Origin of the sequence: Sulfurimonas sp. (assembly GCF_028694605.1) — a bacterium.
Lineage (GTDB): Bacteria > Campylobacterota > Campylobacteria > Campylobacterales > Sulfurimonadaceae > Sulfurimonas.
In genome coordinates this window covers 57,672-98,408 of sequence record NZ_JAQVKP010000010.1, presented here as the reverse complement: position 1 = coordinate 98,408, position 40,737 = coordinate 57,672, and the positions used below count along the sequence as shown (strand labels likewise).

Below are 40,737 nucleotides of genomic sequence, written 5' to 3'. Positions count from 1 at the left end.
AGTCTGTTTACTTGCTTAGTTTTCAATGATCTCAAACTACCCTGAAACTTCGTTACAAAGCCTCTTGAAACCTAAACTTTAGGTCTCTGTGTTTGTGGATGGGAATTATAGGGAAATGATTCTTAGATGTCAATAGTTTTGTGCATAAATTTTGAAATTTCTTTTAACATGTTTATATTTTATATTTCTCAAATTTCAAAACGCCCTGTATGTTGCTGTTTATTAACTCTTTATATATAAAATTCTTATGCATACAAATATGTATCGTATATATAAGGAAGAAATATGGGACTATATGACCGTGATTACGCAAGAGGAAATGCTTCTACTTACAGCAACAGTTATGCTAAAAGTGAGGCACAAATTGTCTCTTTTGTAAAAGAGACATATAAACTATTCGCAGCCTCTATGATGGCTGGAGCTGTTGGGGCTTATGTTGGTGTTCCTATGGCCGGAACAGTTCAATCATTTTTTTGGCCTCTGTTTTTTGTAGAAATAGGTTTATTGATTGGTTTGCATTTTGTAAAACATAAACCCGGTATTAACTTAATGGTAATGTTTGGTTTTGTGTTTATGACAGGGCTCATGCTTGCACCTCTATTATCAAGAACACTTGGTATGAGCGGTGGCGCTACTATAATAGGAAATGCATTTGCAATGACCTCTGTAGTGTTTGGTGCAATGAGTTTTTATGCAATTAAAACTACAAAAGATTTTACAGGGTATGGAAAACCGCTTATGATTGCTATGCTTGTAATCATTGGTTTTTCTATTCTTAATATCTTTCTTGGAAATCCAATATTACACGTAGCTATCTCAGGTGTAGTTGTTATTCTCTTTAGCATAATGGTGATTTATGATACACAAAATATTATGCAGGGTGGCTATGAAACTCCGATTGATGGTGCAATCGCTCTTTATTTGGATTTTTTAAATATCTTTACTGCATTATTGCAGTTGTTTGGCATATTTGGAAATGACGAATAATCAACTCTCGCCCGAGCTTTATCGGGTGATTGATGCAAACCTAAACCGCCTAAAAGAAGGTATTCGAGTTGTTGAAGATATCATGCGATATAAAAACAACGACAAAACACTCTCTCACAAACTAAAAAATCTACGACATATTGCAAATGTTCAAGAGAGTTTAGAGCTTCTAAAATATCGTGATAGTATAAATGATGTTCTTCGTCAAACAATAAAAAGTGAAATGAATCGTACAGATTTGACTGACATTATTCTTGCCAACTTCAAAAGAGCTCAGGAGTCTGCTAGAGTTTTAGAAGAGCTTTATAAGCTTTATAGCGCCGAATACAGCGAGAATTTTAAGTACATACGGTATGAACTCTATACACTTGAAAAAGAGATTCTCGGTTAAATCTCATCTGTTTTATATGCTCTAAGCTTCTTTGAATTGTTTCTCTTGAAATGCGTAAAGTTAGTTTTATTACTAGTGAAATTTGGCTATACGAGAGATGAATCTAATCATTTTAAAAATGTATTGGAATTTTATGCAGAAGAAACAGAGAAGAAAATAGTTCAGCAAAGCTGCCGAACTATTTTATGGTGTAATTAGTCTAACCCGATATCGTATTCTTGGAATGCTCTAGCAACATTTCCTGAATTTAAGAGATCATAAAGGGCTTTATCTTTGAACTCCTCAAGAGGTACTTTTTCAACGATTCCGGTGCTATCTATGCCATCATCAATTGCTTTAAGAATTCTCTCTTTAGTTAGAGTAAAGTATTGTACCGACTCATCTGTTGCTGTTTTATCGATAATAAATCCATGCCCAGGAACAAGAGCAGTCCACTCTTTTGCATTCATTGCTTCTAGTGCTTTGAGCTGTCCTTCAACAGATCCGTCTCTGTTGGATGTGATTCTTCCGTTCATTACAAGGTCACCCGCAAGAATAACTTTTTGCGCCGGCATATAAAGGAAATAATCCTCTTCTGAATGCCCGTTACCAACCGGAACATACTCAAAATTCACACCGCCGATAGCAAATTTAATTGCTTCTTTATCTTGATAAGACTTATCGACCGGAACGATTTTAGTACCTCTGATAGCATTTTCTGTCAAAGTTACAAACATTCTACTTGTTGTTTCACCCGGGTGGTAGTTTTTGTTAACCGAATTTGGTCCAACAATCTCTGCACCATGAACTTCTTTATAATAGTTGTTTCCTAACCAGTGGTCATCATGCTCATGGCTCATCAAAACAGTAGTTACAGGATGCTTTCCTACGAGTTTGCTCATAGCTTCATATGCCTGTTTTGCATAGATATATGTAGGACCTGTATCCCAAAGCGTATATCCTGTTTCAGTTTTAATATAGCAAGTATTTACCATATTGCCGCCGTTCTCTTTTGTTGGAATCTCAAGTGCTCCAAAGAAACACCACACATTATCACTTACCTGTTTTGGCTCAAGTTTATACTGCCACTCATCGCTTACTTTAGCAACCGGAGCCGGAGTTGAAGCAGGCTTTTGAGCAGTTTCTTCATTTTTTTTGGAGTCTGAAGAACAAGCACTCATAAATGGAAGCATAGCAATAGCAGTAACAACCAAAGGGTTCATCATTTTTTTTAACATAAAATTCCTTCTCTTTATTTTCTATTCTTGGAAGAATATAACTCGTGTGTAAAATACAAACCAATTATACTCTCTAAAAAGTAAAATTCCCCTCGGAGGAGGGGAAAATCATTACTTGATAACGTCTTTATCGCTATCTTTAGCACCTTTGTCATCGATAGTCTCAACGACAATCTCATCACCTGCTTTTGCACCTTTGAAGTTGAACATAAAGTAAGGGTCTTTTGATAAGAATGGACCAGTTGATGCTTCCCAAACAACTTTACCGCCAACTTTTGCCGTTACGTGCGTAAGATAACTTACCGGCACTTTTTTTGTTTCTGACTCTTCTTTACCAACCATAGGGCTAGAGAGGAGAAGTTTTACTTCTGTAACACCATCTTTCATTTTAGCTTTAATTTTCATACCCATAATAATTTCCTTTTATTTTATTTTATTTTTTGTACTGATACGCTTACTGATTGCGGGGTCAAATCAACCTCCACAACCACCGATAGAAACTTCTACTCTTTGTACAACTGAATACAACTTGCCGTCTTTGCCTTTTCCTACAACAGTAACGTTTGCAGTTTTTCTCATCTTTATTTTTGTCATCATATCTACAACGCCATTATCACCCAACTCAAATACCGCAACAGCACTTCTTGGGTTAGCATCTTGGAAAAGAGCTATAGTTGTAAGTTCTACGCTTGATTTGATACCAATTGGCACCGCACCACCGTTTTCAGCAAGCTTAGGAGCTTTAATCTCAATTTTTCCTTCAGTTGCAGCAGCAGAACCAAATAGTGCTTCAATAGCCTCTTTACTCGTTGGAGCTTCCCATGCTTTTGGAGCAGTTGCTCTGAAATCTGTAGCACTTAGGCTAGCAGGTATAACAGTTGCTGCAGCAGCTACAGCACCTAAACTTAAAAACTTTCTTCTTTTCATTTCTTGTCCTTTATCTTGATGTTAAGCAGATCTAGAAGTTACTACTTGCTAGATTCTACCATAAATTTCACAATATCTTTGATTTGTGCGTCACTTAAATCCATAGCGCCACCTTTTGGAGGCATGCCGCCTACACCGTTGATAGCATTATGATTTACCTTGTCTATACCTTTACCCATAACTTTTGCCCAAGCACCCTTATCTCCGACTGCAGGTGCACCCATAGCATCAGTTTTATGACAAACTGCGCATGATTTCTCATAAAGCTTTTGAGCTTCAGAGACTGCGCCTTTTGCCTCTACTTTTGGGAGATCTCTTAGAGTCGAGTATGCCGGCACAACCGCTGTAATCTCGTTTCCAATTTTTACAACAGTCTCTTTGCCGCAGTTGCTCATACAACGAGTACCGACTGCACCAAAGTTTTTAGGATTTTTGTAAAACGCTCTTACGTTTTCAACACCTTTTGGTCCATCGATATTTGGATAGAAGCCTTTTTCATTTGGCATAACAATCTTTTTGAAGTTATCTTGATTGAGCTCTTCAATATCTTTTCCGTCAATCTGTACACCGTTTTCTCTCAAGAGATATGCAGTCATAGCATACATTTGATCCGGCGAGTAACTCTTTGGGTGTGCGTATGGCATAGCATCACGGATATACCAGATAAGTGTACTTGCTTTTGGCCAGTAAGAACCGATAGTTCTGTTTGGAGCATCTTTGCCAGGGCATGTTCTTTGGTTTGTAAGTGACTCTAGTGACCCGCCTGTTAAAGTAGGGTAACCTTTTCCGCCTGCACCAAACTCACCGTGGCAAACAGCACAATCTTTATCATACAGTGATTCACCGTCATCAGCAGTACCGCTTCCTACAGGCAAACCTGTACCATCGGGCATAATATCCGCATCCCAAGCTTTTAGCTCGTTTGCAGTCGGCGCTCTACCAAAGCTAACACCTTTTGTAGATTGGTCATTTACGCGATATGCAGTGTAAGAGCCTTTTTCTCTTTTGTATGTCACACCACCGTCAAGAGCATCTTTTTTTGCATTATAGATGTTTTTTGGTAGCGGTGCCACTTTACCTTCTGCAGCAAACACAGTTGTTGCCAACAATGTACTTGCAGCTATAGCAATTAATTTATTGTTTAATTTCATCATAATCTACCCCTCTCTACTTTGGACAGTTGTCTGTTCTAACTTGAACATTATGAACTGAGCCGTCTTGTCTAACTTCCCAAGTACAAATTGAGTTTCTATGATAAACACCCTCTAATCCCATAATAGCCTTTTCTTGAGTAACTGACGGCTGTACATATCCTGCATCATCAATTGCACGAGACTGAATCAATAAAGGTTTCCCTTCATACTTGTACATATATGAGAATCTTGTCCATGATTTTGGAAGAACAAGTCCTTTGAGTTTTGCTTCAACATAGTTGTCTCCGCCGTCAAAAGAGATATCAACTCCTGTAATTGTTCCATGACCGCTCCATGCAATACCTTCAACCTCTACTAAATCACCTTTTTTAAGGTCTGTCCATGGTTTTTCAGGACATGGAGTAGTAATGATAGAGTTAACTTCTAACGGGTAGTAATGCTGAATCGCTTTACCGCTTGCCATTAGTGCTGTATATTTTGAAGTCTCTTCTTTACAGTACCATGGCTCTGCACCGAACTCAAGACGTTTTAGCCACTTCACACACAAGTTTGCTTCCCAGCCCGGCAACATAAGACGAACAGGATACCCTTGCTCAGGTCTGATTGCTTCGCCGTTTTGTGCCCAAACAATCATTGCATCATCAAGTACTTTTTCAACAGGAATAGTTCTGCTCATCTCTGAACCGTCAGACCCCTCAGCCAACATCCACTTTGCAGTAGGTTTTAGACCGATTTCATCAAGGATAGTTTTAAGACGAACGCCTGTCCATTCAGCGTTACTTAACATACCTTTTACGAATTGTAAAGAGTTGAACTGTGGACCTTTCCACTCGGCAGCGCCATTTGCAGGACACTCCAAGAAAAGAAGTCTGCTCTCAGCCGGGTACTTTTTCAACTGCTCAAGAGTTAAAACGATAGGTTTTTCAACAAGACCGTGAATCATAAGTCTGTACTTATTTGGGTCTATATGAGCAACACCGTTATGTGTTCTTGTAAAGTGCAAGCCGTTTGGAGTAATGATACCCTCTAGCTCATGCAACGGCGTCATAGAAACAGCGGCATGCATATCTCCGGCTGAAGAGAGAAGACTTGAAGTTCTTCTTACAACGTTGTGCTCGTATGCAGACGGGACACCGTATGGATACTTGTTAAGTTCATCACCCAATGTTGTTCCCCACTCAACATGGTGAACGATATTTTCATCATCTGCAGACAATTTCACAGGTGCTAAAAGATTAGCAGCAGCAATTGCACTTACAGAATAAGCAGCAGTTCTTTTGAAGAAATCTCTTCTACTCGATTGCTCTTTATTTGTAGTAGTTTCTAAATTATTTTCAGAAATATTACTCATTTATTACCTACCTCCCTCTTTTAATCTTGTAGATTTCATAGCATCTAAAAAGTACACAAAATGCGAACTTTTAGCACTTTTATGAAATGCAAGGAGACCATTATATAGGAAATAAATTGTAATTGTCAAGATAAAATGTGATAAATGTGAGAAAATTATTACATTTTTTTGAATGTGTTCATTTGGTAACACTCCCCATAAATTTTATTAATACGCCATATTAATAAAATTTATATTAATACCTTTTTTGGCTTTGAGACCATTCACACATAAAAATATGCTACCATTTCGCATCAATATTCTTACAAAATACTATGAAGTTTTATAATTGTATTTTGTTATAAAGGCATATCACAAATGTCAAACGAAAAAGTTGGACAGGTTTTAAATCTTTTTGTATCGCATAGTGGGGTTTCTCAAAGAGTAGAAAAAGATATTCTCTCTTTTGATACACTTGGAGTAGTTGAGGATAAATTTTATAATAAGAACATAGAGCGCTCTGTTTTAATCTCTTCGATAGACAGCTATAATCTTATCAAAAACTATGGGATTGAGATGCCTTTTGGTTATCTTGGCGAAAATATCTTGCTTGACTATAATCCTTATGCGCTTGAAGTGGGGAGCCGTTTGCAGATCGGAAACGCTTTACTGGAAATCACACAGCACTGTACTATCTGCAATCATCTCGCCGTTATCGATGTTAAACTTCCTACACTTTTAAAAAATGACAGGGGTATCTTTGCAAAAGTTATTACAAGTGGAGATATCAGAGTTGCAGACGATGTTTACTTGCTTGGCGAGTAGATAAAAGCGACTTCAAACTCCAGATAGGAGAGCGGATACTCTTCTAAGAGCTTCTTACTCTCTTTATAGCTTAGTATTTTCCTTGAGCCGCTTACACCGCTTTTTTTAATATAGCGAAACATATCCCTTGTTGATTCAAACTCAAGTTTATAGTTAACTACCTCAAACTTGGCATCAAAATAATTTTTTGCAAGATTTTTTATCTCATCGGCACTTCTTAGTATAGAACTGATTGAGGCTGTTTCGTTGAGTGTTTTAAAGGTACCGGATGTAAAAATTGCCAAAGCAACAGGCGCATTTAATTTTTGAATGCAATAAAAAACTTTTTCCAAATCATGAGCCCACTGTAGGGCAGATGCTGAAAAAATAAAATCCCATTTATATGTAAGCAGATTTTCAAAAAGTTTATTTTGATTAAAATCTGCATAAAGAAGCTCAATCTTTGAAGATTTTGGATGTAGCTCTAGCATTCCCTGCGCGAAATCAACACCGCAAAAATGCTCATACTCCCAGTCTATGGCTCTTAAGAGAGCACCGCTCCCGCATCCGATATCTAAAATACGCTTAGGTTTATGCGCTACATGAGTGAGCAGTTTTTCTATTACTATGTTTTGTATGATGTTGTAATTTCCGTACTCTAAGGCACGTCTTGAAAATTCAGAGCTTACATTCATCTTTTATTGATTGCCAAAGAGAGGATAAAAACAAAAAGAACACACAACACTATCGTAGCACCTGATGGAAGTGAAAAGTGAAAAGAGAGCGTCATGCCGACAAAAACACTCACGAGTGCAATGGCAAGGGAGATAAGAACTGTTTTTACAAATCCGACTCTAAAGCGTAGTGCTGCAACAGTCGGGATAATCATAAGTGCACTGATAAGAAGGCTTCCTACAACTCTAATGGAGAGTGCTATGATGATAGCTACGACACTCACTAACAAAAAGTTAAGTATATCTACTTTTACGCCGCTTGTCTTAGCCACCTCTTCATCATAGGCGATAAAGTAAAACTCTTTGGAAAAAAGCAGAAGCAAAAAGAGAGAAACAGCCCCAAAAACCGAGATAACCAAGATATCTTCACTGCTTACGGCAAGGATAGAGCCAAAGAGGTAGGAAATAAGCGAGTTGTTAAAAGCCCCGCCGAGAGAGACGATAATAACAGCTAAAGCAAGTGAGCCTGATAGTAAAATCGCAAGAACTGCATCACTATATAGCGAAAATGCGCTTCTTAGGTACTCAATCAACCACGCCGCAAAGAGTGCAAAGAGTACGGCAGACCAAAGAGGGTTAAACTCTGCGACAATCCCTACCGCCACCCCAAGAAGTGCTGAATGCGCCAATGTCTCGCCAATCAAAGAGTAGCGTCTCAGGACAACGAATGTACCGCTGATAGAGGCTAAGACAGCTATAATTATTCCTGCGACAAAAGCTCTTTGCATAAAATCGTATTCAAACATCTCTAACATTTTAGTGCTCGTGTCTGTGGTTGTGAAGAAGATGTGCATCGATACCATAAAGCGAACTCATCTCTTCACAGCTTAGTGTCTGTTTCGGGTTGTTGCAGATAATAGCTTTTTGGTTGATAGTAAAGAGACGTGCGATATCATCTGCAATAACACCGATATCGTGCGTGATAAATACAATGGTAATACCATCTTTTTTGTTAAGCTCTCTTAAAAGTGTATAGAACTTTTTTTGTGATGCTATGTCAACACCGGTATTTGGCTCATCTAAGATGAGTATCTTTGGGTTTGAAGCAAGCGCACGCGCTATCATGACCCTTTGTCTCTGTCCGCCCGAGAGTGTTCCCACCATTTTATCTGCCAAATCCAAGATATCCATCTTTTGCATTGCATCATGAACAAATTTTTTATCGCTTTTGCTTAAGGTGCTAAAGAGTGTTCTTTGTGATGTTCTTCCCATATTAACGATATCTAAAACTGTTGCCGGAAAAGAGCTATCGACAAGAGAGGCACGTTGCGGAACATAGCCGATTTTATACCACTCTTTAAAATGCGAGAGCTTTTTGCCGTAAATCTTCACTTCTCCGTTTGTGGGTTTTTCAAGCCCTAAAAGCATCCGCACAAGCGTTGTTTTACCGCCGCCGTTTGGACCGATGACGGCAATGTACTCTGATGGGAAAATCTCCAAAGAGATGTTGGAGAGGATTGCATGCTCTTTGACAACAAAGCTTAAGTTTTTGACATCAAAAATCGGAACACTAAATTTCATCGACACTGAAGCGCTTTGGAGATTTTGTCTAAATTTGTTCGCATAATAGCATCGTAACCAAGCCCTGCTTTTGCTTCATCGGCGGTTATGTTGCCAAGCGGCTGCAAAACATCGGCGGCGACATTTGCCTCTTTTGCGATACTTTTTATCGCTTTTTCGTTAGCGAATTTCTCGAAAAAGATAACTTCTGCTTTATGCTCTTTGATAAATTTGATAAGTTTTATCATGTTTTTTGCGTTTGGCTGGGCTTCGGGAGAGATACCACTAAGTGGCTCGGTATGAAAACCGTATCTCAGTGAAAGATAAGAAAATGCGTTATGATTGACGATAATAGTATCTAGTTTGCATTCTTTAAGCCCCGTTTTATATGCGGTATCAAGATTTTGGAGCATCGTTATATATGTGTCTCTGTTTTTTTCATACAACGCTCTGTTTTTTGGAAAAAGTACAATAAGCTCTTTTGCAATCTGCTCCGCTGCCAGTATCATATTGGTCGGGTCTTGCCAGTAGTGCGGGTCAAAACCGCTCTCCCCATGGCTATGCCCCTTGTGCACATCTTCATGATGTTCGTGGTCTGCACTAAGCTCTCTTAGTTTTACAAATGTACTTATATCAACCGCTCTTTTTTTAAATGAAAACCCCTTAATCCAAGGCTCTAAACCGGCTCCGTTATAAAGAACCAAATCGCTTTGTGCTATTTTTGCCATTTGTTTTGGTGTAAGTTCATAGCTATGTGCATCCACACCAAAAGGAAGAATCATAAAAGTTTGCGCACTCTCACCCGCTATACTTTTGGCGATATCATAAAGAGAAAATGTACTTGCTGCGATGGTAGGTTTTTGTTGCGATTCTTGCGCATGCAGAGCAAAACAAGAGATAAAAACCGATAAAAAGGGTACCACAATCAAATTTTTTAAGCCCACACATGCCCCTCAAATATTTTTGAAATTATAGTTTATTACCACACCGACAAATAAACTTAACTTTTGAAAGTACGAGAAGAGGTGATATACTTTTGCCCATACTCTGCGTTAAATTTTTTCGCCTTAGCCTTGGCTAGGGCTTCAAAAATTTGCCTTGATTATGGACAAAATTATATCATCAAAAGTTAAGTTTATTTGTCGGTGCGGTAATTTTTTACAAAATTAGTTTTTTTGGGTATAATTCGCCACTTTTTACATAGGCTATTGCCTTCAAGGATAGAGAATGACAGCTAGTTTTTTACTTATTGTCCAAATAGTTTTAGTAGTAATGCTTGTTATAGCGGTACTTCTACAGAAAAGCTCAAGCATAGGTCTTGGCGCATACAGCGGCTCAAATGAGTCTGTTTTTGGAGCAAAAGGACCTGCTAGTTTTTTAGCAAAAACAACTTTTACAATAGGTTTTTTATTTGTAATCAACACTTTGGCACTTGGATATATATACGCTTCCAATGCATCTGAATCTGTTGTAGATAATATTGTTGAAAAAACAAACATCACGGCACCTGCAACACCGCTTCCTGCTGCAACAAAAGTAGAAGCACCTGCGGCAGCGGTTCCAAATGCACAAGAGCAAAACAGCTCTACAGGGGCAAACTCTACAACACAAAAGTAGTTGCATTTTTTTGCGGCTACCTTCTCCTCTCAATTTTTCTTTTAAATATTTTCTCGCTACAATACGCCACTATTTTTTTACTATAGCAAAGGAACGATATGCTAAACGAACTATTTAATGAATGTGAAGCAAAGATGAGAACAAGTGTGAACCACATGCTGCGAGATTTTAAAACACTTAGAACAGGGAAAGTGACGACATCTGTTTTGGATAATGTCAAAATCGACTATTACGGAACAATGACTGCACTTGATCAGGTTGGTTCTATCATAGCCTCAGATGCAACAACAATCGTTGTCAATCCTTGGGAAAAAAATCTCTTAAACGCTATCGAGAGTGCTATCGCAAAAGCAAATGTAGGCGCAAATCCGAACAATGACGGCGTACAAATCAAACTCTTTTTTCCTGCTATGACGGTTGAACAGAGACAAGAGTCCGTGAAGCAGATGAAAGGGATGGGAGAGCATGCAAAAGTTGCCGTAAGAAACGATAGAAAAAATGCAAACGACAAAGTAAAAAAGATGGAAAAAGACAAAGAGATTACCATCGATGAGTCAAAATCTGCACAAGACAACATCCAAAAAATAACTGACAAATTTATTGCAGAGATTGACTCTATCTTAAAGAGCAAAGAAGCTGAAATACTAAAGGTTTAATATGGATGTCAAAAAAATATATATGGACGCAGATGCTCTTTTAGGGGGGCATTTTAAACTTAGCAGCGGCAATCACTCACAGTTTTATCTTCAGTCTGCTAAAGTTTTGGAAGATCCAAAAACTGCAAAACTTCTTGCCGATGCTCTTGCAAAACAGATAAAAAATAGCGGTTTGGAAGTGGACACCGTCTGCGCACCTGCTCTTGGCGGTCTGATAGCCGGTTTTGCTCTGGCAACCGCACTTGATGTACGTTCCATCTTTGCAGAGAGAGTCAACGGAGAGATGACGATTCGCCGAGGCTTTGAAGTAAAAAAAGGCGAAAGAGTTTTGATGTGTGAAGACATCATTACAACGGGCGGCTCTGCCATGGAAGCGGCTGAAGTTGTAAAAAGTCTTGGCGGAGAGATAGTAGGTGTTGCAGCCCTTGCGAACCGTGGTTTTTGTAAACGCCAACATAGTGATGTAGTCACTAAACCTAACTGTAAATTACCGCAGGATATCCCGTTTTTTGCACTTGCAGACTTTACGTTTGAGATGTACGCACCTGAGGATTGTCCTATGTGCAAAGCAGGCAGCGAGGCAGTGAAACCTGGCTCTCGAGGGAACTAAGCAGCTATTTTGAGAGTACGTTTGTTGAAACTGTTGCTTCTTTTTTCTATCTTTGTATCTTCTCTCTTTGGAAGTGAAGATGTGCAGCTCCAAAAAATGGTCGGCAGAATGCTTCTTGTCGGGTTTGCCAATGAAACTGTCAATGAAAAAAGCAAGATTGTAGAGCAGATACAAAAGTACGACCTTGGCGGCGTTATCCTCTTTGACCGATTTTATGATGACAGAACAAAAACAAAAAACATAAGTTCTCCCGAACAACTCCAAAAACTGACCGCATCACTCAAATCATTTTCAAAAAAACCGCTTATTATATCTGTAGATCAAGAAGGCGGCAAAGTTGCACGACTAAGTCCAAAATACGGCTTTGAAGCCACACCATCTGCTTCAAGAGTTGCTCAACTTGACGCTTATATGGCGACGCATGTTTACAATGCGCTTGCAAGAACACTTGTTCATAACGGTATCAACTGTGACTTTGCTCCCGTTGTGGACTTAGGAGTAAACCCCGACAATAAAGTTATATCCGGACTTGGGCGCTCTTATGGAAGTTCAAGCAAAGAGGTTACCATGTATGCAAAAATAATGATGACTTCTCTTAAAAACAACAATATCATCAGCGTTTTGAAACATTTTCCGGGGCATGGCTCTTCACTTGGAGACTCTCATGAAGGGTTTGTAGATATCAGCAACACTTGGAGCAAAGAGGAACTTGAACCATACAAAGAGCTTATCGGCTCCGGTGATGCCGCTATGATTATGAGTGCGCATGTTTTTAACTCAAACCTTGATGCCGCCTACCCTGCCACACTCTCGTACAATGTCAACACAAAACTGCTTAGAGAAGAGCTTGGATTTGATGGTGTTTTGGTTAGCGATGATTTGCAGATGGGGGCACTTGCAAACCGCTATACGCTTGAAGAGATTGTGACGCTCTCCATCAACTCGGGCGTTGATATGCTGCTCTTTGGCAATCAACTCGCTTCACAAGACATAGATGAACTTGTAGCCGTTATCGTCTCTGGAGTTAAAAAAGGAAGCATCTCTTTTGAGAGAATCAAAGAGTCAAACAAACGCATAGAAAAATTGATGCAAAGATATAAGCTCTAACAATGCAGAGTGCTTTTTCTACGCTTGATTGGGTTGTGTTTGGCGCATACTTTTTACTTCTGGCACTTAGCTCTTTTTTTCTTAGCCGCACACAAATAACCTCTTCACGGGACTATTTTCTCTCGCCGACTGCACTGCCCATCTCTGCCGTTGCACTCTCTGTTCTTGCCACATCACAATCCGCCGCCACTTTTTTGGGTGTTCCGGAGTACTCCTACAAAGGCGATTTTACTTTTATAGGATTTTACTTCTCAACTATTCTGGCATCCATTTTTATAGCTTATGTGCTTCTGCCAAGATACTACGAAATGCGTGCGATTACCGTATATGAACTCCTGGAGAAGCGCTATGGAGCAAGTGCGAAAAAGCAAGCGGGTGTTATGTTTCTTGTGGGAAGAGTGCTGGCAAGCGGTGCAAGGCTCTACATAGGCGCACTTGCCGTCTCAATGATTTTATTTAGCGATATCGCTTTTGCGCATGTGGCACTCTCCATTGTTATCTTAATGACGGGTGCGCTTGCCTACACTTTTGTCGGAGGAGTTCGCTCTATCATTTTGAGCGATGTGATTCAAGCTTTTACCTATATCTTGGCAGCCGTTGCCGTGGTTGTATATCTTAGTATTTCGCTGCAAGATGTTGCTATCTTTCAAACATTAAACGAACACAACAAACTCAACTTTATTGATACCTCTTGGAGCGGAGATTTTAACATCTTTACACTTCTAAGCGGATGGCTGCTTCTCAACATCGCCGCTTTTGGGCTTGATCAAGATATGACCCAAAGGGTGCTTGGCTGCAAAGATAAAAACGCAGCAGCCAAATCGCTTCTTGTCTCAGCCCTACTTACTATTCCCGTAGTGCTTCTTTTTTTAACTATCGGCACTCTTTTATACCTCTTTTACCTACAAGGGGGAGCACAGCAGAGCTTTGAGGGTGAAAAGATTACCGTTTTTATGGTTTATATACTCCATGAGATGCCTGATGGGCTTCGAGGTTTGGTAACAGTCGGGGCGATTGCAGCGGCACTCTCAAGCGCAAACTCTGTTCTTGGCGCAATGGCTTCTGTTGCGGTTGAGGATTTGTACAGACCATGGAAGCAAAAGCTTGGCACAACGGATGAAAAACACTTTCTCAAAGCTTCAAGAGTTGCGGTGCTCTTTTTTACGGTTTTGCTCTCTGTCATGGCGATGGTTAGCTACTTTTGGCAGCGTTACAGCGACCTTTCCTTGATAAATTTTGCGCTTGGTGTGATGTCTTTTGCTTATACGGGGCTTTTGGGCGTCTATTTTGCCGCAATCTTTACCTCTCGTGGAAACAGAACAACCGTTCTTATGGCACTCATCGGTGGATTTGTCACAGTTTTGGCACTGCAACCCTACACTTTTGGTATAACTATAGGCTTTGCTTGGCAGATGCTCATCGGCACTGCCGTCTCTTTTTTCATTATGTTGCTAGGAGCCAAAGATGAGTGAATTTTATATCGGCGTGATGTCGGGAACAAGCTTGGATGGGATAGATATTGCTCTTTGCGAAATCAAGGAGTATAGTTTTGAACTGCTCCATGAAGCATCCTACCCTTTTGATGCAGAAGCAAAAGAGACTGTTCTTTATGCTATAAACAATCCGGTTACACTTAAAGAGATAGGTGAACTTGATACACGCTTAGGCGAGATGTATGCGAATGCGCTGGAGCGATTTTTGCTCAATAAAAAGATTCAAAAAGAGAGCATCAAAGCTATCGGTCTGCATGGGCAGACGGTATGGCATGAACCAAACGGAGCCTATCCTTTTTCGATACAGCTTGGAAATGCCAATGTAGTCACAGCACGCACGGGCATAAGAGTGGTAAGCGATTTTAGAGGCAAAGATATTGCGCATGGGGGTCAGGGCGCTCCTTTTGCTCCAGCTTTTCACCACTACCTCTTTTCAAGGCTTGAGGGCAACATCGCCGTGCTCAACATAGGCGGCATGGCAAATCTTAGTATTCTTGGAGATGAACTAAGAGGGTACGACACCGGATGCGGCAATGTGCTTATGGACTACTGGATAGCAAAACACAGCAATACTCCATACGATGAAGAAGGTGCATGGGCAAAGTCCGGCACTCCAAACAAAGAGCTGCTCAAAGAGCTGCTCAAAGAGCCGTACTTTTCCAAAGAGGCTCCAAAAAGTACGGGGCGAGAGCTATTTAACGGTGCGTGGCTTCAAAAACAGCTTGAAAACTTTGCATGGAAAAACCAAAATACCTTCTATACAAAAGCAAGAGATATTCAAGCAACCCTTTTGGAACTCACCGTCATCAGCATTGCAAACGAGGTCAAAAAAACTCCGACCACACTGCTTATCACCTGTGGCGGCGGAGCGCAAAACGGCTATCTTATGCAACGCCTGCAAGAGGAGCTAAGCGGAGTTGAAATCGTCTCAAGCGATGAGTGCGGCGTAAGCAGCAAGTATATGGAGGCTATGGCGTTTGCATGGCTTGCTCACGAGAGAATCCATAAAAAATGTGTTAAAATTTCGTCCGTTACAGGTGCGTTAAAAGATTCGATTTTAGGTGCGATTTATGAATAGAGTGCAAGAGTGGGTAAAAACAACCTCTTTTAAACATTATACGGTTGAAGCTGCTTTGGCGGATGCAAGTTTTAGAAAATACTATAGGCTTAGAGACGGTCAGAAAACAGCTATTTTGATGGACTCTTCACTGGAGAAAAACTCTCTTAGTGCGTTTTTACATGTGACTTCAAAACTCTGTGGCGCAGAGGTTTGCGCTCCAAAGATTTTTGAACAAAACCCGGATGAGGGTTATCTTATCTTGGAAGATTTCGGCACAACACACTATCTGGACATCTTGAACAAAGAGAACTTCAAAGCTTTTTACACAAAAGCAATCAACACTATTTTAAAAATACAAAAAGCCGATGCCTCCGCCCTGCCTCTCTACGATAAAGCGTTTTTGCACAAAGAGATGGATTTGATGCAGGAGTGGTACCTAGAAAAGCTGCTGCACCTCAAACTCAGCGATGCACAAAAAGGGCTTATCGCCAAAACACTTGATCGCATAAGCGATGTCGTACTTGAACAGCCTCAAGGCATCTTTGTTCATCGTGACTTTCATTCAAGAAATATTATGCTCAAAGACGATAAAAAAATCGGTATCATCGACTATCAAGATGCTATGAACGGGGCTATTACCTATGATTTGGTGTCACTTTTAAAAGATTGCTATGTTGCTTACGACAGGTCGGAGATAAAAAAACTTGCCCTAGAGTTTCGTGATAAAAAAGGGCTTAAGGTAAGCGATGCGACATTTATCAAGTGGTTTGATTTTATGGGGATGCAAAGACACATAAAAGTTCTCGGCATCTTTGCAAGGCTCTCCATCCGTGACAAAAAAAACGGTTACCTCAAAGATATACCGCTCACACTTAAGTATGTTATCGATGCCGCAAACAGATATGAAGAGACAAAAGAGCTGGGTGCTTTTCTTAGCAGCATAAAATGAAAGCGATGATTTTAGCAGCGGGACGAGGGGAGAGGATGCGTCCGCTTACAGACAAGATACCAAAACCGCTTATCAAAATTCACGCAAAACCGCTTATTGTCTGGCATATTGAAAAACTCGCTTCGCTTGGATTTAGCGAGATTGTTATCAACATCGCACACCTTGGAGAAAAAATCGTAGAGTCTCTCGGGGATGGTTCGATGTGGGGCGTAAGTCTGCTCTTCTCGGATGAACGAGATAGCGGTGCGCTAGAGAGTGCAGGCGGCATTATCAATGCGCTTCCTCTCTTGGAAGATGAGACTTTTTTAGTCGTCAATGGTGATATCTGGTGTGATTACGAGTTTGAGAGAGATTTTGTATTAGGTGAAGATTTGGCGCACCTTGTTTTAGTGCCAAATCCGCCGCACAACCCAAGCGGAGATTTTGGGCTTCACAAAAACAGAATTGTTAATGACGATATCAAAAAATTCACATTTTCAGGTATCGGTTACTACTCTGCAAAGCTTTTTAACGCTCTTGAATGTACAAAACTTCCGCTTGCACCGCTTCTTCGTCAAGCATCACTGCAAAACAGAGTAAGCGGTCAGCTTTATGAGGGAAAATGGCATGACATCGGCACACCGCAAAGGTTGAGCGAAGCAGAGGCTACTTCTGTATAAACTGCCCGCATCCTTTTACTTCTGTACCTTTAAATGTTTTGTAGTCCTGATTTCCGTCTAGGTAAGATTGAAATCTTGCGCACTCTTTGCTTTTCATGCAAATCTCATTGTTGCACGCCTTATCTACTTCCATGGTTTGCTCCTGCATTAAAATCTGGTATTATACTAAAAAGATAAAAAATGAAAGGTCGCGTGTATCATGGGTAGGCTCTTTTTTCCTCTTTTTCTAGCAACGCTCCTTTTTGCAAAGTACGACAACTGCAATTTAAAAAATAAAATCTATCAGGAAGTATGTCAAAAAGCCGTGCAAAAAGGGGTCTCCTATGACTATGCCAACGCTTTTTTACTCTCCTCTTTAAAAACAAAAAAATTTGATGAAAAGAGCTATGAGTATCTCCAGCCAAAATACATCAAAATACATAGAAAAAATGAGAAAAAAGCCAATAATACACTTGTCAAATATATCTCGGAGATGGTTGCACACCTCAAAGAACATGTCGAAGTTTACGACTTTGTAGAGGCAGAGTATGGCGTAAACCGTGAAATCATTGCTGCCATTCTTATCAAAGAGACACGCCTTGGCAAAATCAAACCCACACATGATGCTTTTATCGTTTTTAACACGCTTGCCTTAAGAACAAAACCAAATAGCCAAAGAGAGAAATGGCTGCTCAATATGGGCAAAGCAAATATGGTATCCATCATCGTGCATTGCTATAAAAGAGGCGTTGCACCGGAGGCATGCAATCTTCCAAGCTCTTATGCGGGAGCCGTAGGTATCCCCCAGTTTATGCCCTCAAGTTTTGTTTATGCTAAAGGGTATAAAACAAAAGTCGGAGATTTGACAAAAATGGAAGATGCCATAGTCTCTACAGCAAACTACCTACACCAAAAAGGCGAATTTAAAACGCTTCTGGAATGGGATAAAGCCGGAGATGTTGCTCAAATCGAAACAGAGTGGTATGACTTTGAATTTAATAATGAAGATGCTTCATTTGTCTATTCCCAGAGCAAAAAAAATGATGCAAAATACCAATGTTTTACTTGCGACAAAGAAGAACTGGCGCATCTAAGAGAGTATGCCATCAAAATCATGAGCTACAACAACTCGTCAAACTATGCGGTGGGTGTTATGCGTCTGGCGTATGAAGCACATAGGCTCTTACAAGAAGAGCTAGTCGATAACCGCCCCTAAGACATGCACCTCATGCGGTTTTAAAACTCTTGCGTCATCAAATGCGTTTGCAGATTCGATACAGACCATGCTCTCATAAGCATTAGGTTTCATAGCGCTCATTCTTAAAGTTTTTTCTATCCACGGATTCCATACAACCACAGAAGATGAACCGCTGTTTTTGATGTAAATCTCTCTTTTTTTATCGCTTAAAACTATCTCGCCATCAACATTTTGATAAACTCTGTCAACCTCTTGATGGAAGCTTATATCGCCCTCTTGCAGCTCATTTTTCCATGTCAGAGCATCAAGATAGGGCTTTTTATCTAACCCTTTGATAGCTACCTCTGAAATATGCGAAACACTAAAGTAAGTATGAAGTGCTTGTGAGATTTTAAAAGATTTATCATCCGTATTTGTGGTTTTTAGCTCTAGCGTCAACTTATCTGAGATAGTGATTTTCAGTTCCAAAAGAAACTTATAGTGCCATATTTGAACTGTTTTTTCGTCATTCGTGAGCCTAAAAGTCAAAACTGTTGTTCGTGCATCCACCTCATCGCCGCCCACAAATTCCCACATCATGACTCTTGCAAAACCGTGCTGCGGCAAGGATTTGTCTTCATTAAACCCAAACCACGGCCAACAGAGAGGAACACCGCCACGGATTGCCTTGCCAAGTTCAAAATCACTCGTCTCGCTCAACCACAAAATCGGCTCTTCCCCTGCTTTTACGTAGTGAAACAGATGCGCACCCTGCAAAGCAACTTTTGCCTCTGCAGCACTATTTTTGACCTCTATATACTCAAAGCCGTCGGCTAATCTCTTATGCGTTATCATCTATTCGTAATGTGTCCACATTCTATAAATTTTTATTATCTTCTCTTCTTCAAAAATCTCATACACTAGTCTATGCTGTTTGTTGATTCTTCTTGAGATTTTTCCTGCTAAATCCGCTTCAAGATACTCATATTTTGGCGGGTAGCGTAAAGGCTCTTCTTGCACCATGACTAAGAGTTCTTGCACTTTTGGCTTCAGTCCGCTTGATGCTATCTTTTTCGCATCCTTTTTTGCCTGAGGTGAAAATAGCAGTTGGTACATTTTACCAATCTAGCTTATCGGCAGTTACATAATTTTCCATCGGTTCGTTTGAAGCCTCGATTATGCTCTCTCGCATACCTTTTATGCTTCTTAGATACTCATCATCACTCTTATATGCCGTCTTATCTAATATTTCAACTTCATTTTTTGAAAAATGGCTCAAAAGCCACAAAAATTTATCGTTGATGCTATCTTCGATTTTTAATGTAACTGTCTGCATCACAATCCCCCTTAAGCATTTTTTCTTATAGCATTATACATTAGAGTTTCTCCAAGACACAATTTTATGTCCCCTAAGCGCATAAAAAAGGATAAAAAGATAACACCCTATGCCCAAAAGATACGCCCCCTGCATAGTCGCAAAAGAGGCGATTTTACCAAAGAGAAGCGGGAGAAGTGCGCCCCCCGCTATGGATGTGATAAGCAGTGCGCTTGCTTTTGCACTGTATGCTCCTATGCCCTCAAGCGCGAGCGGCCAGATGGTTGGCCAAACCAGAGCGTTTGCAAAACCAAGAAGTGCTACAAAAAGAACCGTGTCCGGAAGCGGTGTAAAAAAAGTATGGTTTGTTCCGCTTAGAACAATACCGAGTATAAAAAGTATCCCAAAGAGTGCGGAGAAAAGAAGCGCCTTTTGCTGCGATAGATATTTGGGTATGCAAAAAATACCGACTATGTAGCCAAGCACCATAAAAACCATCGTGTAGGATGTAAGTGCGGTAGCATTTTCTACTCCGAGACTCTGTGCATAAAGCCCTATGGTATCTCCGGCGATAACCTCAATACCCACATAAAAAAAGAGAGCAACTGCACCCAAAACCACACGAGGAAATGCAAAAATGCTCTTTTGCGTATCATCACTGCTTTGTTCAAGTTCAAGTTCGGGAAGAGGCGAAAAACGAACCAATGCCACAAGAGCGAGAAGCATAAGCGCCATATACATGTAAGGGGCTATGAGTTTGGACGCCATAAGCTCCTTATCCGCCGATGCTATCGTAGTAACAGAGGGCATATCGGAAAAGACCAGCAGCGTAAAGAGAAGCGGAGCCAAAACCCCTGCACTTTTGTTGATAACGCCCATAACGGAGATGCGCATCGCCGCACTTTTTATATCTCCAAGATGCACAACATAAGGGTTGGATGCAGTCTGCAAAAGAGTAAGACCGCTTCCAAGTACAAAAAGAGCCGACAGAAAAAACATAAAACTCGCACTCTGCGCTGAAGGTATGAACATCAAAGCGCCCACTGCCATTATAAAAAGCCCTAATATCATGCCGTTTTTATACCCTACTCTCTCAAGCACAAAAGCCATAGGAAACGCCATAACCGTGTAGGCGATGTAAAATGCAAAAGTTACAAAAAGAGCTTCAAATTCGCTTAGTTCACAGATAATTTTTAAAAATGGGATAAGCGAGCCGTTTAGCCAAGTCACAAATCCAAATATGAAAAACAAACCCCCGATGATAAACATCGGTACAAACGACTTACCTGCTGCCATGGCTTAAACTCTCCAAATATTTAGCAACCGCATCCTCATCGTTTGTATGCGGCAAAACAACTTTTGCGCTCTTTTTGACACCATCTTGCGCATTGGCAACCGCCACGGAAACTCCAGCTAGTTCAAACATACCGACATCATTGAAGTTATCCCCAAAAACTGTCAGTTTGCCAAGGTCAAACCCTACATATTCACTCACACTTCTTATGCCGTGTGACTTGTCCGCATCTTTATGCAAAATGGTTAAAAAGTAGCACCCCACATACGCCTCAGGGGCTAAGATATATTTGAGCGTATCGCCAAAAAGTTCTTGCAGATGCGCAGCCAAAGGACGCAACAGCTCCTCATCTCCAAAATAGACTATCTTAAAGTTGTCATCCATTGCACGCAGATTTGTCTGCCTGTTGTGGTGGTCATCATTTTTATAATTTTTAAGCACCTCTTGTTGATGCGCATTTAGCGTAGTGGAGTAGGAGAAGATTTCACGCAAAGAAGCATCTGCCAAAGAGAGGATAAAGGGGTAAATCCCAAACCTTGCCCCCTCGTCTATGATAGCATCCCCAATCTCTTTGCCGACAAACTTTGTCTGTATGATTTTTTTCTCAACTGTTGCAATGAGCGCACCGTCAAGCAGAATCATAGGCGCATTTATCTCTATATCTTTGATAAACTGAAGCGTTTTTTTGTAGGTTCTAGCAGTTGCCACACTCATGATGGAGTATTTTGCCACCCTGTTCCAACTCTCTTTTGTGTAGTCGCTCAGCGATAGGTCGGTTCGCAAAAATGTATGATCCAAATCCGTTATAAAAATCTTTTTCATCGTCTCTTCCCTCCGATTTGGCATGTCATCATTCTCTCAACCAAGATACGCCCAACCTCTACTTTGTCATCCACAACAGAGGTAATCGGCAAATCTTGCAGGTTCTCTTTATCTTCAAGGGTAGATACTTTAACGACAAGATTTACATCTTTTGTATGTTTTAACACCGCTTCGCAGATAGCTCTTTTCTTCTCAACATTGTCAAGCGTAACGATGACGGCAGCTGAACTCTCGGTATGAAGCGCCTCAAGCAAAGAGAGTTTTGACATATCGCCGAGATAGGCTTCTTTACCATCTTTTATAGCCTCTTGAACATGTTTTGGGTTGTTGTCGATAATGACATAGTGCGCATCTATGGCATCAAGATGTTTTGCAACAAATTTACCAGTGATGCTGTATCCGCATATGACAACATGGTTCTTGCGTGAAACAAAAGCAGAAGTATCCAACCCTAAGTATTGGTAATTGCTGATATGGCTCACAAATCTATTTATTTTAGAGATAAAAAACGGTGTAATAACCATCGAGAGTATAACAACCAAAACAAAGAGAGATTCAAGCTCTTTGTCTAAAAGCCCGCCTACACTCGCTACTGCAAAAATGACAAATGAAAACTCCCCGACCTGAGAGAGTGCGAGTGCCGTCTTTAGTGAACGTGTATGTGATGAAGTAAGACGCAAAATTGCATAGGTAATAGCCGTTTTAAAAAGAAAAATAAGTGCAAAAATAGAAATGATTTGCGCAAAGTGCCCAAGAAGAAAAGCCACATCTATCTTCATCCCGACAACTATAAAAAATGTTCCAAGAAGTATGTCTTTAAAAGGCGCGATATCAGATTCAACTTTATGATGGTACTTTGTCTCCGCTATAATCATTCCTGCGGTAAAAGCTCCAAGAGAGTAAGTAAACCCCGCAAAGGAAGCTAAAAGAGCAGCACTTACAACTATAAAAAGAACCGAACCCATAAAAAGTTCATCAACCTCGCTTGAAGCGGAGAAGTGCAAAAGCCAAGTCATAACTCTTTTTCCAACGATAAACATAAACCCGATAATTAAAACCGCACTTATAAAAGTATCTCTAAGTATCGCCGAAATCGGTTCTCCACCGGAATTTGCCAAAAATCCCAAAAGAATCAATATAGGAATAACTGCGATATCCTGAAAGATAAGTATCCCCGTTGCACGCTGTCCGTAAGGGCTGTTTATCTCTTTTGAGCTTTTAAGGTAGCTAAGAACCACTGCCGTTGAAGAGAGGGCAAATGCCAAAGAGACGATAAGTGCAGGAGTGGATGCAAGTAAAAAAACATAGTGGCTGATGACATAAAAAATGAGTGCAGTAAAAGCAACCTGCATAGACCCGTTAAAAAAAATATCTATCCGCATGCTGTTCATTTTTGCCAAAGAGATTTCAAGCCCGATACTAAACATTAAAAAGACTATACCAAATTCAGCGATGTGTTCTAAAGTGAGCGAATCGTTCATATGCTTCAAATCAAAAGCATAAACGATGATAGTACCAGTGAGTATATAGCCTATGATTTGCGAAACACCGAGCCGTTTTAGAAATAAGTTGAGTACGGTTGAGAGACCCAAAGCCGCCACTATATATAAAAGTATAAAATCCATTCAAATCTTTCTCTCTTGAGTTAATGCTATTTTAGCAAAATATTCTTATAGCCTACTATTTTAGAGAGTATTGATGTATGCAATTTTAAGAGATGCTTCACTATAATTGCTTTTTTAATTGACATTTTGGAGCTATCTTATGACAAAATATATCTTTGTTACGGGCGGTGTTTTAAGTTCTCTTGGAAAAGGGATTACGGCAGCGAGCATCGGTACACTGCTCAAGCACTCGGGCAAACAAGTCGGTATGCTCAAAATAGACCCATACATAAATGTCGATCCCGGAACCATGAGTCCATTAGAGCATGGAGAGGTTTTTGTTACAAAAGATGGAGCCGAAACCGATCTTGATATCGGAAACTATGAGAGATTTTTGGACACCTCTTACCTTAAAACCAGCAACTTCACTACAGGACAAATTTACTCAACGGTTATTGAACGTGAGCGTGCAGGCGGATACCTTGGACAGACTATTCAGGTTATCCCGCACATTGTAGGCGAAATTGTCAAGCGTATCAAAGAAGCAGGCGAGGGACATGAGATACTTATCGTCGAGCTTGGCGGAACAGTCGGAGACATCGAGGGACTTCCGTTTATGGAGGCGATTCGCCAGATGAAACATGATGAGGAGGTTGAGGGGACATTTTTTGTTCATGTAACACTTATCCCTTTCATCAAAGCAGCTGGCGAGCTTAAAAGCAAACCTACACAACACTCCGTTCAAGAGCTTCGCCGTATCGGTATCACACCTCAGATGATAATCGCCAGAAGCGAAAACGCACTCCCAAAAACTTTCAAGAAAAAACTTGCCATGAGTTGTGATGTTTCAGCAGACAGCGTCATAGAGGCACTTGATGCGGCTTCCATCTATGATGTCCCGATGTCATTTCTAAGACAAAACATCCTTAAGCCTATCGCAAAAGAGTTGGAGCTTGGCGAACTGAACCCAAACATGGAAAACTGGGACTCTCTGGTCAAAAAAATAGTTCAGCCTAAAAACCGCATTGTGCTTGGATTTGTAGGAAAGTATCTTGAACTCAAAGAGTCTTACAAATCACTTACGGAATCTCTTATTCACGCAGGCGCACATCTCGATACTCGTGTCGATATTCACTGGGTGGATAGCGAAAAGATAGAAGAGAGGGGTGCAGAAGCACTTCTTAGTGATTGTGACTCTGTTTTGGTTGCAGGCGGCTTTGGCAACCGCGGCGTTGAGGGCAAAATCAAAGCCATTGAGTACGCAAGAGTAAACAAAATCCCATATCTTGGTATCTGCCTTGGCATGCAGCTTACACTTGTAGAGTATGCGAGAAACGTACTTGGATATGAAGGTGCAAATTCTGTTGAGTTTGATGAAAATACACCGTATCCGATGATTTATCTTATCGACAACTTTATGGACCAAAGCGGCAACACACAGCTGCGCACACACAAATCCCCAATGGGCGGAACACTCCGTCTTGGAGAGTACCCGTGCGACACAAAAGAGGGTTCACTTATCCGCAAAGCTTACGGCGGGGCAAAAACCATCTATGAGAGACACCGCCACAGATATGAAGCAAACCCGACATATCGCAAAGCGCTTGAAGATGCAGGCATGATTGTAACCGGCGAATCAAACGGACTGATTGAAGCGGTAGAGATCAAAAATCATCCATGGTTCTTAGGCGTTCAGTTTCACCCGGAGTTTACATCAAGACTACAAACTCCAAACCCGTCCATCCTAGCATTTGTTGAGGCAACACTCGCTATTGCACAACAGGAGTAACACCTCTTTTATGGATATCTTTGAGAACATTCCCACTCTTAGCAAAGTTTCACTCGAAGCGATGCTTCGCTCAAGAGTTACCAATGAGAAAAAGCTCTCTGAGATACCAAACCCCGAACTTCTCCATGATGCGCCAAAAGCCGCAAAAAAGATAGCAGAGGCAATAAGAGAAGGTAAAAAAATCGCCCTTGTCGGTGATTATGATGTCGATGGCGTAAGTGCAACCGCAATAATGGTTGATTTTTTTGCACAAATCCCCTATCCGCTTGAGCCTTTTATCCCAAACCGCTTTCATGACGGCTATGGTGTCAGCCCTACCATTTTAGAACGTATTGATGCAGATATTATCATCACGGTTGACAACGGCATAACAGCCATAGAAGCAGCAGACATCTGTAAGGCAAGGGGTATAGAGCTTATCATCACAGACCACCATACCCCCCTTGAAATACTTCCGCAAGCGTATGCCATAGTCAACCCAAAACTCTCAAAATGTACCTACCCCTTTGCAGAGATATGCGGTGCACAGGTAGCATGGCTACTTTTGGCACTTCTAAAAAAAGAACTCAACCTCTCCATCGATATGCGCTCTTTTTTAGATATCCTCTGTATCGCCATTATCGCCGACATCATGCCTCTTACCGACATCAACAGAGCACTTGTCAAAGAGGGATTGAAGATGCTTATGACTTCCCAGCGTCCCTCTTCCATTATCATTAGAGATTTTTTAGGTAAAAAAGCGATTGCTTCAGAGGATATTGCTTTTCAAATAGCCCCTCGCATCAACTCAGCGGGAAGACTCGAAGATGCAGTTATCGCACTTGATTTTTTTAGAGCCAAAAACACCAATGAAGCCTATATAGCTTTTGAGATACTCAACTCACTTAACGAACAAAGACGTGAGCTTGAAGCAGAAGCGACAAAAGAAGCATTGGAAATTGCAAATCCGGATGATTTGGTTATTGTCGTTGCCAAGGAGGAGTGGCATGAGGGTGTTGTGGGTATCGTTGCGGCAAGGCTGGTAGAGCATTTCTCAAAGCCCGTTATTGCACTCAGCATTGAAGAGGGCATAGCAAAAGGGAGCGCCAGAAGCATAGGCAATGTCAATATCCACAACCTTATCAAAGAGAACAGCCACTTTCTGACAAAGTTTGGCGGACACAAAATGGCAGCAGGGCTTGGGCTTTGCAAGGAGAACATAGCACCCTTTAGAGATGCACTCAACAAAAGCGCCTCAAAGCTAAACGAAGAGGATTTTTTACCTCTTGAAGAGGTTATAGGCACGCTTCCAAGCAGTGAAATCGACCATGAGCTGTTAGACCTTCTTGAGAGTTTTGAACCATACGGCGAAGCAAATACCCGTCCGCTCTTTTTACTTAAAGATGCACAGATTTTAGAGACAAAAACATTTGGCAAAGACGAGTCACACTCAAAAGTCAGAGCCAAGCAACCCCAAGACACAACATCTCTTGAACTGCTGCAATTTAAAAAAGTACTCCGTTTTCCACCGCAAAAAAGGCTAACATGCAGCTACAGAGTTGTCAAAAATGAGTTCAACTCAAAAGTAACGGCACAACTCATTATCAATAAGATTTATTAATCTCTTCAACTTCTTTCAGCTTTTTTGTGATAAAATCCCACCACACAAAATGGAAAAAAGGAAAGAAAATGAGAAAAATCGTAACACTTTCAGCTGTTGCTTTTTTGAGTACAATGGCTTTTGCAGACGCTGATACGCAAAAACAGATTGACGAACTCAAAAAAAAGATAGAGCAGTTAGAAAAAGCAAACAAAGCGCAAGATGTAAAAATCTCTAAAGTAAATGCTCAATCAGCGATGGATAACATCAAATTTGATGTTGACTTTAGAACTTCGTATGACAACCTACGCTACGAAACGGCAAACGGAGCACACTACTCAAACAGCTCGCTCTACTCAAACCGCCTATGGCTAGGTATGGGCTATGCACCAACTGAAAACATGATGTTTAAAGGACAGCTTTCAGTAAACAAAGCGTTTGGTGCGAACTATAACCAAAGAGGAGCCGGTTTTGATATGTTTGACTGGGTTCTTAACGAGAACTTGACTGATGACACTATCAAACTAAGAGAAGCTTACTGGTTATGGAGTTTTGATACAGGCAAAATCGGCTGGACAGTAAGTGCCGGAAGACGTCCTGCAACAAACGGTTACCTTGTCAACCTAAGAGATGATGATCAAGCAAAATCTCCGATGGGTCACATTATCAATATGGAATTTGACGGCGCATCAGCAGCTATGAAACTTGACAAATATATCTCTGGAATGTATTTTAAACTCTGCCTTGGTCGCGGACTTACAAATGCAAATTCCAGATTTGACAATACAGGCTACGATTTTGCTACAGATGACAGTGATTTAGACAACACAGATATGGTAGGAATGATTTTCCAGCCTTATGATAATGGTCAATATTCTGTTATGACAAAATGGTATAGAGGATTTAATGTCCCAGGATATAAAGCAGACTTCAGTGGACTAGAGAGCTTTGGGGATATGGATGGAATGGCAATCTCCTTTAAAACAGACGGTATCGGCGATGGCATCAATGATTTCCTTGATGAAACTGTCCTTTTTGCCTCTTTTGCCGCATCAACTACAAGACCAAACGCAGGTCAGCCGATGTTAGGAAGTACTGATGATGAAACTGGAACATCTTTTTGGGTAGGTACACAGATGCCAAACCTTACAGGCGGAAAGTTTGGTTTAGAGTATAACCATGGTTCAAAGTACTGGAGACCGTTTACTTACGGCGAAGATACTATGATAGGCTCAAAAATGGCGGTTCGCGGAAACGCTTATGAAGCATACTGGACACAACCTCTTATCAAAGATGTTTTCTCTATGCAAATCAGATATACATACTTAGATTATGACTATACTGGTTCTAATGCATTCTTCGGATACGGTGGAACACCTATGAAAATATCTGAAGCCGCAACACCGACTGCTGTTGAAACTGCACAAGATTTACGCGTTTACTTTAGATATAGATACTAAAAAAACAGAGGAGCCATTTTTGGCTCTTTTGCTTTCACACTTTTTCCTCTTCCTTCTTCAAAATCTACTAACACTAAAAAGTTAACAACAAGTAACGTTTCACTGAAAAATAGAGTATTTTTTATTATTAACAGTGCTTATTATAAATAAAATATATAATTATGTATTAAAAATAAAATGGAAATATTCGCTAAATTACGCAATTTTAGGGATAAATACACTATATTTAAAACTCTCTTAAGCTTGAAACATGTAGAATTGAAGACTTTATCACAAAACAAGGAAAATAGATGAAAAAGAATAAAATCTTAGAAGAGATTTTGAACGAAGTTGATAAGCATCCGGAGATTATGTCTCGTCGTGAGGCTCTTAAGTATTTGACGATGTCTCCTTTGGCGGCATCTGTAATCGCAGGTACAACAGTTGGTGCTACAACTGCAAGCGCATCAAGCAGTGCAAAGGGCAAGATTGTTATCGTTGGTGGCGGTTTAGCAGGTATGAGTACAGCAGCACTCATCAGAAACAGCGCATCAAACCTTGAAGTAACTGTTATCGAGCCAGATCCTACATCTGTATCGTACCAACCGGGACAAACTCTTGTTGCAGCTGGCGTATGGGAGAAAAAAGATATCATTTATAACAGAGATGATTTTGTTCCAAGCGGCGTAAAACTTATCAAGGGAACTGTTACTGCATTTGATCCGGACAACAACAAAGTAGTTGTAGATGGTAAAGAAGAAGTTTCTTATGACCACATGATCGTTGCTACAGGTCTTGTTCTTAACTATGCTGGTATCAAAGGTTTAGATGGTGTTATCACATCTTCAGGTGCCGACAATGCGGTAGTAAGACAAAAAGTCGGTAAGAATGGCACACACTCTATCTACTTCCGTGACGGAGCAGAAGATACTTGGAAAGGTATCCAAGAGTTAGTAGCAAAAGCAAAAGCACACACAGGACCTGAAAAACTTCAAGCTCTATATAGTATGCCGGCAGGCGCTATCAAATGTGGTGGTGCTCCGATGAAGATTATGTATCTTACACACGCTCACCTAGAAAAAGCAGGTGTTGCAAACAAAGTTGAATTAACTTTCAACACAGCTGGTGGCGCACTATTTGGTATCAAAGAGTATGCAGAAGCTATCACAAAGCAGTTTGAAAAAAGAGGCTTTAAGTGGAACTTCGGTTATAACCTAACTGACATAGACACTGATGGAAAACTTGCAACATTTACAAAAACTTGGAAAGAAAAAGGCGAGTTTGACGAGGATTTACAAGAATACACAATGGTAACAAAAAGCCAGTCGTTCCCATTCAAATATGACTTCATTCACGTAACACCTCCTATGAAAGCTCCGGAAGTTGTTGCAAAATCTGCGGTAGGATCAGCTCAAGGATGGGTACCTGTTGAAAAAGAGACTCTTCAACATATCCAATACAAAAACGTATGGTCATTAGGTGATGTTGCCGCACTTCCAATGGGTAAAACTGGTGGTTCTGCTCGTAAACAGTACCACGTAGTTGTGCAAAACCTTATTTCTGCTATCGAAAGCAAACCGTTGGCTGCAAAATATGGCGGATATACAGTTTGTCCACTTATCACAAGCCTCGGAACAGTTATGCTAGCTGAGTTTGACTGGAGCAAAAAACCAACTCCTTCATTCCCGCTTGACCCAACACAAGAGAGATGGATTTGGTGGTTACTAAAAGTTTATGCACTTAAACCAATGACAATCTACGGAATGCTTTCAGGTAGAGCGTAATCCCTCATTTTAAAACTCTGCTACAAGGGCTTTTCCTTGTAGCTCCCTCTTTTTTTACTTATCCATTTATAAACCGCTTTGTTTTCTCCTAAAATGTGTACGAATTGTTACATTTATCTATAAAAATTATACATAATCTTTATAATAAATATTCATTTTATATTTTATAAGTTAAAATGCTATAAATTATAAGGAGATACAATGACAAAAATTGTAAAAATTGCATTAAGTGCAGCTTTAATGTTAAGTGTTGGCGCAGTAACTGCTAGTGCAGATTCTGATAAGGGTTTGAAGCTCTACTCTAAAAAACTTAAAAGTGCGTGTGGCATCAGTGGTGCAGCTATGGCTGGAAAACATACACAAGGTGAGTGGCAAGAGCTTAACAAAAGCGGAAATCTTGCAAAAGAGATTAAAACTATCTGTCCAAAAGCAGCAGATGAAGATTTAGATGCTAAATTTCTTCCTCACTATTTTGACTTCTTCTTCAATTTTGCAAGCGACAGCGGAAACGTTCCATCTTGCTAAGAAGCTTTTAATTCCCTGCTTCTGTAGCCGCAGAAGTGGGATTTTTATACCCATTTCTCTTTTTTTTTGTTCATTTTGTTGAACTTTTCTTTTTTTCCATATACATTTTATCCTACATCAAGTATAATAAATCTCAATATTAAACGTAGGAGATACAATGAAAAAAATTGTGTTTTTAGCTTCCGCAGTCATGGCATTTTCGCTTACGCTCAATGCTTTCACACTCGGAAAATTGGGAAATTTTGAGTTTAAAAAAGCTCATGAGAATGTCTATATTATGCATGGACCGGAAAAAGAACCAAGCAAAGAGAATGAAGGCTTTATGAACAATCCTGCCATCATTGAAAGTAAAAATGGACTTATCGTCATCGATCCGGGCGGCAACTATAATGTTGGTAAAAAGATACTCGCCGAGATAGAGAAAGTGAGCAAAAAGCCAATCATTGCCGTATTTAACACTCACAAGCATGGCGACCACTGGTTTGCAAATAAAAATATCTTAGAAAAGTACCCAAATACTCCTATCTATGCGCTTACCTATATGATAGAGCAGGTAAAAGACAACTCTGCTGAGACATGGTATGGCATTTTGGATAGACTCACTGGAAACCTAGAGGGAACGAAACCTTTTACTTTCCCGACTCAAGGTGTTGAAAACAAACAGACTGTTGAAGTAGATGGTCAAACATTTATCATGCGTCACTTTATCGGCGGGCATACAGATACGGATATACTTATCGAGCATGTCAACTCCAACACACTCTTTATCGGTGACAACTTGATAACAAATCGTTTTGGAGCGTTCGATGAATCTTCAAGCATTCTTGAAAACATCAAGCTCTTAGAGAAAATCATGAAACAAGAAGAGGGCTTTAAAAAGTATGCACTCTATGTTCCAGGGCATGGTCCTTCAGGAAAAGACCCAAAAAAGATAGTTGAACCATTTTTGAAATATCTCAAAATTGTTGCTGCCGGCGCACAAAAAGCGTATAAAGATGGCGTTGAGAGTTATGAGATTAAACCGGAAGTACATAAGCAACTTAAAGCATATCACAAATGGGATGCTTACGAGGGTCAAATGGGTAAACACCTTATGAAAGCTTACGAAGAGATAGAAGCAAAAGATTTTTAAATGTTTGAGCCGTTTTCATGGCTCAAACCTCATCTCAACTACACATACAACTAACTTTCAGTTCAAATACTACTTTTTTTATCTATAATATTTCATGCCTAAGATACATGAGTGCCAAAGTGCCAAATCTGATATTACTGCGTTAACCATTCTGAGCGATAAGTTGGTGGCTTATAATACAAAATTTCATGGTATAAAAATTTTTGATTTAGATACATTTGAAACAAGAAAAAGCATAGCCAATACCCATCTTAACTCCTCTGTTACAGCTTGCGCATTTAGTCCAAACTCACAGTTTTTTGTTTTTGCAAATGCTCCATTTCTCTACATCATAGATATAGAGACCAAAGAACTTCTCCGAACAATCGAAACTTATGACGAAGAAATTCAAATTATCAGCTTTGACGCTACCTCTAACTACATTGTTGTCGGAACAAAAAACGGAAGAGTGCTTCAATATAAAACAAATCAATCGCATCTTCTCTCAAGATTATGCTCTTTTCCGTATGAGAGAGAAAAAAATCCTCTCAAAACAATAGAGGATAAAAACTTTGTCAGCGCTTTTGCTTTTTACAAAAATCAATTTGCCTGTAGCGGTTATGGCGGTGCTATTTTTATCATTGACTTCTATACACAATCAAACAAAGATGTTCTCACATATAGCAAAAATAGGGTTGATGCACTATGCTTTTTAGATGATAAAAGGCTTCTTATCGGAAGCAGTGACGGAAGTGTAGATATTATCTTGCTTGATAACCATCATGTTTACAAGAGCATAAGAACGCCTCTGCTTGGCATTAAACAGCTTTTAGTTATGCCAAACCCCAACTTTGTCATGGTCGTTGGCAAGTCTAACATAGTAATTATAATTGATGTACAAAACTATAGAATTACTCATAGCAAATATATAGAATTTGAAACAGCTATAAATAGCGTAACAATGAGCAGTGACGACTCTTTAATCGTTGCGCTTGAAAATAACAAGATAGTCAGTGTTGCCCTTCCGGGCATCGCACAACTACGCTCGCTTATCCTTCATAGCCATCTTGCAGAGGCATTCAGACTCATAGCAAAAGAGCCTATGCTTCAAGGTTCTTATGAACATAAAATGCTTGAAGAAAAGTTTGAAAATAGCTATGATAATGCCACAAAAGCACTTATCAATCAAAATAATGCATTGGCAACACAAATTTTGGCTCCCTATAAGGACATCCCATCCAAACAGATAAAAATAAGGGAGCTATTTGATGCTTTTAAACACTATCTACGATTTCAAGCACTCTTCTTAGAAAAAAAATATCCTCTGGCTTATGCGATGTGTTCAAAATATGAACCATTAAAACAGACAGTGCAGTATCATAAAATGGAGCAGATTTTTAAGCTCGCTTTTTCAAATGCACAAAGACATATTCTTCAAAATAATCTTGAGAGTGCCAAAGCACTTTTGGCACAATACAACACCGTGCTTTCAAAAAAACCGCTTATCAAACTTCTTCTTACACAAAATACGGAGTTTGTAGCTCTTTTAAAAGCGATTCAGAAGAGTGATTTTCAAACTATCAATCAGCTTATCGATAAAAATGAACTCTTTAAACAGATTCCAAACTATATCGCTATGAATAAGCAGATAGATGAAAAGATTGAAGAAGCAGAAGCAGCAATACTAAAAGGCGAAGTAGAAGAGGCAAAAAAACTTCTCTCAACACTTCAAGAGATTCCCGATGTCGCACAAAAAGTGGAAAAGTTGTATCGCAAATGCAAACATATTTTAGCACTGCAAAAAGCCTACAGTGAAGATGACTTTATTGAGTGTTATGAGATTATAGACATGCATCAACATCTTAAATCCACAGAACTTGGAACTCTGCTAGAAAAACATTGGTCAAAACTAATGGTGACATGTGAAGAGTATGCACTTGGAGGAAATATCAAAGGAATTAAAAAAACACTCGGGGAGCTTCTGGCACTCTATAGCAGACGCCATAAAATCGGCGATTTGCTCCGTGTAAGCTTCCACGTCAGAATCCAAACTATTATAAATTCAAAAGATTTTAGAGGCGCAGAAGCTCTTATTTATAGCTATATTGATATTTTTGGTCTTGATAGTGAAATCAATCAGATAATGAAAATTTTTGAGCTGTCTTCATCACGCAAACTTGCAATCACCGAGGAGCAGTCGCAAAGACCAAGAAGAGATAGCTGGAGAAATTTTGATGTTATTATGAACTCATAAGTTTTAAAAGTGTTGCTACCGCTCCATCAAAATCACTCTGCGATGAGGCGCTTTGCATCAAAAACTGCTCCATCTCGCCCTTTTTAACCATTGCTTCATCAAGCTCAGGGTCGCTCCCTTTTTGATATGCTCCTATGCGGATAAGCACCTCATTCTCTTTTAGAAGCGTGTAAAGTCTTCTGAACTTCATCACAGCTTTAAGATGCTCGGCAGAGATGATATCATTCATCACCCTTGAAGCGGAGTTAAGGATATGTACAGGTGGGTAGATGCCAAAATCGGTCATTTCGCGAGAGAGAACAATATGCCCATCCAAAATAGAGCGAGACTGATCGGCGATAGGGTCACTCATATCATCTCCCTCTATAAGCACAGTAAAAAAGGCGGTGATAGAGCCTTTTCCTTCTTCTTTTCCTGCACGCTCCATGAGTTGTGGCAAAAGTGTCAAGGAGGAGGGCGGATAGCCTTTTGAGGTAGGGGGTTCGCCAAGGGCTAATCCTATCTCTCGCTGCGCCATAGCAAAACGTGTAACCGAATCCATGATAAAGAGAACGTCCAGTCCTTGATCTTTGAAAAATTCCGCCACACTCATTGCCGCAAATGCACCATACTTTCGCATCAGCGGCGAATCATCCGATGTTGCAACAACGATAACGGTATTTTCAAGATTGCCGCCTAAGTTTTTTTCTATAAATTCAGGAACCTCTCTTCCCCTCTCGCCTATAAGCGCAACCACCTTTATGGGTGCAACCGCACCACGTACAATCATCCCCATAAGTGTCGATTTTCCGACACCGCTTCCTGCGAAAATGCCTAGTTTTTGCCCTTTTCCACATGTTAAAAGCCCGTCAATACTTTTTACTCCGACACTAAAAACCTCATTTATCATACCACGCTTCATGGCAGCGATGGGGGCTTTGATGATTGGGGAGAGCTTTGAACTGTTCACGCTTCCCTTGCCGTCAATGGGGCGCATGAACGGATCAACAACACGCCCCAAAAGGGATGCACCAACAGGGATATTAAGTCCTGTCTGGTCCAAAAACACTCTATCGCCGGAGCAAAATCCCTCTACAAAACTAAAAGGAGTGATAAAAAAAGTCGTACCGTCTATCTCCGTTACCATCCCGATAGTCTCTTGATTCGTCTCATTGGAAACTATCTTGACGATGTCGCTGATACTTACCTTAAGACTACGGGCAGTGATAACGGTCGCATTGATTTTTACAACCTCACCAAATGTAACCGAATACTTTTTGTTTGAGATTTTTTCCTTAAGCGATTTTAGAGGCACTGCGGAAGTCCTTTGCTTGGCATAACTCTAATAACGTGAACCGTTAGGAGAGTTTATCAAAGAGAAAAATTCGCTTCTTGTTTTTTCATCTTTTTTAAATAACCCGCGAAGAGCCGACGAAGTTGTGGTTGAGTTGATTTTTTCAACACCTCTCATCTCCATACACATGTGTCTTGCCTGTATAACGACTGCCACACCTTTTGGCTGAATCGTATCCATAATGGCATCGGCTATCTGTTCCGTCAACTGCTCTTGAATCTGCATACGGCGTGCAAACACATTGACTACGCGAGGAATTTTTGAAAGCCCTACTACTTTACCATTTGGTATATATGCCACATGAACACGCCCTATTATAGGCAAAAGATGGTGTTCGCAAGTAGAGTAAAATTCTATGTCTTTTAAAAGCACCATCTCATCGTTTGAGCTTGTAAAAAGAGCGGACTTAAGTATCTCCCTTGGATCTTCTTTATACCCGCCGAAGATAAACTCATATGCTTTTTTAACTCTTTGCGGAGTTTTTAAAAGTCCTTCTCTGCTTGGGTTTTCCCCAACATGGAGCATCATTGTTTTTACTGCATTTTCAAATTCTGTATCTTGTTTATCTGACAATGTTATGCCTTTTAGAATTTTTTATAAGTGATAGGGTACCGATAAGTTGCTGAGAAGTTTATGTAATTTAATTTATATTTCAATTTATTGCAGCTTGGCATGAAAGAATTGGTTTTTTTGAGGATGAACAATGTTCAGAGCCTTGCGCAGGAACCATAACCTGCTTATTATAGCCCACTCGTTTCTCACTCGGATAAACTATATCTGTTATGATATAATATTTTTTTTATAAAAAAATTGGTAAAAAACCGCCTACCGCAGGGCTTTAGAGAAGAAGATTATAGCATATCCGAGTGAGAAAGGGGGCTATAACAAACTTAAAAGACTTATCAAAACTTGTTAAATTATAGCATATCCGAGTGAGAAAGGGGGCTATAACAATGGCAATAGCGATAGCAGATACGCTTAAATTATAGCATATCCGAGTGAGAAAGGGGGCCATAACGATTCACTAATTCCTGTACCACTTCAAAAAAGTGACTGACACTATTTAATTATAGCAATCCATTAATATCATTTTTCAAAGGTAAAAGCTTATTATTTATGATATCCCAAATCTCATCTGCATCTATACCAAAGTAATCATGTGCAATAATATTTCTAAAATCTTTTATTTTTTGCCAAGGTATTTCACTATGAGAAATTTTAAACTTTTCATCTAATCGAAAAATTATTTCGCCTATTACTATAAATTGAAGCATCAAAGCTTTTTTGGTCATGATAAAATTCATCTGCGTCATCAAAATCTTTTGAGTATAGCTCTATTTTTTCAATAGATTCAACAAGAGCATGAAGATTAAAAGCGATATTGTCATACATACAAAGTATCTTTTAAAATTTGTTCTCTTGCATAGGGTTTGAGATATTTCTCCCGAGCGATATCCACGCTGCGATTAAAGGAAGAAGAGAGAAATTGTTTAAGAGAATCTTTTAAATCATAAATATTTTGTGTGCCATCTTCAAGCTCTACCAATAAATCAACATCGCTATTCTCTTGTTGTTCATTACGAGCAAAAGAACCAAAGAGACCTATCTTTGTGACATGATATTTTTCTAACAAAAGCTTACGATTGTTTTGTAAAAAATTTATTATTTCGTATTGTGTGTTCATAAAATGTATTTTATCATATTCATAAAAATTTTTATGTTATTTCAAATATTCCAAAGTCGGGCTTTATATGCTAATATATTTTTTTAATTTAAAACTATCTGTTTTATCACAAAGGCTCTCAAATAAAACTGCTATTTTTCTCGCTTCTGCTTTACTTTCAAAACTACCTTTTTTTACTCTTTTTTCAGAGTGGATTTGAGTTTTCACTTTTGGAATTTTTGATGCTCTTTGCGCTGCTTTCTCTTTTTTCAAAATCTAACTATTTTAAAATTCTTCTTATCGCCTTAGAGAGTTTATATCTTATCCATTTTACTTTTATCGCCTACTTTGGTACACATGTTCGCTCTAGTGATGTTTATCTGTTTTTTACACATATAACAGAAACGTTTGAGACACTTGGAACTCTTTATGAAATGGTGCTTTATCCACTTTTTGTGGTTGGGGTAACCTCTTTTATTGTCATATCTATGAGTTATAAAAAAAGCACTATTCCGGCATTTTTGCTCTCTCTTTTTCTGCTATTTTCCTTTTGGCTTCAAGAAAAACTGCATGATGCTTCACTTGTGCTCATCAAAGAGAGTGTCAAAGCTCTTTTTTTACAAAAAGGGCAGGGTGTCATTCAAAAAAGTGAGGAGCATAAAAATATACCGCTCTACCGGAGCGATAACAACATTATTTTAGTGCTGGGCGAGAGTATGAGAAGCCGTGAACACCTCAAAGAGCGTTATAAGATATTTGAAAACTACAACTACAAAACCATACTAAGCGGAGCGACAAATACCGATATTGCCCTGCCTCTGCTTCTCAATGGCGCACTCTCTCCAAAAACGCTAGATTTGCAAAACAATCTCTTTTTGCTGGCAAAACAAAACGGCTACAAGACATCTTTTTTTACAACGCAAAGTCAAAAGAGTTTGCAATACATACTCCCTTATCTCTCCACTGGGCATATAGATACATTTAAAGTGGAAGGTTCGCGGGACGATAAAGAGCTGCTCACACATCTCAAAACTCTCTCTTTGGATGAGAAAAATTTTATCGTACTCCAGATGCAAGGGGAGCACAGCCCTTATATTTACTATGAAAATGCAAGTAGAAGCACCTCAATAGAGCAAAGATACCATCTCTCTATGCTCTATTCGGATACTGTCTTGCGCCAACTTATCGCTTATGTAAGCAGTAACTCCTCAAAACCATATATTTTTATCTTTGTCTCAGATCATGGAGAGATGCTTGGTGAAAATGGAAAGACGGGTCATAACAGATTTGAGAAAGAGATTTACTCCGTGCCGCTTGTGATGCACTCAAACCTTGAAATGCACCTTGAAAAAATAGCATCCCACAACGATATCTACACTCTTATCAACCACTATATGGGATACACAAAAGAGTTTAAACAAAACGATAGAAAAACAGTACGGATTTACGGAACAATGATGAGTGAAGAGGATGGGTACAGAGATATACAGAGATAAAAACTCTGTATATTACATCACAAAAATATGCGGAACGATAAGCGGATACTTTTTCATTCTTCTATAAATATGCTTTCTCACAGCTTGGCGAAGGTCATTTTCAAGCGCTCTTGGGTTTTCAAGCAGACCCTCTTTGATGTTGCTAAGGAAGTGTTCTAAGACATCCTCCATCTCTTTTGCGAACTGTTTATCCTGCTTGTCTGCAACAAGACCAAAAGAGGTAACATTTGGCTTTGAAAGCATTGTAGAGTGCTGTCCGTCAATCTGCGCAACAATAACAACAATACCGTCTGATGCAAGTTTCTGACGGTCGATAACGATATCATCATCGATTTTATGATTATTTTGGTTATCTATATATGTTTTACCGGTTCTTACCGTTTTGACTTTTCTCATATATTTTGGAGCGATTTCTATGGTGTCTCCATCGTTCATGATATAGATATTACGCTCAGGAACGCCACACATCATAGCAGTCTCTTTATGCTTCATAACATGGTTATACTCTCCATGGATAGGCAAGAAGAACTTAGGATTTACCAAACGAAGCATAAGCTTTTGCTCCTCTATGGAAGCGTGACCCGAGACGTGAATATCTCTGTCGTTGGACACTTTTGCACCGGCACGCTGTAAGTGGTTAAGCATCGCGGAGATAGAACCCTCATTTCCGGGAATAGGGCGTGATGAGAGAACAATCAAATCCGTAGGCTTAATCTTTACATGTCTATGTTCACCGATAGACATTCTAAACAGAGCAGAGCTTGTCTCGCCTTGCGAACCTGTTGTCACAATAAGAATCTCTTTGTCATTCATAGTTGCAAGCTGCTCAGGCTCTACGAAAATGTTTTTTGGGAGCTTGATATAATCATACTGCATCGCTACTTCAATATTTCTCTCCATAGAACGCCCGATAATACAGACTTTACGTCCATACTTCATACCATACTGAATAGCCTGATATACACGGTGTATATTTGAGCTAAAAGTGGAGAGGAGAACTCTTCCTTCTGCCTTTGCAAATACTCTATCCATCGCAGGCGCAACACTTAGTTCTGAAGGCGTTGAAACAGTGTTGTAAGAGTTTGTTGAGTCACTTAGCAGACAAAGAACTCCCTTGTCTCCATAGTATGCAAGTCTATGCAAATCTGCAGTGTAGCCATCAACCGGCGTATGGTCGATTTTAAAGTCTCCGGTATGGATGACAGTTCCGCATGCCGTAGTGATAGCAAGAGAAGAAGAATCAACGATTGAGTGGGTCATATGCATCCACTCTATCTCAAAATCTTCGCCGATTTTATAGATTTTTCTCTTTTCAATCGGATTAAAGTACTGTTTAAACTCTCTAATATGATGCTCATCAAACTTACTTGCTATCATCGCAAGAGGAAGAGGAGAGCCATAAATAGGAAATTGCATCTCTTTGTAAAGATAAGGCATCGCACCGATATGGTCTTCGTGAGCGTGAGTGATGATAACTGCTTTTATCTTATCTTTTATCTCACGGATATATGCAAAATCCGGAACTAAGATATCAACGCCATGCATGTCTTCATCTGGGAAACTCATCCCGACATCGACAAGAATCGCCTCATTTTGTGTTTCAAATACTGTAATATTTCCGCCGATTTCACCCAATCCGCCAAGCGGTGTAATACGAACTTTGTCTCTTGAGTTTAAATCCAATTTATAGTGAGGGTTAAGTCTCTGTCTGTGTGATTCTTGGTTAAGTTCAACAAATGCTTTGAGGTTTTCATCTACCGGCAAACCTTGACGACGACGCCCCTTTGAAATATTTTTATTTTTATTTGCTGCATTTGCATTTGCATTTGATTGTGTTGCAGGCTTATCGACATTTTGGTTATTTGGTCTGCCATTACTATTATGTCTTTTATTGTTGTTGTACTGTTTACGATTTTCTTGAGAAATGCTTTTAACGCTTTCCTGACTCTCTTGTTGTTCCATCCAAACTCCTTGTTAGTTTATAGAGTTGGTGATAGTCAAGCGTAGAGACTTGATGAGGACGAATGGTTTGTGTAAGCAATAGCTTTTCAAAAGCTTCTTGAAGCATGTTTTTTTCATACACCGCTGATAGATTTTTCATCAGAGTTTTTCGAGGCTGTGCAAATGCAACTCTTAGCATATCCTCAAAATATTCATCACTTCTATCACTCTTTTTCTGTATCAAAAAAACTGCGGAGTCTATTTTTGGCTGTGGTTCAAAAGCCGTTGGCGGAACCTTCACAACTATGTGTGCATCTCCGACACTCTGGGTTATAATACCCAAAGATCCAAAAACTTTATCACCCTCACGAGCGCAAAACTTCTCTGCAACTTCAAGTTGCACCATTACAAGTATATTTTTGCATTTTGGATCTGCG

43 protein-coding genes (1 of these 43 cut by a window edge) are annotated in these 40,737 nt (G+C 39.8%); 20 read left to right on the top strand and 23 right to left on the bottom strand.

The window, feature by feature from the left end; translation table 11 throughout:
* The first annotated feature begins 285 nt into the window (after positions 1 to 285).
* Together PHY84_RS07565 and PHY84_RS07560 are read left to right on the top strand one after the other, a co-directional pair.
* Entirely contained in the window at positions 286 to 987 is a 702-nt protein-coding gene (locus PHY84_RS07565; RefSeq protein WP_299858773.1) for a Bax inhibitor-1/YccA family protein, read from the top strand.
* Positions 977 to 1,378, top strand: coding sequence for a thiamine-phosphate pyrophosphorylase (locus PHY84_RS07560; RefSeq protein WP_299858772.1), 402 nt, complete (start codon positions 977 to 979; stop codon positions 1,376 to 1,378). Before PHY84_RS07565 ends, PHY84_RS07560 begins: the two co-directional genes overlap by 11 nt.
* 194 nt (positions 1,379 to 1,572) lie before the next feature.
* Here PHY84_RS07560 and PHY84_RS07555 read toward each other — a convergent pair whose 3' ends face one another.
* From PHY84_RS07555 to soxC, 5 genes are all read right to left on the bottom strand, one after another.
* Entirely contained in the window at positions 1,573 to 2,595 is a 1,023-nt protein-coding gene (locus PHY84_RS07555) for an MBL fold metallo-hydrolase (protein WP_299858771.1), read from the bottom strand.
* Positions 2,596 to 2,706: 111 nt separating this feature from the next.
* Positions 2,707 to 3,006 (bottom strand): thiosulfate oxidation carrier complex protein SoxZ, encoded by a 300-nt coding sequence (soxZ, locus tag PHY84_RS07550; protein ID WP_299858770.1) that lies wholly within the window; start codon positions 3,004 to 3,006, stop codon positions 2,707 to 2,709.
* A gap of 63 nt (positions 3,007 to 3,069) precedes the next feature.
* Positions 3,070 to 3,522, bottom strand: a complete 453-nt coding sequence (locus tag PHY84_RS07545; RefSeq protein ID WP_299858769.1) for a thiosulfate oxidation carrier protein SoxY — start codon at positions 3,520 to 3,522, stop codon at positions 3,070 to 3,072.
* A gap of 41 nt (positions 3,523 to 3,563) precedes the next feature.
* The gene (locus PHY84_RS07540) at positions 3,564 to 4,676 is read right to left on the bottom strand and encodes a c-type cytochrome (RefSeq protein ID WP_299858768.1); all 1,113 of its coding nucleotides are present in this window, start codon (positions 4,674 to 4,676) and stop codon (positions 3,564 to 3,566) included.
* Positions 4,677 to 4,689: 13 nt separating this feature from the next.
* The gene (gene soxC / locus PHY84_RS07535) at positions 4,690 to 6,027 is read right to left on the bottom strand and encodes a sulfite dehydrogenase (RefSeq protein ID WP_299858767.1); all 1,338 of its coding nucleotides are present in this window, start codon (positions 6,025 to 6,027) and stop codon (positions 4,690 to 4,692) included.
* Between the two features lie 357 nt (positions 6,028 to 6,384).
* Here soxC and PHY84_RS07530 point away from each other — a divergent pair, with 357 nt between their 5' ends.
* Complete coding sequence (locus PHY84_RS07530; RefSeq protein WP_299858766.1) at positions 6,385 to 6,831, top strand: MOSC domain-containing protein; 447 nt, start codon at positions 6,385 to 6,387, stop codon at positions 6,829 to 6,831.
* On the opposite strand, the gene PHY84_RS07525 is transcribed toward PHY84_RS07530, so the two are convergent.
* The 4 genes from PHY84_RS07525 to PHY84_RS07510 are packed head-to-tail and all read right to left on the bottom strand — an operon-like array spanning position 6,813 to position 9,988.
* Entirely contained in the window at positions 6,813 to 7,505 is a 693-nt protein-coding gene (locus PHY84_RS07525; RefSeq protein ID WP_299858765.1) for a methyltransferase, read from the bottom strand. The two genes, PHY84_RS07530 and PHY84_RS07525, sit on opposite strands and share 19 nt — an antisense overlap.
* The gene (locus PHY84_RS07520; protein WP_299858764.1) at positions 7,502 to 8,299 is read right to left on the bottom strand and encodes a metal ABC transporter permease; all 798 of its coding nucleotides are present in this window, start codon (positions 8,297 to 8,299) and stop codon (positions 7,502 to 7,504) included. The genes PHY84_RS07525 and PHY84_RS07520 overlap by 4 nt, the downstream gene beginning before the upstream one ends.
* Position 8,300: 1 nt before the next feature.
* On the bottom strand, positions 8,301 to 9,065 hold the full coding sequence (locus tag PHY84_RS07515; RefSeq protein ID WP_299858763.1) for a metal ABC transporter ATP-binding protein: 765 nt from the start codon (positions 9,063 to 9,065) through the stop codon (positions 8,301 to 8,303).
* A complete protein-coding gene (locus PHY84_RS07510; RefSeq protein ID WP_299858762.1) occupies positions 9,062 to 9,988 on the bottom strand; it encodes a metal ABC transporter substrate-binding protein in 927 nt (308 codons plus the stop codon). The genes PHY84_RS07515 and PHY84_RS07510 overlap by 4 nt, the downstream gene beginning before the upstream one ends.
* Before the next feature lie 283 nt (positions 9,989 to 10,271).
* Between PHY84_RS07510 and secG the strand changes: the two genes are divergently transcribed.
* The 8 genes from secG to murU all read left to right on the top strand — a co-directional run bounded on the left by secG (position 10,272) and on the right by murU (position 17,195).
* Positions 10,272 to 10,661 carry a preprotein translocase subunit SecG gene (gene secG / locus PHY84_RS07505; protein ID WP_299858761.1) on the top strand — a complete coding sequence of 130 codons (390 nt, stop codon included), beginning with the start codon at positions 10,272 to 10,274 and terminating at the stop codon, positions 10,659 to 10,661.
* A 98-nt stretch (positions 10,662 to 10,759) separates the two neighbouring features.
* Entirely contained in the window at positions 10,760 to 11,317 is a 558-nt protein-coding gene (gene frr, locus PHY84_RS07500; protein ID WP_299858760.1) for a ribosome recycling factor, read from the top strand.
* Between the two features lies 1 nt (position 11,318).
* A complete protein-coding gene (pyrE, locus tag PHY84_RS07495) occupies positions 11,319 to 11,927 on the top strand; it encodes an orotate phosphoribosyltransferase (RefSeq protein WP_299858759.1) in 609 nt (202 codons plus the stop codon).
* Positions 11,928 to 11,936: 9 nt separating this feature from the next.
* Positions 11,937 to 13,034, top strand: a complete 1,098-nt coding sequence (locus tag PHY84_RS07490) for a glycoside hydrolase family 3 N-terminal domain-containing protein (RefSeq protein ID WP_299858758.1) — start codon at positions 11,937 to 11,939, stop codon at positions 13,032 to 13,034.
* 2 nt (positions 13,035 to 13,036) lie between these two features.
* Positions 13,037 to 14,506 carry a sodium:solute symporter gene (locus tag PHY84_RS07485; protein ID WP_299858757.1) on the top strand — a complete coding sequence of 490 codons (1,470 nt, stop codon included), beginning with the start codon at positions 13,037 to 13,039 and terminating at the stop codon, positions 14,504 to 14,506.
* Positions 14,499 to 15,605 (top strand): anhydro-N-acetylmuramic acid kinase, encoded by a 1,107-nt coding sequence (locus tag PHY84_RS07480; RefSeq protein ID WP_299858756.1) that lies wholly within the window; start codon positions 14,499 to 14,501, stop codon positions 15,603 to 15,605. Before PHY84_RS07485 ends, PHY84_RS07480 begins: the two co-directional genes overlap by 8 nt.
* Positions 15,598 to 16,536, top strand: a complete 939-nt coding sequence (locus tag PHY84_RS07475) for a phosphotransferase (RefSeq protein WP_299858755.1) — start codon at positions 15,598 to 15,600, stop codon at positions 16,534 to 16,536. Before PHY84_RS07480 ends, PHY84_RS07475 begins: the two co-directional genes overlap by 8 nt.
* The gene (gene murU / locus PHY84_RS07470) at positions 16,533 to 17,195 is read left to right on the top strand and encodes an N-acetylmuramate alpha-1-phosphate uridylyltransferase MurU (RefSeq protein WP_299858754.1); all 663 of its coding nucleotides are present in this window, start codon (positions 16,533 to 16,535) and stop codon (positions 17,193 to 17,195) included. Before PHY84_RS07475 ends, murU begins: the two co-directional genes overlap by 4 nt.
* On the opposite strand, the gene PHY84_RS07465 is transcribed toward murU, so the two are convergent.
* Entirely contained in the window at positions 17,182 to 17,328 is a 147-nt protein-coding gene (locus PHY84_RS07465; RefSeq protein ID WP_299858753.1) for a hypothetical protein, read from the bottom strand. The two genes, murU and PHY84_RS07465, sit on opposite strands and share 14 nt — an antisense overlap.
* A gap of 66 nt (positions 17,329 to 17,394) precedes the next feature.
* On the opposite strand from PHY84_RS07465, the gene PHY84_RS07460 reads away from it, so the two are divergent.
* The gene (locus PHY84_RS07460; protein ID WP_299858752.1) at positions 17,395 to 18,390 is read left to right on the top strand and encodes a lytic murein transglycosylase; all 996 of its coding nucleotides are present in this window, start codon (positions 17,395 to 17,397) and stop codon (positions 18,388 to 18,390) included.
* Here PHY84_RS07460 and PHY84_RS07455 read toward each other — a convergent pair.
* Genes PHY84_RS07455 through PHY84_RS07430 form a run of 6 tightly spaced genes read right to left on the bottom strand, consistent with a single transcriptional unit; the run spans position 18,370 to position 23,407 of the window.
* Positions 18,370 to 19,206 carry a D-hexose-6-phosphate mutarotase gene (locus tag PHY84_RS07455; protein ID WP_299858751.1) on the bottom strand — a complete coding sequence of 279 codons (837 nt, stop codon included), beginning with the start codon at positions 19,204 to 19,206 and terminating at the stop codon, positions 18,370 to 18,372. The genes PHY84_RS07460 and PHY84_RS07455 overlap by 21 nt on opposite strands.
* Positions 19,207 to 19,467: a Txe/YoeB family addiction module toxin gene (locus PHY84_RS07450; protein WP_299858750.1), complete on the bottom strand. Its 261-nt coding sequence runs from the start codon at positions 19,465 to 19,467 to the stop codon at positions 19,207 to 19,209.
* 1 nt (position 19,468) lies between these two features.
* Positions 19,469 to 19,687, bottom strand: a complete 219-nt coding sequence (locus tag PHY84_RS07445; protein WP_299858749.1) for a hypothetical protein — start codon at positions 19,685 to 19,687, stop codon at positions 19,469 to 19,471.
* A 33-nt stretch (positions 19,688 to 19,720) separates the two neighbouring features.
* The gene (locus PHY84_RS07440) at positions 19,721 to 20,962 is read right to left on the bottom strand and encodes a sugar MFS transporter (protein WP_299858748.1); all 1,242 of its coding nucleotides are present in this window, start codon (positions 20,960 to 20,962) and stop codon (positions 19,721 to 19,723) included.
* Positions 20,949 to 21,782, bottom strand: coding sequence for an HAD-IIB family hydrolase (locus PHY84_RS07435; RefSeq protein ID WP_299858747.1), 834 nt, complete (start codon positions 21,780 to 21,782; stop codon positions 20,949 to 20,951). Before PHY84_RS07435 ends, PHY84_RS07440 begins: the two co-directional genes overlap by 14 nt.
* Positions 21,779 to 23,407 (bottom strand): cation:proton antiporter, encoded by a 1,629-nt coding sequence (locus PHY84_RS07430; RefSeq protein ID WP_299858746.1) that lies wholly within the window; start codon positions 23,405 to 23,407, stop codon positions 21,779 to 21,781. The genes PHY84_RS07435 and PHY84_RS07430 overlap by 4 nt, the downstream gene beginning before the upstream one ends.
* Positions 23,408 to 23,546: 139 nt before the next feature.
* On the opposite strand from PHY84_RS07430, the gene PHY84_RS07425 reads away from it, so the two are divergent.
* The 7 genes from PHY84_RS07425 to PHY84_RS07395 all read left to right on the top strand — a co-directional run bounded on the left by PHY84_RS07425 (position 23,547) and on the right by PHY84_RS07395 (position 33,867).
* The gene (locus PHY84_RS07425) at positions 23,547 to 25,175 is read left to right on the top strand and encodes a CTP synthase (protein ID WP_299858745.1); all 1,629 of its coding nucleotides are present in this window, start codon (positions 23,547 to 23,549) and stop codon (positions 25,173 to 25,175) included.
* Between the two features lie 10 nt (positions 25,176 to 25,185).
* On the top strand, positions 25,186 to 26,775 hold the full coding sequence (recJ, locus tag PHY84_RS07420) for a single-stranded-DNA-specific exonuclease RecJ (protein ID WP_299858744.1): 1,590 nt from the start codon (positions 25,186 to 25,188) through the stop codon (positions 26,773 to 26,775).
* 68 nt (positions 26,776 to 26,843) lie between these two features.
* Complete coding sequence (locus PHY84_RS07415) at positions 26,844 to 28,214, top strand: DUF3373 family protein (protein WP_299858743.1); 1,371 nt, start codon at positions 26,844 to 26,846, stop codon at positions 28,212 to 28,214.
* Between the two features lie 290 nt (positions 28,215 to 28,504).
* Entirely contained in the window at positions 28,505 to 29,977 is a 1,473-nt protein-coding gene (locus PHY84_RS07410; protein ID WP_299858742.1) for an FAD/NAD(P)-binding oxidoreductase, read from the top strand.
* A 201-nt stretch (positions 29,978 to 30,178) separates the two neighbouring features.
* On the top strand, positions 30,179 to 30,502 hold the full coding sequence (locus tag PHY84_RS07405; protein ID WP_299858741.1) for a cytochrome C: 324 nt from the start codon (positions 30,179 to 30,181) through the stop codon (positions 30,500 to 30,502).
* A gap of 157 nt (positions 30,503 to 30,659) precedes the next feature.
* Positions 30,660 to 31,634 carry an MBL fold metallo-hydrolase gene (locus PHY84_RS07400; protein WP_299858740.1) on the top strand — a complete coding sequence of 325 codons (975 nt, stop codon included), beginning with the start codon at positions 30,660 to 30,662 and terminating at the stop codon, positions 31,632 to 31,634.
* Positions 31,635 to 31,800: 166 nt separating this feature from the next.
* Complete coding sequence (locus PHY84_RS07395) at positions 31,801 to 33,867, top strand: hypothetical protein (protein ID WP_299858739.1); 2,067 nt, start codon at positions 31,801 to 31,803, stop codon at positions 33,865 to 33,867.
* Here the strand turns inward: PHY84_RS07395 and fliI are convergent.
* From fliI to PHY84_RS07370, 5 genes are all read right to left on the bottom strand, one after another.
* The gene (fliI, locus tag PHY84_RS07390) at positions 33,854 to 35,161 is read right to left on the bottom strand and encodes a flagellar protein export ATPase FliI (RefSeq protein ID WP_299858738.1); all 1,308 of its coding nucleotides are present in this window, start codon (positions 35,159 to 35,161) and stop codon (positions 33,854 to 33,856) included. The genes PHY84_RS07395 and fliI overlap by 14 nt on opposite strands.
* A 27-nt stretch (positions 35,162 to 35,188) precedes the next feature.
* A complete protein-coding gene (gene folE / locus PHY84_RS07385; protein ID WP_299858737.1) occupies positions 35,189 to 35,773 on the bottom strand; it encodes a GTP cyclohydrolase I FolE in 585 nt (194 codons plus the stop codon).
* 494 nt (positions 35,774 to 36,267) lie between these two features.
* Positions 36,268 to 36,513, bottom strand: coding sequence for a HepT-like ribonuclease domain-containing protein (locus PHY84_RS07380; RefSeq protein WP_299858736.1), 246 nt, complete (start codon positions 36,511 to 36,513; stop codon positions 36,268 to 36,270).
* A 71-nt stretch (positions 36,514 to 36,584) separates the two neighbouring features.
* Positions 36,585 to 36,884, bottom strand: coding sequence for a nucleotidyltransferase family protein (locus PHY84_RS07375; RefSeq protein WP_299858735.1), 300 nt, complete (start codon positions 36,882 to 36,884; stop codon positions 36,585 to 36,587).
* A 63-nt stretch (positions 36,885 to 36,947) separates the two neighbouring features.
* Positions 36,948 to 37,136: a hypothetical protein gene (locus tag PHY84_RS07370; RefSeq protein ID WP_299858734.1), complete on the bottom strand. Its 189-nt coding sequence runs from the start codon at positions 37,134 to 37,136 to the stop codon at positions 36,948 to 36,950.
* On the opposite strand from PHY84_RS07370, the gene PHY84_RS07365 reads away from it, so the two are divergent.
* Positions 37,106 to 38,359, top strand: coding sequence for a sulfatase-like hydrolase/transferase (locus PHY84_RS07365; RefSeq protein ID WP_299858733.1), 1,254 nt, complete (start codon positions 37,106 to 37,108; stop codon positions 38,357 to 38,359). The genes PHY84_RS07370 and PHY84_RS07365 overlap by 31 nt on opposite strands.
* Positions 38,360 to 38,371: 12 nt before the next feature.
* Here PHY84_RS07365 and PHY84_RS07360 read toward each other — a convergent pair whose 3' ends face one another.
* Both PHY84_RS07360 and rsmA read right to left on the bottom strand, forming a co-directional pair.
* Complete coding sequence (locus PHY84_RS07360; protein ID WP_299858732.1) at positions 38,372 to 40,321, bottom strand: ribonuclease J; 1,950 nt, start codon at positions 40,319 to 40,321, stop codon at positions 38,372 to 38,374.
* Positions 40,290 to 40,737 carry the 3' portion of a 16S rRNA (adenine(1518)-N(6)/adenine(1519)-N(6))-dimethyltransferase RsmA gene (gene rsmA / locus PHY84_RS07355; RefSeq protein WP_299858731.1) on the bottom strand. 359 nt of this gene lie beyond the right edge of the window, so the window shows 448 of its 807 coding nt (coding positions 360-807); its start codon lies off the right edge, out of view — the gene reads right to left on this strand; it ends in the stop codon at positions 40,290 to 40,292. The genes PHY84_RS07360 and rsmA overlap by 32 nt, the downstream gene beginning before the upstream one ends.

What these genes read in the sequence shown, in the direction of transcription:
- PHY84_RS07565 (WP_299858773.1), top strand. Translation starts at nt 286, where the DNA reads ATGGGACTATATGACCGTGATTACGCAAGAGGAAATGCTTCTACTTAC.
- PHY84_RS07560 (WP_299858772.1), top strand. Translation starts at nt 977, where the DNA reads ATGACGAATAATCAACTCTCGCCCGAGCTTTATCGGGTGATTGATGCA.
- PHY84_RS07555 (WP_299858771.1), bottom strand. Translation starts at nt 2,595, where the DNA reads ATGTTAAAAAAAATGATGAACCCTTTGGTTGTTACTGCTATTGCTATG.
- soxZ (WP_299858770.1), bottom strand. Translation starts at nt 3,006, where the DNA reads ATGGGTATGAAAATTAAAGCTAAAATGAAAGATGGTGTTACAGAAGTA.
- PHY84_RS07545 (WP_299858769.1), bottom strand. Translation starts at nt 3,522, where the DNA reads ATGAAAAGAAGAAAGTTTTTAAGTTTAGGTGCTGTAGCTGCTGCAGCA.
- PHY84_RS07540 (WP_299858768.1), bottom strand. Translation starts at nt 4,676, where the DNA reads ATGATGAAATTAAACAATAAATTAATTGCTATAGCTGCAAGTACATTG.
- soxC (WP_299858767.1), bottom strand. Translation starts at nt 6,027, where the DNA reads ATGAGTAATATTTCTGAAAATAATTTAGAAACTACTACAAATAAAGAG.
- PHY84_RS07530 (WP_299858766.1), top strand. Translation starts at nt 6,385, where the DNA reads ATGTCAAACGAAAAAGTTGGACAGGTTTTAAATCTTTTTGTATCGCAT.
- PHY84_RS07525 (WP_299858765.1), bottom strand. Translation starts at nt 7,505, where the DNA reads ATGAATGTAAGCTCTGAATTTTCAAGACGTGCCTTAGAGTACGGAAAT.
- PHY84_RS07520 (WP_299858764.1), bottom strand. Translation starts at nt 8,299, where the DNA reads ATGTTAGAGATGTTTGAATACGATTTTATGCAAAGAGCTTTTGTCGCA.
- PHY84_RS07515 (WP_299858763.1), bottom strand. Translation starts at nt 9,065, where the DNA reads ATGAAATTTAGTGTTCCGATTTTTGATGTCAAAAACTTAAGCTTTGTT.
- secG (WP_299858761.1), top strand. Translation starts at nt 10,272, where the DNA reads ATGACAGCTAGTTTTTTACTTATTGTCCAAATAGTTTTAGTAGTAATG.
- frr (WP_299858760.1), top strand. Translation starts at nt 10,760, where the DNA reads ATGCTAAACGAACTATTTAATGAATGTGAAGCAAAGATGAGAACAAGT.
- pyrE (WP_299858759.1), top strand. Translation starts at nt 11,319, where the DNA reads ATGGATGTCAAAAAAATATATATGGACGCAGATGCTCTTTTAGGGGGG.
- PHY84_RS07485 (WP_299858757.1), top strand. Translation starts at nt 13,037, where the DNA reads ATGCAGAGTGCTTTTTCTACGCTTGATTGGGTTGTGTTTGGCGCATAC.
- PHY84_RS07480 (WP_299858756.1), top strand. Translation starts at nt 14,499, where the DNA reads ATGAGTGAATTTTATATCGGCGTGATGTCGGGAACAAGCTTGGATGGG.
- PHY84_RS07475 (WP_299858755.1), top strand. Translation starts at nt 15,598, where the DNA reads ATGAATAGAGTGCAAGAGTGGGTAAAAACAACCTCTTTTAAACATTAT.
- murU (WP_299858754.1), top strand. Translation starts at nt 16,533, where the DNA reads ATGAAAGCGATGATTTTAGCAGCGGGACGAGGGGAGAGGATGCGTCCG.
- PHY84_RS07465 (WP_299858753.1), bottom strand. Translation starts at nt 17,328, where the DNA reads ATGGAAGTAGATAAGGCGTGCAACAATGAGATTTGCATGAAAAGCAAA.
- PHY84_RS07460 (WP_299858752.1), top strand. Translation starts at nt 17,395, where the DNA reads ATGGGTAGGCTCTTTTTTCCTCTTTTTCTAGCAACGCTCCTTTTTGCA.
- PHY84_RS07455 (WP_299858751.1), bottom strand. Translation starts at nt 19,206, where the DNA reads ATGATAACGCATAAGAGATTAGCCGACGGCTTTGAGTATATAGAGGTC.
- PHY84_RS07450 (WP_299858750.1), bottom strand. Translation starts at nt 19,467, where the DNA reads ATGTACCAACTGCTATTTTCACCTCAGGCAAAAAAGGATGCGAAAAAG.
- PHY84_RS07445 (WP_299858749.1), bottom strand. Translation starts at nt 19,687, where the DNA reads ATGCAGACAGTTACATTAAAAATCGAAGATAGCATCAACGATAAATTT.
- PHY84_RS07440 (WP_299858748.1), bottom strand. Translation starts at nt 20,962, where the DNA reads ATGGCAGCAGGTAAGTCGTTTGTACCGATGTTTATCATCGGGGGTTTG.
- PHY84_RS07435 (WP_299858747.1), bottom strand. Translation starts at nt 21,782, where the DNA reads ATGAAAAAGATTTTTATAACGGATTTGGATCATACATTTTTGCGAACC.
- PHY84_RS07430 (WP_299858746.1), bottom strand. Translation starts at nt 23,407, where the DNA reads ATGGATTTTATACTTTTATATATAGTGGCGGCTTTGGGTCTCTCAACC.
- PHY84_RS07425 (WP_299858745.1), top strand. Translation starts at nt 23,547, where the DNA reads ATGACAAAATATATCTTTGTTACGGGCGGTGTTTTAAGTTCTCTTGGA.
- recJ (WP_299858744.1), top strand. Translation starts at nt 25,186, where the DNA reads ATGGATATCTTTGAGAACATTCCCACTCTTAGCAAAGTTTCACTCGAA.
- PHY84_RS07415 (WP_299858743.1), top strand. Translation starts at nt 26,844, where the DNA reads ATGAGAAAAATCGTAACACTTTCAGCTGTTGCTTTTTTGAGTACAATG.
- PHY84_RS07410 (WP_299858742.1), top strand. Translation starts at nt 28,505, where the DNA reads ATGAAAAAGAATAAAATCTTAGAAGAGATTTTGAACGAAGTTGATAAG.
- PHY84_RS07405 (WP_299858741.1), top strand. Translation starts at nt 30,179, where the DNA reads ATGACAAAAATTGTAAAAATTGCATTAAGTGCAGCTTTAATGTTAAGT.
- PHY84_RS07400 (WP_299858740.1), top strand. Translation starts at nt 30,660, where the DNA reads ATGAAAAAAATTGTGTTTTTAGCTTCCGCAGTCATGGCATTTTCGCTT.
- PHY84_RS07380 (WP_299858736.1), bottom strand. Translation starts at nt 36,513, where the DNA reads ATGACGCAGATGAATTTTATCATGACCAAAAAAGCTTTGATGCTTCAA.
- PHY84_RS07375 (WP_299858735.1), bottom strand. Translation starts at nt 36,884, where the DNA reads ATGAACACACAATACGAAATAATAAATTTTTTACAAAACAATCGTAAG.
- PHY84_RS07365 (WP_299858733.1), top strand. Translation starts at nt 37,106, where the DNA reads ATGCTCTTTGCGCTGCTTTCTCTTTTTTCAAAATCTAACTATTTTAAA.
- PHY84_RS07360 (WP_299858732.1), bottom strand. Translation starts at nt 40,321, where the DNA reads ATGGAACAACAAGAGAGTCAGGAAAGCGTTAAAAGCATTTCTCAAGAA.